56 protein-coding genes, 3 tRNA genes, 1 other RNA gene and 1 riboswitch (1 of these 61 cut by a window edge) are annotated in these 57223 nt (G+C 61.6%); of the genes, 47 read left to right on the top strand and 13 right to left on the bottom strand.

Going from position 1 to position 57223, the window contains the following annotated elements; all coding sequences use genetic code 11:
* Window positions 1–131, bottom strand: partial view of a transcriptional repressor LexA gene (gene lexA / locus Uis1B_RS02950; RefSeq protein WP_101615418.1) — the 5' portion only. The gene continues 619 nt to the left of window position 1, outside the view; only the first 131 of its 750 coding nucleotides appear in the window; its start codon is at window positions 129–131; its stop codon lies off the left edge, out of view.
* Between the two features lie 259 nt (window positions 132–390).
* Between lexA and Uis1B_RS02945 the strand changes: the two genes are divergently transcribed.
* Both Uis1B_RS02945 and nrdR read left to right on the top strand, forming a co-directional pair.
* Window positions 391–654, top strand: coding sequence for a LysM peptidoglycan-binding domain-containing protein (locus Uis1B_RS02945; protein ID WP_243390231.1), 264 nt, complete (start codon window positions 391–393; stop codon window positions 652–654).
* 34 nt (window positions 655–688) lie between these two features.
* The gene (gene nrdR, locus Uis1B_RS02940) at window positions 689–1162 is read left to right on the top strand and encodes a transcriptional regulator NrdR (protein ID WP_101615415.1); all 474 of its coding nucleotides are present in this window, start codon (window positions 689–691) and stop codon (window positions 1160–1162) included.
* Between the two features lie 234 nt (window positions 1163–1396).
* Here nrdR and serA read toward each other — a convergent pair whose 3' ends face one another.
* Both serA and Uis1B_RS02930 read right to left on the bottom strand, forming a co-directional pair.
* The gene (gene serA, locus Uis1B_RS02935) at window positions 1397–2602 is read right to left on the bottom strand and encodes a phosphoglycerate dehydrogenase (protein WP_101615413.1); all 1206 of its coding nucleotides are present in this window, start codon (window positions 2600–2602) and stop codon (window positions 1397–1399) included.
* A 10-nt stretch (window positions 2603–2612) separates the two neighbouring features.
* The gene (locus Uis1B_RS02930) at window positions 2613–4892 is read right to left on the bottom strand and encodes a HelD family protein (RefSeq protein WP_101615411.1); all 2280 of its coding nucleotides are present in this window, start codon (window positions 4890–4892) and stop codon (window positions 2613–2615) included.
* Window positions 4893–5187: 295 nt separating this feature from the next.
* Here Uis1B_RS02930 and mraZ point away from each other — a divergent pair, with 295 nt between their 5' ends.
* The 12 genes from mraZ to Uis1B_RS02870 all read left to right on the top strand — a co-directional run bounded on the left by mraZ (window position 5188) and on the right by Uis1B_RS02870 (window position 19441).
* Window positions 5188–5679, top strand: a complete 492-nt coding sequence (gene mraZ / locus Uis1B_RS02925; protein WP_101615519.1) for a division/cell wall cluster transcriptional repressor MraZ — start codon at window positions 5188–5190, stop codon at window positions 5677–5679.
* A gap of 1 nt (window position 5680) precedes the next feature.
* Window positions 5681–6769, top strand: coding sequence for a 16S rRNA (cytosine(1402)-N(4))-methyltransferase RsmH (gene rsmH, locus Uis1B_RS02920; RefSeq protein WP_101615409.1), 1089 nt, complete (start codon window positions 5681–5683; stop codon window positions 6767–6769).
* Between the two features lie 128 nt (window positions 6770–6897).
* A complete protein-coding gene (ftsL, locus tag Uis1B_RS02915) occupies window positions 6898–7221 on the top strand; it encodes a cell division protein FtsL (RefSeq protein ID WP_101615408.1) in 324 nt (107 codons plus the stop codon).
* A gap of 111 nt (window positions 7222–7332) precedes the next feature.
* On the top strand, window positions 7333–9072 hold the full coding sequence (locus tag Uis1B_RS02910) for a peptidoglycan D,D-transpeptidase FtsI family protein (protein ID WP_101615517.1): 1740 nt from the start codon (window positions 7333–7335) through the stop codon (window positions 9070–9072).
* A gap of 52 nt (window positions 9073–9124) precedes the next feature.
* Window positions 9125–10006 carry a UDP-N-acetylmuramyl peptide synthase gene (locus Uis1B_RS02905; RefSeq protein WP_101615406.1) on the top strand — a complete coding sequence of 294 codons (882 nt, stop codon included), beginning with the start codon at window positions 9125–9127 and terminating at the stop codon, window positions 10004–10006.
* 87 nt (window positions 10007–10093) lie between these two features.
* Entirely contained in the window at window positions 10094–11611 is a 1518-nt protein-coding gene (locus tag Uis1B_RS02900) for a UDP-N-acetylmuramoyl-tripeptide--D-alanyl-D-alanine ligase (RefSeq protein WP_101615515.1), read from the top strand.
* Window positions 11608–12708 (top strand): phospho-N-acetylmuramoyl-pentapeptide-transferase, encoded by a 1101-nt coding sequence (gene mraY / locus Uis1B_RS02895; RefSeq protein WP_101615404.1) that lies wholly within the window; start codon window positions 11608–11610, stop codon window positions 12706–12708. The genes Uis1B_RS02900 and mraY overlap by 4 nt, the downstream gene beginning before the upstream one ends.
* Before the next feature lie 58 nt (window positions 12709–12766).
* Window positions 12767–14200, top strand: a complete 1434-nt coding sequence (gene murD, locus Uis1B_RS02890) for a UDP-N-acetylmuramoyl-L-alanine--D-glutamate ligase (RefSeq protein WP_101615402.1) — start codon at window positions 12767–12769, stop codon at window positions 14198–14200.
* Window positions 14190–15536 (top strand): FtsW/RodA/SpoVE family cell cycle protein, encoded by a 1347-nt coding sequence (locus Uis1B_RS02885; protein ID WP_101615400.1) that lies wholly within the window; start codon window positions 14190–14192, stop codon window positions 15534–15536. The genes murD and Uis1B_RS02885 overlap by 11 nt, the downstream gene beginning before the upstream one ends.
* A gap of 86 nt (window positions 15537–15622) precedes the next feature.
* Window positions 15623–16813, top strand: coding sequence for a UDP-N-acetylglucosamine--N-acetylmuramyl-(pentapeptide) pyrophosphoryl-undecaprenol N-acetylglucosamine transferase (locus tag Uis1B_RS02880; RefSeq protein WP_101615513.1), 1191 nt, complete (start codon window positions 15623–15625; stop codon window positions 16811–16813).
* Window positions 16814–16886: 73 nt separating this feature from the next.
* Window positions 16887–18464, top strand: coding sequence for a UDP-N-acetylmuramate--L-alanine ligase (gene murC, locus Uis1B_RS02875; protein ID WP_101615398.1), 1578 nt, complete (start codon window positions 16887–16889; stop codon window positions 18462–18464).
* A 2-nt stretch (window positions 18465–18466) separates the two neighbouring features.
* Window positions 18467–19441: a cell division protein FtsQ/DivIB gene (locus Uis1B_RS02870; RefSeq protein WP_243390230.1), complete on the top strand. Its 975-nt coding sequence runs from the start codon at window positions 18467–18469 to the stop codon at window positions 19439–19441.
* 71 nt (window positions 19442–19512) lie between these two features.
* On the opposite strand, the gene Uis1B_RS02865 is transcribed toward Uis1B_RS02870, so the two are convergent.
* Both Uis1B_RS02865 and Uis1B_RS02860 read right to left on the bottom strand, forming a co-directional pair.
* Window positions 19513–20223, bottom strand: a complete 711-nt coding sequence (locus Uis1B_RS02865) for a DUF4391 domain-containing protein (RefSeq protein WP_101615396.1) — start codon at window positions 20221–20223, stop codon at window positions 19513–19515.
* Between the two features lie 157 nt (window positions 20224–20380).
* The gene (locus Uis1B_RS02860) at window positions 20381–21319 is read right to left on the bottom strand and encodes an AEC family transporter (RefSeq protein ID WP_101615393.1); all 939 of its coding nucleotides are present in this window, start codon (window positions 21317–21319) and stop codon (window positions 20381–20383) included.
* Between the two features lie 467 nt (window positions 21320–21786).
* Between Uis1B_RS02860 and Uis1B_RS02855 the strand changes: the two genes are divergently transcribed.
* From Uis1B_RS02855 to Uis1B_RS12290, 13 genes are all read left to right on the top strand, one after another.
* On the top strand, window positions 21787–22134 hold the full coding sequence (locus tag Uis1B_RS02855; protein WP_133124812.1) for an HNH endonuclease: 348 nt from the start codon (window positions 21787–21789) through the stop codon (window positions 22132–22134).
* Between the two features lie 123 nt (window positions 22135–22257).
* Complete coding sequence (locus Uis1B_RS02850; RefSeq protein ID WP_101615392.1) at window positions 22258–22659, top strand: hypothetical protein; 402 nt, start codon at window positions 22258–22260, stop codon at window positions 22657–22659.
* A complete protein-coding gene (locus tag Uis1B_RS02845) occupies window positions 22637–23377 on the top strand; it encodes a DUF4417 domain-containing protein (RefSeq protein ID WP_101615390.1) in 741 nt (246 codons plus the stop codon). The genes Uis1B_RS02850 and Uis1B_RS02845 overlap by 23 nt, the downstream gene beginning before the upstream one ends.
* Window positions 23346–23828, top strand: coding sequence for a hypothetical protein (locus Uis1B_RS02840; protein WP_101615388.1), 483 nt, complete (start codon window positions 23346–23348; stop codon window positions 23826–23828). The genes Uis1B_RS02845 and Uis1B_RS02840 overlap by 32 nt, the downstream gene beginning before the upstream one ends.
* 33 nt (window positions 23829–23861) lie before the next feature.
* A complete protein-coding gene (locus tag Uis1B_RS02835; protein ID WP_101615378.1) occupies window positions 23862–24257 on the top strand; it encodes a hypothetical protein in 396 nt (131 codons plus the stop codon).
* A complete protein-coding gene (locus Uis1B_RS02830; protein WP_101615376.1) occupies window positions 24254–24556 on the top strand; it encodes a hypothetical protein in 303 nt (100 codons plus the stop codon). The genes Uis1B_RS02835 and Uis1B_RS02830 overlap by 4 nt, the downstream gene beginning before the upstream one ends.
* 71 nt (window positions 24557–24627) lie before the next feature.
* Window positions 24628–26064 carry a terminase gene (locus Uis1B_RS02825; RefSeq protein ID WP_101615374.1) on the top strand — a complete coding sequence of 479 codons (1437 nt, stop codon included), beginning with the start codon at window positions 24628–24630 and terminating at the stop codon, window positions 26062–26064.
* Window positions 26061–27545, top strand: coding sequence for a phage portal protein (locus Uis1B_RS02820; protein WP_101615372.1), 1485 nt, complete (start codon window positions 26061–26063; stop codon window positions 27543–27545). The genes Uis1B_RS02825 and Uis1B_RS02820 overlap by 4 nt, the downstream gene beginning before the upstream one ends.
* Before the next feature lie 134 nt (window positions 27546–27679).
* Entirely contained in the window at window positions 27680–28933 is a 1254-nt protein-coding gene (locus tag Uis1B_RS02815) for a VG15 protein (RefSeq protein WP_101615370.1), read from the top strand.
* 71 nt (window positions 28934–29004) lie between these two features.
* A tRNA-Cys gene (locus Uis1B_RS02810) sits at window positions 29005–29085 on the top strand.
* Between the two features lie 69 nt (window positions 29086–29154).
* Window positions 29155–29649 carry a helicase gene (locus Uis1B_RS02805; RefSeq protein ID WP_101615368.1) on the top strand — a complete coding sequence of 165 codons (495 nt, stop codon included), beginning with the start codon at window positions 29155–29157 and terminating at the stop codon, window positions 29647–29649.
* A gap of 47 nt (window positions 29650–29696) precedes the next feature.
* Window positions 29697–29987, top strand: coding sequence for a hypothetical protein (locus Uis1B_RS02800; protein ID WP_243390229.1), 291 nt, complete (start codon window positions 29697–29699; stop codon window positions 29985–29987).
* Window positions 29932–30087, top strand: a complete 156-nt coding sequence (locus Uis1B_RS12290) for a hypothetical protein (protein WP_243390228.1) — start codon at window positions 29932–29934, stop codon at window positions 30085–30087. Before Uis1B_RS02800 ends, Uis1B_RS12290 begins: the two co-directional genes overlap by 56 nt.
* A gap of 184 nt (window positions 30088–30271) precedes the next feature.
* Here Uis1B_RS12290 and ssrA read toward each other — a convergent pair.
* The 3 genes from ssrA to Uis1B_RS02785 form a co-directional block, all read right to left on the bottom strand.
* Window positions 30272–30668, bottom strand: a transfer-messenger RNA (tmRNA) gene (gene ssrA, locus Uis1B_RS02795).
* A 128-nt stretch (window positions 30669–30796) separates the two neighbouring features.
* Window positions 30797–31708: a carbohydrate kinase family protein gene (locus Uis1B_RS02790; RefSeq protein WP_101615366.1), complete on the bottom strand. Its 912-nt coding sequence runs from the start codon at window positions 31706–31708 to the stop codon at window positions 30797–30799.
* Window positions 31709–31859: 151 nt separating this feature from the next.
* A complete protein-coding gene (locus Uis1B_RS02785; protein WP_423734853.1) occupies window positions 31860–33068 on the bottom strand; it encodes an ROK family transcriptional regulator in 1209 nt (402 codons plus the stop codon).
* A gap of 253 nt (window positions 33069–33321) precedes the next feature.
* Here Uis1B_RS02785 and Uis1B_RS02780 point away from each other — a divergent pair, with 253 nt between their 5' ends.
* The 6 genes from Uis1B_RS02780 (at window position 33322) to Uis1B_RS02755 (ending at window position 39591) form a co-directional block, all read left to right on the top strand.
* Window positions 33322–34248, top strand: coding sequence for an NAD kinase (locus tag Uis1B_RS02780; protein ID WP_101615363.1), 927 nt, complete (start codon window positions 33322–33324; stop codon window positions 34246–34248).
* On the top strand, window positions 34248–36062 hold the full coding sequence (recN, locus tag Uis1B_RS02775) for a DNA repair protein RecN (RefSeq protein WP_101615361.1): 1815 nt from the start codon (window positions 34248–34250) through the stop codon (window positions 36060–36062). The genes Uis1B_RS02780 and recN overlap by 1 nt, the downstream gene beginning before the upstream one ends.
* A 78-nt stretch (window positions 36063–36140) precedes the next feature.
* Window positions 36141–36255: riboswitch (TPP riboswitch) on the top strand.
* Window positions 36248–37072: a bifunctional hydroxymethylpyrimidine kinase/phosphomethylpyrimidine kinase gene (thiD, locus tag Uis1B_RS02770; RefSeq protein ID WP_101615359.1), complete on the top strand. Its 825-nt coding sequence runs from the start codon at window positions 36248–36250 to the stop codon at window positions 37070–37072. (Overlaps the previous riboswitch by 8 nt.)
* Window positions 37065–37772, top strand: a complete 708-nt coding sequence (locus Uis1B_RS02765) for an HAD family hydrolase (RefSeq protein ID WP_101615356.1) — start codon at window positions 37065–37067, stop codon at window positions 37770–37772. Before thiD ends, Uis1B_RS02765 begins: the two co-directional genes overlap by 8 nt.
* A 47-nt stretch (window positions 37773–37819) precedes the next feature.
* Window positions 37820–38530: a thiaminase II gene (tenA, locus tag Uis1B_RS02760; RefSeq protein WP_101615354.1), complete on the top strand. Its 711-nt coding sequence runs from the start codon at window positions 37820–37822 to the stop codon at window positions 38528–38530.
* Window positions 38531–38607: 77 nt separating this feature from the next.
* The gene (locus tag Uis1B_RS02755; RefSeq protein WP_101615352.1) at window positions 38608–39591 is read left to right on the top strand and encodes a D-isomer specific 2-hydroxyacid dehydrogenase family protein; all 984 of its coding nucleotides are present in this window, start codon (window positions 38608–38610) and stop codon (window positions 39589–39591) included.
* A gap of 149 nt (window positions 39592–39740) precedes the next feature.
* Here Uis1B_RS02755 and thrC read toward each other — a convergent pair whose 3' ends face one another.
* Complete coding sequence (thrC, locus tag Uis1B_RS02750; protein ID WP_101615351.1) at window positions 39741–41225, bottom strand: threonine synthase; 1485 nt, start codon at window positions 41223–41225, stop codon at window positions 39741–39743.
* Between the two features lie 249 nt (window positions 41226–41474).
* On the opposite strand from thrC, the gene glyA reads away from it, so the two are divergent.
* From glyA to Uis1B_RS02695, 11 genes are all read left to right on the top strand, one after another.
* Window positions 41475–42782, top strand: coding sequence for a serine hydroxymethyltransferase (gene glyA, locus Uis1B_RS02745; RefSeq protein ID WP_101615509.1), 1308 nt, complete (start codon window positions 41475–41477; stop codon window positions 42780–42782).
* A 149-nt stretch (window positions 42783–42931) separates the two neighbouring features.
* Window positions 42932–44227 carry a glutamate-5-semialdehyde dehydrogenase gene (locus Uis1B_RS02740; RefSeq protein WP_101615349.1) on the top strand — a complete coding sequence of 432 codons (1296 nt, stop codon included), beginning with the start codon at window positions 42932–42934 and terminating at the stop codon, window positions 44225–44227.
* Window positions 44228–44263: 36 nt separating this feature from the next.
* Window positions 44264–44794: a phosphoribosylglycinamide synthetase gene (locus tag Uis1B_RS02735; RefSeq protein ID WP_243390238.1), complete on the top strand. Its 531-nt coding sequence runs from the start codon at window positions 44264–44266 to the stop codon at window positions 44792–44794.
* A 38-nt stretch (window positions 44795–44832) separates the two neighbouring features.
* Window positions 44833–45483: a nicotinate-nucleotide adenylyltransferase gene (gene nadD, locus Uis1B_RS02730; protein ID WP_423734852.1), complete on the top strand. Its 651-nt coding sequence runs from the start codon at window positions 44833–44835 to the stop codon at window positions 45481–45483.
* A 71-nt stretch (window positions 45484–45554) separates the two neighbouring features.
* Entirely contained in the window at window positions 45555–46568 is a 1014-nt protein-coding gene (locus Uis1B_RS02725; RefSeq protein ID WP_165782700.1) for a ribose-phosphate diphosphokinase, read from the top strand.
* Between the two features lie 107 nt (window positions 46569–46675).
* A tRNA-Gln gene (locus tag Uis1B_RS02720) sits at window positions 46676–46746 on the top strand.
* 113 nt (window positions 46747–46859) lie between these two features.
* Complete coding sequence (gene glmU / locus Uis1B_RS02715) at window positions 46860–48248, top strand: bifunctional UDP-N-acetylglucosamine diphosphorylase/glucosamine-1-phosphate N-acetyltransferase GlmU (protein WP_101615341.1); 1389 nt, start codon at window positions 46860–46862, stop codon at window positions 48246–48248.
* A 41-nt stretch (window positions 48249–48289) separates the two neighbouring features.
* Window positions 48290–48751 (top strand): ribosome silencing factor, encoded by a 462-nt coding sequence (rsfS, locus tag Uis1B_RS02710; RefSeq protein ID WP_101615507.1) that lies wholly within the window; start codon window positions 48290–48292, stop codon window positions 48749–48751.
* Window positions 48748–49458: a histidine phosphatase family protein gene (locus Uis1B_RS02705; protein ID WP_101615339.1), complete on the top strand. Its 711-nt coding sequence runs from the start codon at window positions 48748–48750 to the stop codon at window positions 49456–49458. Before rsfS ends, Uis1B_RS02705 begins: the two co-directional genes overlap by 4 nt.
* Before the next feature lie 174 nt (window positions 49459–49632).
* Window positions 49633–50880 (top strand): hypothetical protein, encoded by a 1248-nt coding sequence (locus tag Uis1B_RS02700; protein ID WP_133124811.1) that lies wholly within the window; start codon window positions 49633–49635, stop codon window positions 50878–50880.
* 169 nt (window positions 50881–51049) lie between these two features.
* Window positions 51050–51122: transfer RNA gene (locus tag Uis1B_RS02695), tRNA-Ala, on the top strand.
* Window positions 51123–51634: 512 nt separating this feature from the next.
* Here the strand turns inward: Uis1B_RS02695 and Uis1B_RS02690 are convergent.
* The 3 genes from Uis1B_RS02690 to Uis1B_RS02685 are packed head-to-tail and all read right to left on the bottom strand — an operon-like array spanning window position 51635 to window position 53633.
* A complete protein-coding gene (locus Uis1B_RS02690) occupies window positions 51635–52411 on the bottom strand; it encodes a DUF4417 domain-containing protein (RefSeq protein WP_165782699.1) in 777 nt (258 codons plus the stop codon).
* Window positions 52408–52956 carry a hypothetical protein gene (locus Uis1B_RS11965; protein WP_165782698.1) on the bottom strand — a complete coding sequence of 183 codons (549 nt, stop codon included), beginning with the start codon at window positions 52954–52956 and terminating at the stop codon, window positions 52408–52410. Before Uis1B_RS11965 ends, Uis1B_RS02690 begins: the two co-directional genes overlap by 4 nt.
* Window positions 52953–53633 carry a hypothetical protein gene (locus tag Uis1B_RS02685; protein ID WP_165782697.1) on the bottom strand — a complete coding sequence of 227 codons (681 nt, stop codon included), beginning with the start codon at window positions 53631–53633 and terminating at the stop codon, window positions 52953–52955. The genes Uis1B_RS11965 and Uis1B_RS02685 overlap by 4 nt, the downstream gene beginning before the upstream one ends.
* Before the next feature lie 144 nt (window positions 53634–53777).
* Here Uis1B_RS02685 and Uis1B_RS02680 point away from each other — a divergent pair, with 144 nt between their 5' ends.
* The 3 genes from Uis1B_RS02680 to Uis1B_RS02675 are packed head-to-tail and all read left to right on the top strand — an operon-like array spanning window position 53778 to window position 56805.
* Window positions 53778–54539: an ABC-three component system protein gene (locus Uis1B_RS02680; protein ID WP_341476246.1), complete on the top strand. Its 762-nt coding sequence runs from the start codon at window positions 53778–53780 to the stop codon at window positions 54537–54539.
* Between the two features lie 2 nt (window positions 54540–54541).
* On the top strand, window positions 54542–54982 hold the full coding sequence (locus Uis1B_RS11820) for an ABC-three component system middle component 2 (RefSeq protein WP_133124810.1): 441 nt from the start codon (window positions 54542–54544) through the stop codon (window positions 54980–54982).
* A complete protein-coding gene (locus tag Uis1B_RS02675; protein WP_207763364.1) occupies window positions 54979–56805 on the top strand; it encodes an ATP-binding protein in 1827 nt (608 codons plus the stop codon). Before Uis1B_RS11820 ends, Uis1B_RS02675 begins: the two co-directional genes overlap by 4 nt.
* On the opposite strand, the gene Uis1B_RS02670 is transcribed toward Uis1B_RS02675, so the two are convergent.
* Window positions 56795–57223 (bottom strand): IS30 family transposase (locus tag Uis1B_RS02670; protein WP_133124809.1); only part of this gene is annotated, 429 nt, incomplete at its 5' end. The two genes, Uis1B_RS02675 and Uis1B_RS02670, sit on opposite strands and share 11 nt — an antisense overlap.

Below are 57223 nucleotides of genomic sequence, written 5' to 3'. Positions count from 1 at the left end.
AACGACGGGGCGAATCCGCGCTGCTCGACGTGATCGCGTATGGCGTCGAGCACGTCTCGCTGACGTGAGGTCAAGGTGACTTCATCATCGTGCTGCTGATTGGCCCTCGGGGTGAACGGGATGGTGCTCACGGTTGCTCCTTTCGTCAGATATCACTGTACCGTGAAACTCCCGAAGAATCAAACATCTGTTCGATACGGGGTTGCGCGCACGTTCGAACATCTGTATGATGAAAGAACATCCGTTCTATAGAACGGTTGTTCGAGAGAGGTGGTCGATATGGTTCGAACCCTGAATGGTGTCCCTGTTGTTCATGAGGCAGTTCGAAGGAACGCTGGTCGGTCCCATCGATCCCACCATGCAACGATGCGGTTGACGTTGCGGGGGAAGATGACGGCGATCATACTGGCGGTGCTGCTGGCTTGGATGGCCTGTTCGATGATTCTTCCGGCGAGGCCTGCGGATTCGGCTCCGGGTCCCATGGAGGTGACCAGCTACGTAGTGGGGCCGGGCGACACGCTGTGGTCCTATGCCTCCGACATCACGCCGGAGGGTGGTGACGTGTCCGCCACGGTTGAGGAGCTCAAGGATCTCAATCATCTTGATTCCTATGCCCTGCAGATCGGTCAGCGTCTCGTCGTGCCGGTTCGGTAGCGTGTTTTCTTCACGGCCCGGTACTCTGGAGCGTATGCATTGCCCTTTCTGTCAGAATCCGGATACCAAGGTGGTCGATACGCGAGTGGGGGAGGACGGCTACGCGATACGTCGCCGTCGCGTATGCCCGAAATGCTCCAGAAGATTCACCACCGTTGAAACCGCCACATTGATGGTGATCAAGCGTTCAGGTAATTCGGAGCCCTTCAATCGCGACAAGGTCATCACCGGTGTACGCAAGGCATGCCAGGGACGCCCGATCCGCGAGGAGGATCTCAAACAGCTCGGCCAGAAGGTGGAGGAGGATCTGCGATCCCGAGGTCTTGCCCAGATCCCTTCGGAGGATGTGGGGCGTGCGATACTCAAACCTCTGAGGGATCTGGACGAGGTGGCCTACATGCGCTTCGCAAGCGTGTATCAGGAGTTCAACAATCTCGAGGATTTCGAGAACGCGATCCGTGAGCTGCGCAGCCTGAAGGAGCGTGAACGCGGAACGAATCAGCAGTAGTCGGCCGTTCAACGCATCAGGCGATCGTGGTCCGGCTGGGATTCGGCCGCGTGATGCGCGGTATTCCATGATTCGGACATTGCCGACGATACAACAAACGGTACAACAATGGGGGACCTTCGAATTCGAAGATCCCCCATTGGCATATTGGGAAAGGCCGGAGAACGGGGATGCGACGCGGTATCGCGCGCACCGCACCGCATCCTGTCCGATATCGTCTCTTGTTCGGCGTCGTCAGCGGTTCTTCAGTACCCGGACGCGGATGGTGCCCTGCAGTCGCTGGAGTTCAGCGATGGCATCGTCGCTCGGCATCGTGTCCACATCGGTGACCACGTAGCCGAGCTCATCCTCCGTGGACAGCGCCTGCGCGGTGATGTTGATGTTCTCCGCGCCGAGCACTCGGTTGACATTCGCCAGCACACCGGGAAGGTTGTCGTGCAGATGGGTGATGCGGGCCTTGCCCTGGCACGCGTTCATGTTCAGCGTCGGCATATTGACCGAGAGCGAGGTGATGCCGTTCTCCCAGTAATCAAGCAGCTTATGGGAGACGAAGTGCCCGATGGACTCCTGCGCTTCCAGCGTCGAACCGCCGATGTGCGGCGTGATGATCACATTGTCCTCTTCGGCCAGAGGGGTGACGAACCGGTCTCCGGACTTCTTCGGCTCCACCGGGTAGACATCCACCGCGGCTCCTGCGATGTGACCGGAATCCAGATGCCGCTTCAGCGCATCGATATCGGCCACGAAACCGCGCGAGAGATTGATGAACACCGAACCGGTCTTCATGCTGGCGAACTGATCCTCACCGAAGAAGTTCGTGTTCGACTTGCGACCATCGACATGCAGGGTGACGGCATCGGACTTCTCCAGCAGGTCCTCAAGGCTGGAGGCGCGCTCGGCGTTGCCCAGAGCCAGCTTCTCCTCGATGTCGTAGAACACCACATGCATGCCGAGGGCCTCGGCGAGCACGGACACCTGGGATCCGATGTTGCCGTAGCCGATGATGCCCAGCGTCTTGCCGCGCACCTCGTGCGAACCGCTGGCGGTTTTGTCCCATACGCCCTGCCGCATATGGAAGGTATGGGCGGGCAGGCGGCGCATCAGCGAGATGATATCGGAGATCACCAGCTCCACCACCGACCTCGTATTCGAATACGGTGCGTTGAACACGGCGATGCCATGGGAGCCGGCGTAGCCGAGATCCACCTGATTGGTGCCGATGGAGAAGCATCCCACCGCAGTGAGATCGGGACGCGCGTCGATCACCTTGGGGGTCACGCTGGTCTTGGAACGGATACCGAGCAGATCTACCCCGTCAAGCGCTCGAATGAGTTCGTCCTCGTCCATGGCGCCTTTGGCGGTGACCACCTCGAAACCATGCTGACGCAGGTTCTCCGAAGCGAACGGATGAATGTTTTCCAGTAATAAGGCTTTAGGCATATGCCCTACTCTATATCGTCAGGTGGTCCGCGTCATCGGAGGTTCTTATGATGACCAGCTTTTGCGTCGGCCGGGTCATGGCCACATACAGGTCGGAGGCGGCCACCATACGAGAGGGGGCGTTGTCTTCGATGAGACCCGGCTCCACCACCACCACGGCGTCGAATTCCAGACCCTTCACATCCTGCGGCCCGCACAGACTGATCTGTCCATCCCATACCGGCTGGGACCGCAGTCCCTCCACTCGCGTCCGACCCAGACGCCTAGACAGATTGCCCCATACCGATTCGGCCACCCGGTCAAGCATCTCCTCGTCCGCGATCACGGCGATGCGACCGGTGCCGTCGTCGGAAACGAACCGCACCGCCAGATCGGCCGCATACTCGCCGGCCGCGGACACCACCTTGCCGACATCCGGCAGCGTTACTCGCTCCACGGAATTCGGTATGGCCCGCACGGCCTTCACCGTGGAGATGTACAGCCCTTCGCTCTCCGCGAACCGTGAAGCCAGGTCGGAAACCTCCTGGGGATTGCGGTAGTCGATGGTCAGCTCGTTGAGATCCCATCCCTCGTGGCCGAACAGCGGATCAAGGGTCCTGCGCCACGAACGCGAACCGCCCAACGCGGACGTCTGAGCGATGTCGCCCACGATGGTGAACGAGCGGGAAGGGCAGCGGCGGATCAGCATACGCCAATCCATCGCGGTGAGCTCCTGCGCCTCGTCGACCACGATATGACCGAAGGTCCATTCCCGCTCGGACGCCGCACGCTGAGCCGTGGTGTCCTCGTCCGGACCGTTGATCTGCTCCAGCAGCATGTCGCTGGTCACGATTCCCGAACCGATGCCGGCCTGCGCCAGCGTATCCTTGGCGAACTGCTCGTCCTGCCGACGCTGCTCGGTTCTGCGGGCCGCCTCTGCGCTTTCCCTCGGATCCGGTCCCAGCAGCTCCATCGCCTCGTCCAGCAGAGGGATGTCCGACGCCGTCAGCGCCGAGCCCTTCCGACGGGTCAGCTCGCGAATGTCCTGCTCGCTCAGCCACGGAGCGTACCGGGCGAGTTTGCCGGGCTTGGCCCACAGGTCGTCGAGCAGCCATTCGGCGGTCATCGGCAGCCATGCGAGGTTCAGGGCCTTGCGCACCCGATCGTTCATCCTCAGCGTGGAACGCACCTGCGCGATTTCGGAGCGGTCCGGGTCGTAGTCCAGCTGCTCGACGTACCGGTTCGTCAGAAGATGCAGCATGGATTCCACGAAGGTCTCACGGGCTTTGTTGTGCGGCTGCCTCGTGCGCTTGGCATCCGTCTGGGCCGTGGACAGATCGGTGGGCAGCATCGGCACGACGAATCCGTTGACCTTCACCTGGGGCAGATCGTTCGGAATGCGCTCGCGGGCCGAAACCGCGTTGGCGATCACGCCCGCCATGCGACGATCCCCCTTGAGCGCCGCGGCACGGGGGGATTCATGCCCTTTCGCGTGAACCTTCGGAATCATGTCGGCAATGGTTCGGGAGACCACCCCGGTCTCGCCCAGGGAGGGCAGCACCTGATCGATGTAGTGCAGGAAGGAGGAGCTCGGTCCCACCACCAGAACCCCGGATCGCTGCAGCAGCTGTCGATGCGTGTACAGCAGGTAGGCCGCACGGTGCAGGGCGACGGCGGTCTTGCCGGTGCCGGGCCCGCCCTGGACCACCACCGCGCGGTTCAGCGGCGCGCGGATGATGCGGTCCTGCTCCGCCTGGATCGTGGCCACGATGTCGGTCATCTTGCCGGTGCGTCGCGTGCTCAACGAGGCGAGCAGCGCGCCCTCTCCCGTCAGCGTGCCCGAGGAGGAGGCCTGATTCACATGGGAGGAGTGCACGTCGAGCACCTCGTCCTCCACGCCCACGACCTCGCGGAACCGAAGGGTGATGTGACGACGCATGGCGATGTTGCCCCGATGCGCAGGCGTCGCCTCGTAGAACGGGCGTGCGGCCTCGGCCCGCCAATCGGTGAGGATCGGCTCATGGGCGGCGCTCGACAGGCCGATGCGTCCTATGTATCGTCTCGTCCCGTCGTTCTCATCGAGTCTGCCGAAGACCAGCCGATCCTCCACCGCCCTCAGTTGGGTGAGCCGATCCTCGTACATCGTGGCGAACGAATCGCGTTCGGTGCGCTGAGTGGGTGAGCCGTGGGAGCCGGCCGCGCGGACCGTGTCGAGACGGCTCCTCGTCTGCGCCCGCATGGCGTCGAGGCGATTGTAGGCACGGTCCACGGCCTGCTGTTCTTCGTGAAGTTGGGCAGAGTAGTTCGACATGATCGAGGTCGCTCCTTGCGGGGGCAGATGAAAAAGTTCGGCATCTCACTATACTCAACCCCCTCTAAAACGGCGTCGCGCCTCATGGTGCATCGTTCCGCCCGATGGCCGAGGCGACTCCTCGGAGCTTTCGGATATGAAGCCTCGGCGGGCCCGGTTGTGTGGCGTGTTGCCGATTATGTGGTGGTCTGGGGATGAAAATGCCCATTCGGTGGGGAAAGGTGGCATGCAGTGGGGTAAAGTGGTGAACTGTTGAGTCGCTGGTCACGATGAACGGGGCATGGAGGTGAGCGCGATGGCCGATGAACAGTCGTCCGCTGCCGCCGAACCCGCTGCGATGGACCTGCCTGCGCTCCTGCTGGGCACGTATACCCCGAAGATCGACGCGAAGGGCCGCCTTGCCCTTCCGGCGAAGCTTCGTGCCCAGCTCGGTGCGGGAGTGGTGATGGCCCGCGGTCAGGAACGCTGTATCTACCTCCTTCCTCACAGCGAATTCCGACGCGTGGCCGCACAGATCCAGCGCACATCGTTGGGAAACAAGGCCGCACGGGATTATCTGCGGGTCTTTCTTTCGGGAGCCGTCGACCAGGCTCCCGACAAGCAGGGCCGTGTGGTGATTCCTCCGATGCTTCGTGACTATGCGGGATTGGGCAGCGACGTCGTGGTGATCGGCGTCGGCACCCGAGCCGAAATATGGGACCGCGAATCGTGGGAGCGCTATCTTGCCGAGCAGGAGCAGGGATACGCCGATATCGCGGATGACGTACTGCCTGCATTGGAGTTCTGACATGGATATCACAGCGATACATCAGCCGGTGCTCCTCAACGATTGCGTGGGGCTGGTCGCCCCGGCCGCCGGGAAGGCCGGTTCGGTTATCGTCGACTGCACACTCGGACTGGCCGGGCATGCCACGGCCTTCCTCAAGGCCGCCCCACAGGCTCGCCTGATCGGCATTGACCGTGACGAGGAGGCGCTCGCCCTGGCTTCCGAACGTATGCGGGGCGAAGGTCTTGCCGACCGATTCACGCCGGTTCATGCGGCCTTCGACGAACTTTCCGCGGTGCTTGACGATCAGGGGGTCGACCGCGTCGATGCGGTGTTCATGGATCTGGGGCTTTCCAGTCTGCAGATCGACGAGACCGAGCGGGGCTTCTCGTATTCCCACGACGCCCCTCTCGACATGCGCATGGACCCGACCCAGAGCCTGACGGCGCGGGGGATTCTCGCGACCTATTCGCATGACGAGCTGCAGAGAATCTTCCGTGAATACGGTGAGGAGCGTTTCGCCGGGCCGATCGCACGGGCCATCGTCGCGCAGCGCGACGACGATCCGCTTACCACATCCCGTCAGCTCAACGATCTGGTTGATCGAGTGGTTCCCAAGGCGCATCGGCCCGCCGGCAATCCGGCCAAGCGGGTTTTTCAGGCGCTGCGCATAGCGGTCAACGGAGAGCTCGACAAACTGGCGGGCACGCTGCCTCAGGCGTTGCTGCATCTCAACGTCGGAGGGCGTCTGGTGGTGGAGTCCTACCATTCGCTGGAAGACAGGACGGTGAAACGGTTCATGGCGCATGGACTGCATGTGGACGTGCCGACCGGCATGCCGGTGGTGCCTCCGGATATGCAGCCGTTCCTCGTCGATCTCACCCATGGTGCGGTAAAGGCCGACGCCGCGGAGATCGAGAGCAATCCGAGATCCGCGTCGGTGCGTCTGCGCGCGGTCGAGCTTTCCCGGCCGGTTCCGGATCGATGGACGTCGAGATTCGAACAGTGGGCCGCCGACCCATCCGAACAGTGGATGGATGATGGTCGTTCGGCTGGGAGAAAGTCAATAAAACCAACGAGATCCGGGAAAGGCGGGAGGAAACGTCGATGAGCAGTGCATCGCCACGGGTCACGCGGTCACGATCGTCGGCTCCCGGCAGGGGGGCGGACGGGCGGACGCCATCGAGGCCGCAGCTGAGCGTCAGCTCCACACGTCGTTCCCAGACCGAATCGAAGGGAATGGGCGATATGTTTGCGGCGATCCGTCCAAGCCGCGTGCGCCTGGTGCATTTCGTCTGCGCTCTGGTGTTTCTGGGAGCGAGCCTGGTGGGATCCCTGCTGCTGCGCACGCAGATGGTCGAGGATTCCTTTGCCATCACCGATGTGCAGCAGTCCATCGGACGTCTCACCCAGGACGTGCAGGAGGATCAGACCAAGCTCGACGGGTTGAAGGCATCCCTGCCCGAAAAGGCGCAGAAGCTGGGGATGGTTCCCGGATCCGATGCCCTCACCGTCGATCTCAAGGGCTACAAGGCGCCGGCAGATGTCGGTGCCCAACATTAAATGCCCGACATGAGAAAACCGCAAACTTGACTGCAGAAAACCTAAGGAGAATCAGTGAAACGAACGGTGCGTCGCACCCGGGGCGACATCTTCAGGCGCCGGGCATTGGTCATGGGAATCATCCTTGCGTTTCTCGCCAGCGTCTGCGTCGTCAAGCTCTCCTACATCCAGCTGTTCTCGGCGAGCCCTGTGGCGCAGGCGGCCACCGCGAGCCGTACCGCCACCAAGGTGCTTCAGGCTCAGCGCGGGTCGATCATCGACACCAACGGCGTGGTGCTGGCGCAAAGCGTGGAGAGCTACACCGTGTACGCCGATCAGGTGGCCGTCGAGAGCTTCAAGCCGGTCAAGTGCACCGGTAAGAATTCAAGCTCGTGCCATCAGATCGACGGCAAGCCGGTCGGAGCCACCGGTGCGTCGGCCGTCGCCAAGCTGCTGGCTCCGGTTCTGGGTATGAACGCCATGGAGCTGGGCGGCAAGCTCGTGGGAACGAGCCGGTACGTGGTGCTCAAGAGGAACGTCGTGCCGGCGGTCAAGCGGCAGATCGACAACCTGCATCTTTCCGGCGTGATCAACTACGAGCTGACATCCAACCGCGAGTATTCCGACAACGGACTGCTGGGCACGGTGCTCGGCGGCGTGGACGCCGATGGCAAGGGCGTGGCGGGCATCGAGAAGATGGCGAACGGGTCCCTCGTCGGCGAGAACGGTTCGGTCAGCTACCAGCGGGGCGTTTACGGGCAGGAGATTCCCGGAACCCGAAGCGAGTCGAAGGACCCGGTCAACGGCGGCACCGTGAAGCTCACCGTCGACTGGGACGTGCAGTGGTATGTGAAGAAGGCCCTGAAGGAGGCCCAGGCCAAAACCGGCTCCCAATGGGGCATAGCCGTGGTGCAGCGCGTGAAGAACGGGCAGATCGTGGCCATCGCCGACACCGACGACTATGCGGCGGGCAGCGACGAGGCGAAGATGAATGCGTCGAAGGCCATCACCTCCGTATTCGAACCGGGCTCCACAGGCAAGCTCATCACCGCGGCCGGATTGCTGCAGGAAGGCATCCACAAGCCCTCCGACAAGTTCCAGGTGCCCTATCAGATCGAGCTGAACAACCAGACCTACCACGATTCCCATGAGCATGGCGTGGAGAGGCTCACGCTGGCCGGCATCCTCAAGGAGTCCTCGAACGTGGGCACGGTCATGGCGTCCTCGAACTATTCGGTCAAGAAGCGATACGAGTACATTTCGAAATTCGGCATCGGACAGAGCACGGGGCTGAACTTCCCCGGCGAATCGTCCGGAACGCTCACACCGTACCAGTCGTGGGATCTGCGAACCCGCAACACCGTGCTGTTCGGACAGGGCGGATATTCGGCCTCCGCGCTGCAGATGACCAATGTGGTGGCGACGATCGCCAACAAGGGCGTACGCTGCGGACAGTCGATCATCGAATCGTCCACCGATGCGCAGGGCAACGACACCACGCCGAAGACGAATCAGCCGGTACGTGTGATCGACGAGAGCGTGGCCTCTGAGATGATGGACATGATGGAGTCCATGGCCTCCCAGTATTCCGGACTCATCAATGTCAAGGGATACCGCATCGCGGGTAAATCCGGTACCGCCCAGGTGGCCGGCGCATCGGGCGCATTGACCAGCCATATCGGCGATTTCATCGCGGCGATTCCCGCCGACGATCCGCAGTTCGTGGTCACCGTCGTGCTCAAGGATCCCGAGGGCGTTTACGGTGGCGTGACGGCGGGTCCCGTGGTCGGAACCATTGGTGAATTCCTTATGCAGAAGTACGAGGTCCCCGCCTCGCCTGCACGCGGGAATGCTATCCCTACTGAGTGGTGACTCGGTCGTGGAACAACGATTTTCGACGACAGTCGATCTAGCGAGGTGAGAGATGAGTGCATTAAGCGAAGCCGGTACGGAACATCTCACCGTATCCGATCTGCGGGAGCGGTACGGGTTGCTGACCAATGCCAGATATGCGGGCAGGGTCACGTTGACGTCGATCGCCAACGATCTGAAGTCGGTGAGCCCCGGTGCGCTGTACATGCCGCCGGAGCATGACGTGACCGCTGACTGCGTCGCGCGCGCGCAGGCGCAGGGGGCCTATGCGGTATTGCTGCCGTCATCCGCGCTCCAGAAGGGCATCGGCGGAGACATCCCGGTGCTGTACGGTGATCTGACCGCGGCCGAACGGGGGCGGATCGCCGCGGACATCGCCGGACATCCGTCGAATTCCATCGCGGTGTTCCTGATCGTCGGCGAGCAGGCGCAGGAACAGACCGCGGCGCTGGCGGGACTGCTGCACGTTCTCGGCAATCCCGTGGGACAGATCAGCTATCAGCATTCGAAGTCCTTGGAACGGCATCTGATCGAGGATTATCCGCTCAACGAGCTCGACGTCCAGCGCATGCTGTCCGTCTTCGTGGAGGACGGCGCTTCGGCTGTCATCATCGGCGCGGACGATCAGGCGCTTATGCCGGGGGCGTTGGAGTCCGTGGTCACCGATGTGTGCGCCATCAGCGAAGGGGATGATCCGAACGTCGGCTCACCGTCGTTGAAGGAAGCGATGGAGCATTTCGGCGTCACGCTGAGGGAGCGCACCCATCTGGCCCATCGTTCGGCCGAAACCGACGAGATGGCCGCCCACAGGGATTCGGATTCGGATGATGCCACGAAACGTCGTCTGTCGCTGGCCATCGCCATGGTGATGAAGGCGGGCGTGAGGAAAGGCAACATCCGCAGCGCGCTGCGTGTGTCGAAGGAGTTCGACTGATCGGCTCGGACTGCAAACGGCGGTCGGAGAAGCGGGAACGACGTTCATCGAGAGAACAACATATACGGGAAGAGGTTGAACTACATCATGATGGCCATGACGATTGAACAGGCGGCTAAGGCCGTCGGAGGGGAACTGTGCGTGGGACTCACGCCTGCCGATTCGCGGATCGAGAAGGTGGTCACGGATTCCCGTCTGGCGGGGGTCGGATCGTTGTTCGTCGCCATTGCGGGCGAGCATGTGGACGGTCATCGGTTCGTCGGTCAGGTCTACCATTCCGGTGCCGTGGCGGCTTTGGTGGACCATGAGATCGCGGGAGCCGAGATCACGCAGATCGTTGTGCCGGACACCATTCGGGCGATGGGCCTACTCGCCAAGGCGAACATCGAGGAGCGGCGCGCATTCGACTCTCCGTTCACCGTGGTCGGCGTGACCGGATCGGTGGGCAAGACCACCACCAAGGACCTGCTCAAGGCACTGCTGTCCACGCGGGGGGAGACCATCGCCCCGGTCGGATCGTTCAACAACGACATCGGCATGCCGATCACCGCTCTTGAGGTCAATGAGCGGACGCGATTCCTCGTCGCCGAAATGGGAGCCAACCATCTCGGCGAGATCGCCAATCTCGGGTCGTTGGTGCCGCCGGACATCGCCATCGTACTCAAGGTGGGAGTGGCCCATCTGGGGGAGTTCGGTTCCGTGGAGAACATCCAGAGGGCCAAAAGCGAAATCATCCGTGCTCTGGTGCCGGACGGCGTGGCGGTGCTCAACGCCGACGACGAGCATGTCGTGCCCATGGCGTCGATCGCCCCCGGCGATGTGGTCTGGTTCGGCTTGGGGAGTGGCGCTGAGGTGAAGGCCTATGACATCACGGCTGACGGCCGCGACCGGGCCGGATTCACACTGTCGCTGCCCGGTCATGATCCGGTGCGAGTGCAGCTGGCGATTCCCGGCAGGCATAACGTGATGAACGCGCTGGCCGCCATCGCCGTGGCGACGAGGGAAGACGTTCCGGTCGATGAAATCGTGAGGGTTCTGGGTGAGCAGACCGCCATCAGTCCGCACCGCATGACGGTGTTCGGCCTGACCAGGGCTGGCGTGAGCTTCACGGTCATCGATGACTCGTTCAATGCGAACCCGGATTCCATGAAGGCCGGTCTTGACGGACTCGCCGGATGGTCCGTGGATGAGGACGGTGTCGCCCCGTTCCGGGTCGCAGTGCTCGGCTCGATGCTGGAACTCGGCGAAAACGCAGTGGAACTGCACCGCGGCATCGGATCCTATGCTGCCAGGCTGGGCATCGATGCGGTGATCGGCGTGGGCAGTCGAAACGATGCGCAGCTCGATTCCCTGGCCTCCGACTTCATCGAGGGCATCGACGGGGATGATGAGACCACCCGGAACAAACCGTTCGTCGCGCTGGTGCATGACGTGGATGAGGCCGATCGTCTGGTTCTCGATCTCGCCCGCGAACACGAGAACACCGTGGTGCTGCTCAAGGGATCCCACGCATCGGGGTTGAGCGCACTGGCCGCCCGATGGGACGCCAACGATGATCTTCCGACAGGTTCCGACGCCACTGATAGAAACGGAGAGGCACAGTGATTTCACTGCTCATCGGTCTGGGGACATCCCTGATCGTCACTCTGATCGGCACTCCGCTGCTGATTCGTCTGGTGCACAAGCTGCACTACGGCCAGTACATTCGCCAGGACGGTCCGCAGTCCCACCAGATCAAGCGCGGCACCCCGACGCTCGGCGGCGTCGTCATCAATCTCGCCATCGTGCTCGGCTGGCTCGCCTCCGCGCTGTACCGATACTTCACCTATCACGACAAGCCTTCATGGACGGCTCTGCTGGTGCTGTTCGCCATGCTGTCCATGGGCCTGCTGGGATTCATCGACGACTTCGCCAAGGTGCGCAAGAAGCAGAACGAGGGATTGACCGTCGGCGGCAAGTTCTTCGGTCAGTTCGTCTTCGCCACCCTCTTCGCGGTGCTGTGCCTGCTGCTGCCCACCAAGAGCGGGTTCCCCAGTGCGCAGGCGGGCATCGCCTACATCGAAAAACCGGTGGTCGTATTCACCTTCGCCGGAACCATCGTGGCGCTCGTACTGTTCGTGATCTGGGTGAACCTGCTGATGACGGCATGGTCGAACGCCTTCAATCTCACCGACGGTCTTGACGGTCTGGCCGCCGGAACCTCGATGGTGGCGTTTATGGGCTATTCGATGATCGCCTACTGGGAAAGCGCCCATCTGTCGGGCTCCGGAGCCGAAGGCTACAGCTACGCCGTTTCCGATCCGCAGGATCTGGCGATCATCGCGGCGTGCGCGGTGGCCGCATGCTTCGGTTTCCTGTGGTACAACACTAATCCCGCGCAGATCTTCATGGGCGACACCGGTTCCCTGGCGCTGGGCGGCCTGTATGCGGCACTGTCCATCGCCACGCACACCGAACTGCATGCCGTGATTCTGGGCGGGCTGTTCGTGATGGAGACCTGCTCCGATGTCATTCAGGTCGGATACTTCAAGATGACCCACAAGCGCGTATTCAAGATGGCGCCGATCCACCACCACTTCGAACTGTGCGGGTGGCGGGAGAACACCGTGGTCGTGCGATTCTGGATGATCGAAATGGTCTTCGTGCTCGTCGGACTGGTACTGTTCTATACGGATTGGCTGGTCCGCTCCGGACTGTTGTGACGATCGACGGCCGTGCGGGCCGTGATCGGGTGATATTCGTTCCCAAAAGGAGGAACCGATGAACAAGGTGGAGGATTTTTCAGGCAAAACGGTGATGGTGGCCGGACTTGGGGTGTCCGGAGTCAGTGCGGCGAAAGTGCTGCGATCCCAAGGCGCCACCGTGCTCACCTTCGATGAGCGTAAGCCCGACGCCGATCTGCATGCGTTCGACGAGATCGATTTCGATGCGCTTGACGCGATCATGACCTCGCCGGTATTCGCGCCTTCGACTCCGTTCCTCGTGGAGGCCGCACGCCGTGGCATCGATGTGATGAGCGAAGTCGAACTGGCATGGAGGCTTCGCGTGCCGAGTCAGGCCACCGGCCGTCCGGCCGCGTGGGTGGGCATCACCGGCACGAACGGCAAGACGTCCACCACCGAAATGACCTCGGAAATGCTTCGCGCGGCCGGATTCACGGCTCCGGCCGTGGGCAACATCGGCACGCCGGTGTCCTCGGCCGCAGTGGATCCGGCCAACACCGCCCTGGCCGTCGAACTCAGCTCGTTCCAGATGCATTACACTGATTCCCTCGAACTCGACTGCGCGGCCATCACCAATCTTGCGGACGATCATCTCGACTGGCACGGAGGATTCGAGAACTACGCTGCCGACAAGGCGAAGGTGTATCATCGCGTGAAGCGGGCGCTGGTCTTCAACGCCGACGACGAGCGGGTGTCGGCTCTTGCCGCCGCAGCTCATCCCGCGGAAGGATGCCGGCGAGTGGGGTTCACGCTGCATGCTCCGGTCAACGGCCAGATCGGCGTCGAGGACGGCTGGATCGTCGACCGCTCCGGGCTTCGCTCCGAATCGTCCGAACCGAAACTGGCCAGAGTGCTCGACTTTTCCCATCTGAGTGAGCCCGATGGCACGGTGTACCCGCATCTGCTCGCCGATGCCCTGTGCGCTCTGGCTTTGGTGCTTGGCTTGGGAGTGGACTCCCACACGGCGGTGGAGGCGCTTAAGGGATTCGCCCCGGGCGGCCATCGCATCGCCACCGTGGCTCAGGCTCGGGTGCCGGGCGGCAGCGTGAAGTTCGTCGACGATTCCAAGGCCACCAACGCTCATGCCGCTCATGCGTCGCTATCCAGCTTCTCGCGCGGGCATGTGGTATGGATCGCCGGAGGGCTCGCCAAAGGATCCCGATTCGAGGACCTCGTGGCCGACCAGGCCGGCACCATCAAGGCCGCCGTCATCATCGGCCGGGACCCCCGACCCATGCAGGAGGCCTTCGCTGCCAGCGCTCCGAACACTCCGATCACCGTCATCGATCCCGAGCCGAACGATACCGTGATGGATCGTGCGGTCGAGGCCGCCGGAGCATATGCGTCCGCCGGCGATGTGGTGCTCATGGCCCCGGCCTGCGCATCCATGGATCAGTTCCGTTCCTATGCCGACCGAGGCGATCGGTTCGCCAAGGCCGCGGTGAACTGGGTAGCCGCCCATGGCGAATAGCGTTCAGGGAGGCGGAAGGCGGGACAGGCTTCCGGAACCGCTCGGGAAGCGACCGAAGTCCGAGAAACGGTTCAGTCTCGGCGCGTTGTCGCCATCCCGTTTGCTGGACAAAGCGGTGGCCGTGGTGACGGCGGGTTCGTCGTTCTCCACGAACGGTGATGATCAGGAATCCAACGGACCGGCCGACTATTCCGGCTGGCGTTGCGTCTTCAATCCGCTGTGGTGCTACTACGGTTTCATCATCTCCGTTGGCGCTCTGACGATATTCGGCCTCATGATGGTCTTCTCCAGCTCGTCGGTCGATCTGGTCGCTGAAGGTAGTTCTCCATGGTCCAGCCTGAGCAATCAGACGGTGTACGCGATTGTGGGCATCGTCGTTGCATTCTTTCTATCCAAGCTCCCCGTCAGGTTCTTCCGCAAATTCGCCGCCGTGCTTCTGGCCGTCGCCATCGTCGTGCAGCTGATGACCATGGTGCCCGGCATCGGCGCGTCAGCCGGCGGCAATGTGGGATGGATCCGTATTGGTCCCATAAGCTTCCAGCCCGCCGAAATCCTCAAATGGACGGTGTGCCTGTGGATGCCGTCCGCCATTCTATCCATTCGCAAGATGAAGCTTCCCACACCCAAGGCATGGGCGGTGCCGGTCGGCATCTTCCTGCTGGCGTTCGCCTCCGTGATCGCAGGCAAGGATCTCGGTACCGCCATGATTGTCGTGATCATCGGTGGCACCGCGCTGCTGGTCGGCGGTTTGCCGCTCCCATGGTTCTTCGGCCTCGGAGGTCTCGGTGTGGTCGGCGTTCTGCTGCTGTTCGTCGGCGGCAATTCCAACCGTATGAATCGTATTCTTGCAGCCTATGGCACCTGCACCGCCGAGCAGACGAAAGGCGTGTGCTACCAGTCGATCCACGGTGCGTATGCCATGGCATCCGGAGGTCTCACCGGCGTGGGATTGGGCAATTCACGAGAGAAATGGAACTATCTGCCGGAGGCGCACAACGATTTCATCTTCGCGATCATCGGTGAGGAACTGGGGTTCCTCGGTGCTCTGGCCGTGATACTGGGTTTCGTGGTGCTCGGATGGTGCCTGATCAACATCGCCATGCATCATCAGGATGCCTATGCCCGCATGGTGCTCATGTGCTTCGTCGTATGGATCGTCGGACAGGCGATCGTCAACATCGCCGTCGTCGTCGGTCTCCTGCCGGTGATGGGCCTGCCGATGCCGTTCGTGTCGGCGGGCGGCACCGCCATGGTCATGTGTCTGGTCGCGGCCGGAACGGCCGTGTCGATGGCGCGATCGCAGACCGAGATCAAGGCGGCGCTGGCTCGTGCATGACGCCGGCCGATCGGTGTTCGTCCGTCTGATGAGGGGCGTTTCGGGAAGGTTGAAATCGGTTCGTGCCCGGCGCTATGCTCATAGGCATGTCTGAAGAGTCAAGCATCGTATTGGCCGGCGGCGGCACGGCCGGTCATGTCAATCCATTGCTCAGCATCGCGTCAAGCATCCGACGAATCGCACCCGGGACCTCCATCAGCGTGATCGGCACCGAAGTCGGTCTGGAGCAGCGGCTGGTGCCCGCAGCGGGATTCGACATGGATACCATCGAGAAGGTGCCGTTCCCCAGATCGCTCAACCGCGCGGCGTTCGCGTTCCCCATGCGATGGATTCGCGAGGTCGACAAGGTCAAGCGGATTCTCACCGAACGACGGGCCGACGTGCTGGTGGGAGTGGGCGGATACGCTTCGGCCCCGGCATATTACGCGGCGCATCGACTCGGTATCCCGATCGTGATCCACGAGCAGAACGCCCGCGCCGGTATGGCCAACAAGCTCGGTGCGCGGTGGGCTCAGTTCATCGGCACGGTGTATGACGACACCGGTCTGAAGCCGGGGGCCGATGCCGTGATCGAACGTGTGGGGCTCCCGCTGCGGCCAGCCATCGCCGAAGTGGCGAACAGCATGGAGAGCAATCGAGTCGAGGCTCGGAGAAAGGGTGCCGGGCAGCTCGGTCTCGATCCCGACCGCCCGATCCTGCTCGTCACCGGAGGCTCCCTTGGCGCGCAGAGTCTCAATGTCGCCGTGGCGAGTGCTGCGCGGGAGGTTCTGTCCTGCGCGCAGGTGATTCATTTGACGGGCAAGGGCAAGATGGAGCAGGTGCGGCAGCTGGTCACCGCATCGGCGGGGGAGTCGGTGCTCAGCACGATTGGCCCGGACCAGCGTGGCAGGGGGGACTACCATGCGGCCGAATATCTGGAACGCATCGATCAGGCCTTCGCCTGTGCGGATCTGGTGATCTGTCGTTCCGGTGCGGGTACCGTGGCCGAAATCGCGGCTCTGGGTCTTCCCGCCGTGTATGTGCCGTTGCCCATCGGCAACGGGGAGCAGCGCTTCAATGCCGAACCGGTGGTTGAGGCAGGCGGCGGATTCCTGGTATCGGATGACGACTTCACCAGTGAATGGGTGACCGGACATGTGCCCCAACTGCTGGCCGATGGGACGCGACTGCATCGCATCGCGCAGGCGGCATGGCGGTACGGCATCCGCGACGCCGCTCAGGTGATGGCCTCGCGTGTGCTATCGCTGGCGGCGCACGGTGGTCGAGGCGCGCACTGATCGAGGTTATCGTGGCATCGACGATAATGGTTAGGAATGTGTTGGCATGGTATGCCAAAAGGAGTAATGAACAGTGAATGACGCTTCCAATTCGTCCATCGTGCTTGAGCCCACGAGCCGTCCGGCCGACGCTGACTCGCTGACCACGGCTTCGCTGGGGGTCACGCATTTCATCGGCATCGGCGGTGCGGGCATGAGCGTGCTGGCGGAGATCCTGCACGAACAGGGGGTGACCGTGCAGGGGTCCGATCGTGAACTTGGCACGAAGGCCCGCAGACTGCAGGAGCTGGGCATCACGGTGTTCGTCGGGCAGAAGACCGAACATATCGAAGGCGTGGACACGGTGGTGTGGTCCAGTGCCATCAAACCCGACAATCCGGAGATCGTGGCCGCGGTGGCTCGCGGCGCCCGTCTGATGCACCGTAGCGACGTACTGGCTCTGCTGATGAAGTCGGCGAGGGCTGTCACCGTGGCCGGCGCCCACGGCAAGACCACCACCAGCGCCATGATCGCGCATGTGCTGGTGCATGCAGGCGAAGGGACTCTCGCCGATCCCAGCTATGCCATCGGCGGATCCATTCAGGGGCCCGACGGGCCGCTGGACGGTGGTCATGCGGGCAAGGGGGACGTGCTGGTGGCCGAGGCCGATGAATCAGACGGCAGCTTCGCCAAATACCATCCCCAAGTGGCGGTGATCACCAATGTCGAGGCCGAGCACCTCGATCACTACGGTACCGCCGAAGCCTATCGCCAGGCGTTCGTCGACCATGCGCACCATGCCGTGGGGCATGTGGTGCTCTGCGGTGACGACGACGGGGCGCTTTCGGTGCTGCGGGCCATGGATCCTGAGTCCGCGGCCCGTGCGGTGGTGTATTCCACGCATACCCGCGAACAGCTCGGCGATCTGAACGGTGCGGCGCTGGCTCATATCGACCATGAGGCCGAATCCATCGCCGGCAGTGATTCGTCCGCCGTCGAATCGTTCGTGCTGCATCTTCCCGCCGGCATCGGCGGCTCCGAGGAGCAGGATCTTCCCGTGAATCTGCGGATCCCCGGCATCCATAACGCGCGCAACGCCTCAGCGGCCATCATCGCCGCGGCGCTTCTGGGCATGGAGCCGCGTCGCGCATCCGAAGCCGCATCGACGTTCCTCGGCGCGGCGCGTCGTTTCGAGATCAAGGGAACGGTGTCCTCGGTCACCGTCGTCGATGATTACGCCCATCATCCCACGGAGATCGCAGCACTGTTGGACGCCGCGCGCCGCCGGTTCCCGGACTCCGTGATCCGCGTGCTGTTCCAGCCTCATCTGTTCTCCAGAACGATGTTCTTCGCACGACATTTCGCCGAAGCCCTCGCCAAGGCGGACGATGTGATCGTGACCGGCATCTTCCCCGCAAGGGAAAAACAGTCGGACTATCCCGCCATCGGTCCGAATACCGTGGTGGACGCCTCCGCAGGCATCGATCATGATCCGCGGGACGGTTGGATCGAGGCCGTGCCGGACATGTGCCAGGCAGCCAAGATGCTGGCCATGCGCAGTGGAGCAGGAGACGTGATCATCACCGTCGGCGCAGGGGACATCACCACCATGGCGCCGGTGCTGCTCAGTGTGCTCAAGGCCCGCGGAACCGTTCGGGGACGGGAGGCCTGACGTTGGCGGGGCGCAGAGTCACCTCGCATTCCTCTTCCGATCCCTCCACGGTCGTCGGCCGTTCCGCGGCATCGGGAAGAACCATCCGGTCGAATCCGGAAGCGGAAAACGTTTCCGCCGTTGATTCCGGCGCGTTCGTGGATGCCCGTCATCTCAGATCGGGGGAGAGCGTCTCCGAACGTCTGGACAGTGAGTCGTTCGGCGGGCCTGGCCTGCTCACCCGCCCCAAGGTAGTGGATTTTCCCGAGCGTCTCAGGGAACGCAGAATGGCGAACCGCCGTCAGCGCATGATGCGTGCGAGCGTCGTCGTGCTGGCTGTCGGCGTCGTGCTTTCCGTGATCTGGGCGTTGCTGTTCTCGCCGCTGCTGCGACTCCAGTCGGATCTGATCACGGTTCGAGGTACCAATACATGGGTGTCCGAAGCCGATGTGACGTCCATAGCGGGTGCGCATGTCGGCTCCTCGCTGCTGATGATCAGCAGCAGCGGGATCGAGGAGAAGATCGGGGAACTGCCGGGGGTCGTTTCCGCGACGGCGACCAAACAGTATCCGCATGGTCTTGACATCACCGTGAAGGCGGAGCCTCCAGCCGCGGTGCTCAAGGATTCCGCCGGCGGCATGACCGCAGTGGACAGCGAAGGGCGCATACTCAATGCGGTGAACGCCTCGGTGAAGGGGATTCCGGTGATCGAGGTGAAGAACGCGAGCAAGAGTCTGGACAGCAAGGCCGTGATTCAGGCGGTGAAGGTGCTGGGATCGCTGGACGAATCGATGAGGCGGAAGGTGAGCAAGGTCACCGCCAAAACACAGGATTCCGTCACCACCACCCTTGCCGACGGCTATACCGTGATATGGGGAAACTCATCCCAGATGCGGTTGAAGAAGGCGGTGGTGAATACGCTGCTGAGCAATCCCAAACAGCTGGGTGGTGCCAAGACGATCAATGTGGCGGCTCCCGACAAGGCCACGATCAAGTAGGGGGGAAGCAGACCGTGGTAGGGAGAGGCCGGGCTGAGGTCGGCTTCTCCCCTGGTCCTCCATGCTTCGTGCTAGCCCCGCAGCTTCTCCAGCTGGGTGCGAACCTTGTGAAGCTGCGCGTATACCTCATTGCGCTGCGACGTGGTCCTGGCACGCTGATGATCTCGCACGAGCTTGACCTCCTCGGCTTCCAGCTTCGCGATCCGATCATGCACCGCCAGCCGCGCGTCGAGATCGGTGCCATCCTCATCACGGAGAATCACCTGTGCTCCCAGCGAATCCCACAGCTCATCCATGTCCGCACCGTGCAGGGTGATATGAACGGATTCAGGGTCCATCCATTCGCTGACATGAACCTTGAACTGTGGAATATGTCCGGGTTTCACCGGTACGCTGCGTCGGATCGCCAACGCGCATTCCTCGTGAGTCTCACCGTTCTCATCCGTGGACTCGCGCACGCATACGAACAGAATGCCTCCCTTGCGCTGGGCGGCGATGCGATCGATCACCGACTTCGGCGCATCCGTGGTGTTCAGTCGCAATCCAAGCACCAGAATCTCTCCGAGACGTCCAGAAGCCATCCCGGTGTTCGACGGGCGCAGCAGTCCCAGCAGCGTGATGCTTTCGATATCGGAGACAAACCGCTGCCTCAGCTTCGAGGAAAGCGGATCCTTGCCTACGAACGCCGCTTTGGGGAACCGGCTCTTTTCGGCGGCGATGGCGGTGTTGGGAGCAAAACCCAAAGTCAGCATGGAAATCGACCCGCATGCGGCTACGGTCATCGGAGGCCTCCTCGGTGTCCTGATTCGAAACGATATGGATGACAACGAATGTCTATGACGGTTCTATGACAGTATAGATGGGCCATGGAGGAAGATCCCGGCGTGTCGACGAGCGGGTGCTATGCCGACACGCCGGATTCAATCGAGGCTCCGGGAATCATCCCAGCAATGCGGCGATGGCGAAGATCACGATGGGGGAGGTGATGGTGGTCAACAGCACGCCGTCACGGGCGAATTCGGTGCCGGCATCGTATCTGGCCGCATAGTTGTATACGTTCTGGGCGCACGGCAGGGCGGCAAGCACCACGCAGGCATACAGGTCCGTTCCGCGGAATCCCATCATGAAATAGGCGAGGATGAAGGCCAGGGCAGGCATCAGAAGATCCTTGCACAGCGTGGATGCGATGGTGGCGGCACGATTGCCTCCCTGCAACGGCCGGGAACCCTTCAGCGACATACCGAAGGCCATGAGAATCAACGGCACGGCGGACTGACCGACGATATTGATCGGATCGTACAGATACTTCGGCACGATGAACCATCCCGCGGCGTCGCTGGTCGCGGACACCGCGATGCCGATCAGCACACCGATGAGAATGGGCTGGTGCAGGGGCTGGGAGAGGATGGCTTTGGCACTGACCCGGCCTTTGGTCGAAAGATCGAGCGCCGTCAGCGCGATCGGCGTGAAGATCACCTGCTGCATGAGGATGATCGGCGTCACCGCGGCCGGATCCCCCAGAATGTAGGTGGCCACCGGCAGTCCGATGTTGTTGGCGTTCATGTACATCGACACCAATGCGCCCACCGTGGCGTCGGCCGTGTCGAGGTGGAACACGGTACGACTGAGCAGCAGGAACACGATGCCGGTGATCGTGGCGCATAACAGGGCGACGAGCATCGAAGGCTTGAACACGTCGGACAACTGTTCCTTGGACAGCAGGGCGAACATCAGACACGGGGTGGAGACGAAGAAGCTGAACCGGTTGAGCACCATCTGCGCGGTCGGGCCTCCGACATGGAACCGTGCCGCGATGTAGCCGATGAGAATGATGATCCCAATGACGCAGAACCCTTGCAGCGCATTGAACAGTCCCATTTTGTCGTGTTCCTCCCGATCCTTTCGTGCATCGTCAAGTGTAGTAGCTACTGAACGTGGTATGCCGGATTTGATTCGGGGTGGTATCGAGTGGTGGTCGACTATCCGATGGGCCGACAGGATCGACTACCTCGATGCAGCCGTCGAAACCGGCGAACCCGCCCGTATGCAGGCTGGGCGCGGTGGATTCCAACCCCACCGCGAATCATGTCCTCCCGCCAAGGCTTGCGTGCCCGAGAGGACGAAAGGGCCCCGCCGAGAGGCGCGGCGACCAGCAAACACCGTTACTGGTCCGCGGCTTCGAATACCGCCCAAGCCACCAAAACGGAAGCGACGCCCCGCGAATGTGATCCGAGGGGCGTCGTCCGCGTCTAGTCGTCGGTCTTGCGCTTGCGTGGCCGGCCGTCGTCGACGCCGCGACATGCCGTGAATCCCAACGATCCCAAGCCATGCGGGGAGGTGTGGCCATGAGCCGAGGCAACCCGCGCAAGGCCAACGGCTGGCGCAGAAACCAGCTCATCGCCCGTGTGTGCGCCGCCTACGACACGTGCGCGATCTGCGGCCGACCGGTCGACAGGACCATCAGATGTCCCGACCCATGGTGCGGTGTCGCCGACGAGATCATCCCCGTCGCCAAAGGTGGCAGCCCATACCAATGGTCGAACCTCGAACTCGCCCACAAATGGTGCAACGAGATCAAAAGCGACAAAACCCTCGAATGGGCACGAACCGAAGTCCAACGCATCCTCAACGGCCAAGGCAAACACACACAAACCCGACCGACCGCGATCCCGTTCCGACGACTCGACATCTGACCCATGGGGGCATCACCCCTCCCCGCCCGGCCCGTGGCCCACCCCGGCGCATAGGGCCGTTCTCTCCCCGGTTTTCGGTAATGGTAACGCGTTACGGCAACGGTAACGCCGAAAGGAGGCGTCATGGCCCGCCTGTGCAGTGTGTGCGGCCATGAGCTGCCCTCCGATGCGCGTGCCGGCGTCGAGTACTGCTCGCCCCGCTGCAAGCAGAAGGCGTACCGGCTGCGCAAGGCCAAGGGCGAGCAGCCCAGGGCGAAAACCAGGGCGAAACCGTCGCCGGCCCTTGACCGGCGTGAGTTCGAGCGCATGATGGACGACGGCATGGAGGACGTGCTTCGTCACACGCGCGACATCCTCAGAAGGGCGTTGGACAACCCTGACACACGCGCCTCCGACCTGCCGGCATTGTCCCGCCAGTACATCGCCGTGTGCCGTGAACTGGAATCCCAGTCTGGCGGAGGCCTGTTCGACGATCCGGAAAACGAGACGACGGAGGTGAGCGATGTCGGAGCGGAAGTCGTGTGAACATGACCGTACCATGAACGCCTACAACCTTCCCCTTCTCTTGGAGGACATCGAGTTATGCGGCCGATGGGACATGCCGGTCCTGAGGTCCTGCGACGCGGTGCCCGACGACCTGATCGATTTCGGTCTGGTCAAGAGCGCGAGGAACATCGACCGGCATCGGCTGGGCGTGCATTTCTTCATCGACGACTACCGGTTCGAACGGGTCTGGCGGCGCCCCGAGGCGTATGTGCGCATGCTGTCCCCGTTCCGATGCGTGCTCACCCCGGATTTCAGTCTTTATTCGGATATGCCGTTGGCGCAGCAGGTGCACAACGTGTACCGATCGAGGCTGATGGGCGCGTGGTGGCAGTCGCAGGGCATGAACGTGGTCCCGACGTTGCAGTGGAGCACGCCCGAGTCGTTTTCGTTCGCGTTCGACGGGCTGCCTCATGGTTCCGTGGTGGCCGCGAGCACGCTCGGCGTATTGAACGATCCCGTCGCGACGGCGTTGTGGCGGATCGGCATGCGCGAGGCGCTGGAACGGCTCGCCCCGGAGCTTGTGCTCCTGTATGGGCTGCCCATTCCTGATTTCGACTGGCGGGGCGTCGAATGGATCAGGTTCAGGAACTCTGTCGTGGAAAGGATGGAATCATGGGAGGCCGTGGATCAGGTTCAGGTGCCACAGGGGGGGCGTAGCGAAAGGCGTGAACGCATTCCGTGTCACACATGGCGATAAGGCGCTCGAGCGGCTGCGGAAGCGAGGCGCGTCCGACAGACAGATCGCCGGCATTCAGGAGCGGTACCGCGTGAACCGCGCGAACGGCATGGGGAAGAGTGACGCTCGAATCGCCGCCGAAAGGGATGCGGGGTTCGGCTCCGGGGCCGGACGGAAGATGGCTAGGAAAGCGGCGAAGACGTCCAAGAGCGACGGTGAACCGTTCGTGCTTTCCTCGAAGAGCGTCGCCGAGTACAGGAAACAGGGGTTCTCCGAGGAGAGAATCCGCAAGATCAACTCCGACACTAGCAAGACGCGTGCGTTGATGCGCAAGCGGAAGGCCGAGGGCGACAAGCCGGTGACCGGAGTGAGCCAGTCGTTCAAGAACGCCATGAGCCGGTACGACCGCGAGTTCGACCGCAGGTTCAATGCCCAATGGAGCTCCTACCGTGCAGCCGGCTGGAAACGGTGACGGCGCCAATCATTACGGAAGGGAGTCCCGTCCATGGGCGGTCGTGGCGCGTCGAGCGGCGTGGGCAACAACGGCAAGCCGTACGGCAGCGAATACCGCACCCTGTTCCAAACGGGCAACATCAAGTTCGTGGAACGACGCGACAACAAGAGCACCACCGCGCCGATCGAGACCAGAAGCGAGAACCGCGTCTATGTGACCGTACGCAAGGACAACGGTCAGATGCATTCCATATCGATCATGCGAGCCGGCAAGGTACGCACGCAGATTGACTATCAGGACCATTACGGTCTCGGACCTCATACGCACGAATGGACATACCCCGGAACGAAAGTGGTTCGCGGCAAGCCCCGATCCATGACCGCAGAAGAGCGTAAACTCTTCGACAGGGTCAACGAGGAATACCGTAAATTCAGGAGTGGATCATGACAGGCAGTACGTATCCGTATCGCACCGACGACTGGGAATTGTTCTCCAGCATATGCCATGGTGAGTGCGAGGCGATATTCGGCTACAAAGGCCACGAGTATTTCGTTACCAATATCACCGGCGACGGGCACGACGGATGGTTCGCATGCAATCTAGAACCGTTCAAGCATGGTTTCACCTATGACCCCATCAGCCACGACCATGATACGTTCGAGGAACTGGCCGACGAGAAGATTTTCGACGACAAGACGAAATCGATTCGCGACTGCTACCGCGAATTCGATCTGTGGCAGCGCTGACACCGTCAGCTTTCCCAGCATCCATGAGACCGCCTCCGGGCGGTCTTTCTCATACTCGGAGGGAGATCATCATGGAGCGGCGATTGTCTGAGCTGGCCCGCGTGCTCTCCCGGCCGTCGGGCGTCGTGTCCAGCGATTTCCCGCTGATCGAGAAGGCCGCCTCCCGCATGGGCATCTCGTATGACCTGTGGCAGCAGGGCCTGCTGTATCTCATGTTCGGCAAGCGTGCGGATGGCCTGTACGCGTGCGGGGAGGGCGGTGCTGTCATCAGCATCTGCCGTCAGGTCGGCAAGACGTTCACGGTCGGCAGCGCGATCTTCATCCTGTGCGCGGGCCGCAGCGGTCTGAAGGTCCTGTGGACAGCGCACCGCACGCGCACGTCGGACGAGACGTTCCAGACGATGTGCGGGTTCGCGCGCAACAGGCTCATGGCCCGCTACGTGGATCACATCCGCCGTGCGAACGGCCAGCAGGAGATCGCGTTCCGCAACGGCAGCCGGATCATGTTCGGCGCGCGCGAGCAGGGTTTCGGCCGTGGCTTCGACGCGGTGGACGTGGAGGTGTTCGACGAGGCGCAGATCCTGACCGTGAAGGCGTTGAACGACATGGTGCCCGCCATGAACGTGAGCCCTAACCCGCTGCTCGTGATGATGGGCACGCCTCCCCAGCCGGGGGATCCGTCCGAACAGTTCGCCGCCAAGCGCGCGGACGGGCTCAAGGGCGTGGATGGCATGCTGTACGTGGAGTTCAGCGCCGACCGCGACGCGGATCCGGACGACCATGAGCAGTGGGCGAAGGCGAACCCGTCGTATCCGAAGCGCACCAGCGGCAAGGCCATCGAGCGCATGCGCCAGTCGCTGGGCGGGGTCGACAACTTCCGCCGCGAGGCGCTGGGCATCTGGGACGAGGACACGGGCGTGTCGGCGATCGACCCGGACGCATGGGCCAAGTGCGAGGTCGCCGAGCCAGACTCGGCCGGGCGTCTTTCGTTCGGCTTGGACATGCCGCCTGACCGCAGCGCGTTGGCGGTCGGCGTCGCCGTCCGTCATGGGGACGATACGGCGTACGTCGGCCTGCAGGAGTACCGGGACGTGAGATCGAAGGGCGTCGCGTGGGCGGTCGACTGGCTCGCGGAACGCTGGCCGAAGACGTGCGCGGTCGTGATCGACGCGCAGTCGCCCGCCATGAGCGTCGTGCCGGATCTGATGAAACGGCACGTGAGGGTCACGATCACCCAGACGCGTGACTTAGGCGCGGCCACGGGAAGGATGCTCGACATGATCCACGCCGGCACCCTCCAGCACCTCGACGCGCGGCAGCAGCCCCAATTGAACGCGGCGGTCGATGGGGCGATCCTGCGCCCGTTGGGCCCGAACGGGGCCAGCGCGTGGAATAAGAAAGGCTCGGACGTGGACATCAGCCCGTTGCAGGCGTGCACGTTGGCGCTGCACGGCGCGTTCACGTCGAAACGGCATCCCGGCAGACGATCGAAGGCGGTGGCGTTATGAGCGAACCGATCCCGCAGCTCGAATCCGTGAGCGTGGACGGCCTTCCCGACCGGTGGCGGGCGGACTGGCAGGTCATGCTCGCCCAGTGGCGGCGCAAGCTGTCGCGCAACCGGCTGCGTTCCGCCTACTACAACGGGAGGAACCGCATCAAGAACCTCGACATCGCCGTGCCGGACAGCATGATCGACTTCGAGGAGGTCGTCGGCTGGCCCGCGAAGGCGGTGGACGTGCTCGCCAACCGCGTGCGGTTCGACGGGTTCGTCACCACCGGGGACGATACGGATCCGCTGGGCTTGGACGCGCTGCTGGATGCGAGCGATTTCACGATGATCCTGCCGCAGGCGGTGCGTTCGAGCCTGATCCACTCGTGCAGTTTCGTCAACGTGTCCGGCGGGGGCGGGGAACCCGTTTCCGTGTTCTTCCGCTCCGCACTGTACGAGACGGGCATCTGGGATGATGCCATGCACTCATTGCGCTGCGCGCTGGCGATCGTGGCCCTGACCGACGACTCCGTGGACACGGGCATGGCCCGGCCTCGCGAACTCGTCCTGTACGAGCCCGATGAGACGCTGCGCATCAGGCTCACGGACGGCCGCTACACGGTGGTCGAACGCACGCCGAACACGTTGGGCCATGTGCCCGTGTACGTGCTCGCCTACCATCAGGACCTGCACCGCTCGTTCGGCCGCAGCCGCGTCAACCGGGAGGTGATGAGCCTGACGGACACGGCGGTGCGCACGATGCTGCGCATGGAGGTGTCCGCGGAGTTCTACTCGTGGCCGCAGCGCGCCCTGCTGGGCGCGGACGAGCCGCCCGCCGACAAGGACGGCAATCCGCTGACCGGCTGGCAGGCGAGCATGTCGAAGATGCTCGCGATCGGCCGCGACGCGGACGGCCAGCTGCCCACCATCCAGCAGTTCGCGCAGATGAGCATGCAGCCGCACACGGACATGCTCAGGGCGTTGGCGGGCCGGTTCAGCGGCGCGACGGGCGTGCCGATGGCCCAGCTGGGCGTGATGACCGACTCCGGCCCGTCCAGCGCGGAGGCGATCGCCGCCGCGGAGACCGAACTGGTCATCGAGGCGCGCAACACGTGCGACGCGTTCGGCAGCCAGCTGCGCCGGGCGGCCCAGGACATGGCCGTGCTCAACGGCGTGAGTCCCGGCGACGAGGCATTGCGCCACCTGAAGGTCAACTGGAGGAACCCGGAACGGCCGTCGCAGGCCGCGATGGCGGACGCGGTGTTGAAGCAGGTGCAGGCGATCCCGTGGCTCGCCAACAGCCGCGTGATCCTCGAGCAGCTGGGGTACACGGACACGGACATCACCCGCCTGCTGTCGGACAAGAACCGGCAGAACGCGGCCGCGGTGCTCGACCGGCTCGTCAACATGAACGCGGTCGACCAGCCCGCGAACCGGGCCGTCACCGGCTCGGCCGCCGACGCCGCCTCGCAGCCCGTGGAGGAGCAGACCCCCCGATGAGCTGAAGGCGCGGTTCGACGCGCTGGGCGTGGCCGTGCGGGCCGGCGTGGAACCGGAGGACGCGGCGAGAAGGCTCGGCTTGGCGGGCATCCGGTTCACGGGCATGGTCCCGGTCAACCTGAAGGAGGCCGACGATGGCGGACGACAACAGTCGGACTCCGGGCCGCGGTGACGTCGACGACCTCGCCAAGGCGCAGGCGTCGGCGGTCAGGGCGGCGCGGCGCGAACTGAAAAGGACGTTCGAGACGGTGTACAACATGTACGACGATCCCGCCGACATCAGGAACGCGCTGCTCGACCTCGTGCCCGCCATCGCCGCCAAGTACGGCAACGCGGGCAGCGTGGCCGCCGCCGAATGGTACGAACAGGTGCGTGCCAAATGGTTCAAGGAGCAAACGGACATCGACACCACCTACCAGCCCGACGACAAGGCCATCAAGGAGACCGTGCGGCGGTTGGCCGGCCACCTGTGGGACAAGGACGACGGTACGCCCGCCGACCCGGACGCCATGCTCAAAGGGATGCTGGCGAACATGGACAGATGGGTCAAAGCAGGCGGACGCGAGACCATCGCGAAGGCCACGCGTCGGGATCCGGGCAAACCACGGTTCGCGCGCGTGCCGCAGGGCAAAACCTGCGGATTCTGCATCATGCTCGCATCCCGCGGCTTCGTGTATTCGAGCGCCGAGGCCGCCGGCGGCGACATGAACGACTACCACAACGACTGCGACTGCGAACCCATTCCCAGCTGGGACAAGAAGAACCCCAAGATCGAAGGCTACGATCCGGACAAGCTCTATGAACGGTACACCGCCTGCCGTTCCACCATCGAAAGTCTTCTAACCGAGGAACGATACCGGAAAACCTACGTTGACCCGTTCGTGCCGCAATACGAGGATGATAAGCCGAAAGACTTCGACTGGTGGGTCGCCAGACAGATCGCCGCCGAAATGGATTGTCGAGATAGGCAATGGCTTCTTGACGGCAAGCGCGTCCCAGTGTCGTATGCAAGTCTCCGCGCAAAAAAGGAGCTGAAACTTCATGAGAAGAAAACAGTAGAGTATTTGGCCGAACATGGTTTCCGGCAATGGATTGCAGAGCGGAGTAACAAGCCGGGGCAGAAAACCGCAGATGCTGTTATCAACAGGCAGACAGTGGATTACAAATCCCCCGAGGGTAATTCTTACAACGGGATAGACGGGCTCATCAGACACGCTGGCGAGCAGCATGCTGTGGGTGCGGTTATTCATTTGCAAAAGGGCCGCAGCATCATCTCGACCGAGGATTGCGACTCTCATATCATTCAGTCTTTATCTCATCGAAAGAAGCTCTCATGGGTGCTACGAATTGATTACGACGGCAATATGCGCCGCTTCGTGAACGAATAACGTCTCTCACACCAAGCTCCTATAGGGGCGAGTAGAGAGACGAAGACAGATTCATTATATCTCAATTCCCCGGTGGGTTGCCAGAGTGGTCGAATGGGGCCGACTGCAACTCGGTCGCTTATGCCTCGCAGGTCCGAATCCTGTACCCACCTCGATTAGCCACCCGCACGGGTGGTTTTTTATGCCCGAAACGGGCCCGATCACATCATTTAGGAGGAATCATGGCCGAGGAAGCCAGCAATGCCGATCAGTCGCAGGACACGTCCAAGCCGCACGGCGAGGAGCAGCAGACCGACTGGGAGGCGAAATACCGCGAAGCCGTCACCCATTCTCGCGAGTGGGAGAAGCGCGCGAAGGACAACAAGGCGGCCGCCGACGAGCTGCAACAGCTCAAGGAGGCCAACATGTCCGAACAGCAGAAGGCCGAGGCGCGCACCGCGAAGCTTCAGAAGGAGCTCGACGCCCTGAAGGCCGAGAAGCAGGCCGGCGAATGGCGTTCCCAGGTGGCCGCCGAATCCGGTCTGCCCGCCTCGCTCATCGTCGGCGATTCGCTGGAGGCCATGCAGGCGCACGCGAAGGCCATCGGCGAATACGTGGAATCCCGGCTGCCGAAGACCGGGATCCCCAAGCCGACGGACGGCAGCGTGCCGCCGGAGGACCCGCGCTCGAAGGGCGCCGACGACCTGCGGCACGCGTTCGAACGCATCAACTTCTGATTCCCCCGTAATACAACCATTCATCAAGCTCGAAAGGAGCAATCATCATGGCAGATCCGACCATGAACCGCCAGTCCGGCGGTCTCGACCTGACCCCGGAGACCCAGAACCTCATCTGGCAGACCGCCGCCTACCAGAGCGCGTTCATGCAGCTCGTCCCGCAGATCAACCTGCCGGGCAAGGGCGTGCGCGTGCCGATCATCACCGGAGACCCGGTCGCCGACTGGGTGCAGGAGGGGGGGCGAGAAGCCCAAGAGCGGCGTCGGCTTCTCCACCAAGGACATGGTCCCGTACACCATCGCGGTGATCCTGCCGTTCTCCAACCAGTTCCGCCGTGACTTCGACGCGCTCACCCAGCAGATCATCGCCAAGGGGCCCGGCGCGATCGCCCGCCCGGAGATCGTGGGCGTGTGCGGCGAGTTCGCGTCCGCCGCATGAGGAACTCCGCAGGGCCTGCAGCCCCCTGCCGAAATATGACGTCATACCAAACGACATACTTCGGACGCATTTCAACGCATGAAAACGCGCTTAGACGCATTATTGCACGACACGCTGAAACCGCTCGAAACCGTTGGAATTGCAATGAAAAAGGCCGCTTGGTGCTGCCCAAGCGGCCTTTGCCTTGTGGAGACGGCGGGAATTGAACCCGCGTCCGATGACCGTACCCTCAGTCTTCTACGTGCGTAGTCTGCTGGCCGAATGGCTATCTGTCTGCCTCCGCCGATGTCGCAGACTACTGGCGGCAGGCATATTCACAGTAAAAGTCCCCAACGAATCCTGTGACGCAATGCGTTGGGCGAGTCTCCTAATGACGCTCAGCATCTCCCCGGAAACAAAGGAGAGTGAACGGAGCGGCTGCTCACTGGTTAATCCTGGCGCTAGGCTCAGGCAGCGAGAGCGAACTCAGTGCGGTTAGATTTAGCACTTATTCTTTGCGGGAGGACATTAACGAGTGGACCCCCGCGTTCTCGGCACGCTTCCCTGCGGCGAACAGATCACCGTCGAAACCGATCGTCCCCAATCTTGAATTATCAAGCATCCCGACGTAAAAAGCCGGACATCTCAGCATAGCGCATGATGTCCGGCTCTGTCAATGATCGCCGTGAGAGTAATCGTTTGGCGGTCGCGCCGATTCCCGGAGCGCGTCCTACTCCTTGTGGGAGGACTCCCATTCGGCCACATAGTCAGGCATGGTCTGCGGGTAATCCGGCCATGCTCCGGCTTGGGTGCACACGTATGCGGCGGTGTTCACGGCCGCACGGTGCGCTTCCGCGAGCGACCGGCCGAGCAGGATGTTGATGGTGAACGCTCCGGAGAAGGAGTCGCCGGCGCCGATGGTGTCGACGACCTCTACGCGTGGCGTCGGCAGGGTGGAGATCTCGCCGTTCCGGGCGAGAATGGTGCTGAAGTCCGCGCCGGCGGTGAGGATCACGTAGTCGAGGTCAAAGTTGTCCATGAACCACCGGCAGGCTTCCTCGTCGGTGCCGGTGATGCCGAACATCGGGCGCAGCAGCACGAGTTCGTCATCGTTGAGCTTGAACACGGTGGCGTCGGCGAGCTGCTCCTCGATGAGTTCCTTGGAATAGTGGTCGCCACGGATGTTGATGTCGTAGTAGCGCAGGGTTTCGGGGCGGGACTGCCTGAGCAGCTTCATGATGGTGTCGTGGGATTCGGGCATGCGGCAGGCGAGGGATCCGTAGCAGATGGCGTCGGCCTTGCGCACCAGATCGATGAGGTCCTGGGTGAGGGCGATGTGGTCCCATGCCACGTCCTTGACGATGGTCCATTCGGGGATGCCGTTCTCGAGCTTCACGTCGGCGCGACCGGTGGGGTAGGCGTTGCGCTGCAGGATGGACTTGATGCCGGTCTTCTCCACGGCGGCCTTGAGCTCGTCGCCGAGCTCGTCCTCGCCGATGGCGCTGATCGAATATCCGTCGGCACCGTTCTTGGTGGCATGGTAGATGAAATTGACGGGAGCGCCGCCGGCTCGTTTGCCTTCGGGGATCATATCCCACAGGATTTCGCCGAGGCTCAGGACGATGGGCTTGGAATCGGACATGGTTGGTTTCCTTTCTCATGTGTTCCCGTCTTGGCGAGAACGTTGCTGGGTGATTGTCGATAATGGGTGAGATTCGTTGGTGTCGATGAGATGCCGTGCGGCAGGGCTTCGGCTATGTCTTACGGTGATCCGGCTGTTTGGAGTCGGGATCTTAGGAGACCGGGGGCTCCTGTTGTTCGACGAATTCCGTGGGGTGTTCGAGGAACTGTGCCGCGGCGACGGCCGCCGCTCCGGAGAGCGTGGCGTCGGCGGGCAGGTCGGAAAGCAGGATCTCGGTGGATTCGCTCAGCGTGGGGATGACGCGCTGGGCCACCACCTGCTTGACCGTGTCCAGCAACGGCTGGCCGGCTTGGGAAAGAATATCGCCGATCACGATCTGCCTGGGGTTGAAGGCGTTGATGATCATCACGCAGCCGTATCCCACATAGGTGGCGAGGTCGTGCAGCAACTTGTCGTAGGCGTCACCGTTGCCGAGGTGGGAGAACAGTGCGAGACAGGCATCGGCGTGCGTCATGGAGGCCGAGCCGTCGATGAGGCCGGATTCGTCGATGATGCGATGCATCCGGACCGCGGAGCAGTATCGTTCGAGGCATCCTCGGTTGCCGCATTCGCAGGGTTCGCCGTTGACGTCGATGCTGATGTGTCCTATTTCGGTTGCCGCGCCGACCTCGCCGTTGATCAGATTGCCGTGATCCATCAGTCCGAGGCCTACGCCTTCGCCTACCAGATAGTAGGCGAGATTGTTCGAGGATGCGTTCGGGTTGAACAGGCTCTGTGCCAGAGCGCCGGCCCGGGCGTCCTGTTCGATGAAGACCGGCACCCGGAAGGCATGCTCGTACTCGTCGAGGAAATTGACGTTCTGCCATCCGATCATCGAGGTGACCACGGCGATGCGGCCTTCATCCCGCAGATAGGGGCCGGGGACCGCCATGCCGATGGCGACGATGGAGGGGTCGAGTTCCAGGAGATGGTTGACGCGGACGGTGATGTCCTCGAGGGTTCCGGGGATGTCGTCATTGTTTACGGGGGGTAGGGTCTGGACGCTTTCGAGATTGCCGCCGAGGTCGAACACGCCGATCTGGATGATGCTTCGCGCGAATTTCACCCCGATCACCCGGTATTTGGACTCGTTGAGTTTCAGACCGATGGAGCGGCGCTTCTTGATGCCGTCGAGCGTGCCGGTTTCGCTGATGATGCCCATGTCGATGAGCTGTGCGGTGATTTTGGTGATCGCTGCGGGGGTGAGGCTCAGTTCCCGGGCGATGTGGGCGCGGGAGCTGACTCCGTTGAGATGAAGGAGTCGGATGATGCGGGACCGGTTGAGTTCCGCCATGGAGGCGTGGGTGCTGCCGGGTGCGATCATGTGCTGGCCTCCTCAACGACATTGTCAAACTCGTTACCTAACCGTGAATATATTAACAACGTTAATTTATTAATCGCAAATGCGACACTCCGAATATGTCGCCGAATATGTCGCCGTGCGCGCCCCGGCCGGTTCCCATCCGTTGCGGAGGACCGAAGATGATGAGAATGACGGCGATCGATAAGGACTTTATCGATTCGATGTGGAAGAATGAGAGCCGATCGTACAACGTCAACGTCAGGAGGGTGCATTGCCAGGTCAACGAAGCGCGGTGGTGGTTACCCATAGGAAGCTGGCGACGACGGGAACCGAGGTCAAGGAGGTCGTCGAACAGCTGAAGGGCAACGGTTTCGACGTCTCCATCGTGGACAATCTCGAAGCCCCGCCGTTCGCCGTCAGCGAGGTGCAGGAATTCGATCCCGAAACCGAGATCGTGGTCGTGCTGGGAGGGGACGGCACCATTCTGCGCGCGGCGGAGCTGGTGAAGGGCACGGATGTGCCGATCGTGGGCATCAACATGGGGCATGTGGGGTTCCTGGCGGAATTCGAAAGCTTCCAGACCCGTGACGCCATCGCGAAGATCGCGGCGCGCGACTACACCATCGACGAACGAGTGATCGCATGGGTCGATGTGTGGCTTCCCGGGGCCGACGAGCCTCTGCACGAGTGGGCGCTCAACGATGTGACGCTGGAGCGGGCGGACCGCGGCAAGATGGTGGAGCTGTCGATCAGCGTGGACGATGTGGAGATGAGCTCCTTCGGATGCGACGGCGTGATCGTCTCCACCCCGACGGGTTCCACGGCATACGCCTTCTCCGCCGGAGGGCCGATCATCTGGCCTAATGTCGATGCCCTGCAGCTGGTTCCTCTGGCCGCCCACGCGCTGTTCTCCAGACCATTGGTGATCGGCGCGAAGTCGACCTTCACGCTGGGTATCTCCGAGGATTCGGCAAGCGAGGGCTGGATCTGCTGCGACGGGCGCCGTCAGCGTGCCGTGCCGCGAGGAAGCCGCGTGATCGTCCGTCAGTCGCCCAACTCCCTGCGTCTGGCCCGATTGATGGGTGTGCCGTTCACCAGTCGGTTGGTCAGCAAGTTCGACCTTCCGGTGCAGGGATGGCGGGAATCGAATAAGAACCGCGGTTTCGGTGCGACCGGATCCGCCAATGGGAACGTGTGATGCTACAGGAACTGGAGATTCGTGATCTTGGCCCGATCCGTCATGCGTTGATCGCCCCCGCCGCGGGCATGACGGCGATCACCGGTGAAACCGGTGCGGGCAAGTCCATGCTGCTCAACGCGCTGCGTCTGATTTCGGGCGGTGCCGCTCCGTCTCGTCTGGTTGCGGTCGGTGCTCGGGATGCGTGGGCGCAGGGTGTGTTCGAAGTGGGGGAGCACGGTGAGCCTTCCCACATGGCGGCCGAGGCTGGAGTGGACGTGCAGGACGGGGAACTGTACCTGACGCGATCGGTACCGGCGAAGGGACGCTCCAGATCCGTGCTGAACGGACGCAGCGTTCCCCGTGCCGTACTGCAGCGTCTTAGCGATGAGCTCGTGACGATTCACGGGCAGTCCGATCAGCTGCGTATGGCATCGGCTTCTCGCCAGAGGGATTTCCTCGACGCCTACGCGCGCGACGACGAACGATTGGACTCATATCGGCAGGCTTGGCGCAGGCTGAACGAATGCGATGCCAAGCTTCGTGATCTCACCGATCAGGCGGCCGAGGCCCGGCAGCGGTCCGACTATCTGCGCGAGTCCATCGAACGTATCGACAGGATCGCACCGAAGCCGGGGGAGGACGGTGAACTCCACCGGCTACGGGATCGCATCGAGAACGCCGCGCAGATCGCACATGGGGTGTCCGGAGCGTTGGCCGCCATCGATCCGTCGCAGATCGGTTCCGATGACGGTGCCGGTGCCACCGGTCTGATCGAACAGGCCGTGCAGTCGTTGCGAGGCATTCGCGTCGAAGGCGAATACGGCGATCTCGCGGACCGTCTGGAAACGGTGAACGTGGAGCTTTCCGACGTGGTGTATGCGCTGACCGGACTGATCGACGATTCCGCCCAGGGACAGGATCTCGATCAGATCAACGAACGCATCCACGAGCTTGACGAGCTGACCCGCAGATGGGGGCCGACGCTCGATGATGTGCTGGCGTGGCGTGAAAAGGCCGGATACGAGCTTGAGGATCTCGATGCCTCACCTGAGCGGATCGACCGGTTGCGCGAAGATCGTCGTCAGGCGTATCGACAGGCTCTGGAGGCTGCATGGCGGTTGCATGAGGAACGTGCCCGGGCGGCGGGTGACTTGTCGGCCCGGGTGACCGGTGAACTCAAGTCGTTGGCGATGAACGGGGCTGCATTGCAGATTGAGGTGCCGGCCCGGAAGGGGACTCTTGACTCCGGTTGGGAGAACGCCGAGATGCCTGAGGGATTCGGGCCGCTGGACGCCTCCGGCTGCGATGACGTACGGTTCCTGTTCACTCCGTTCCCGGGATCCGAGCGCCTCCCGATGGGCAGGAGCGCATCGGGAGGCGAACTGAGCCGTCTGATGCTCGCTCTGGAGCTTGCCGCTGCGGACAAAGGATTCGCAACGGCGACCGTGGGACGTAACGATGGTCTGCCGTCGACGTTCGTGTTCGACGAAGTGGACGCCGGCGTGGGTGGCAAGGCGGCGGCCGAGCTCGGCAGGCGTCTGGCCATGCTGGCTCGCGATGCGCAGGTGATCGTGGTCACGCATCTGCCGCAGGTGGCGTCGTGGGCGGACTGCCAGTTCGTCGTGGCGAAGGGTGCTGCACGGACGGGTGACGTCGAGGATGATGCGGAGCGTTCAATGAACGACGGACTGCCGGATGTGTGGACCACGGTGAGCGAAGTCCGCGGCGAGGCCCGTGAACGGGAGATCGCACGCATGCTCGCCGGCAGCGAATCAGAAACGTCGCTCAGTCATGCACGGGAGCTTCTGGAGTCCAGCAGACTTCAGGACTGATCGCGAATGCGGACGAAGGATCGGCACCTGGTAGCGGATTCTTTCCCGGTTGTCGTAGTGACGGCATACATTCGGCACTGTAAGTTGCGGGGGAACCTCCGACGGAAAGTCCCGGAGGTTGAGAAAGGCAATACCGCCTGACCCTTAGAACCTGTTGGCTAACACCAGCGTAGGGAGGAACGAAGATGAGTGTTCTCACACCTGTATTGTCCATTGCCGGATCCGACTGCTCGGGCGGCGCGGGAATCCAGGCCGATCTCAAGACCATGAGCGCCAATGGCTGTTTCGCCATGTCGGTGATCACCTCCGTGGTGGCCGAGAACACGGCTCGCGTGATCTCCGTGATGGATGTGGAGCCGAGGATCATCGCCGATCAGATCGACGCGGTCTTCGAGGACATCCGTCCCAAGGCGGTGAAGATCGGCATGCTCGACAATCCCGACATCATGCGCACCGTCGCCGATAAGCTGGTGGAATACCAGGCGGAGAACATCGTGATCGATCCGGTGATGTACGCCAAGAACGGCGCCCCGCTGATGGATCCGAACTGCATCGATTCACTGATCCGAATCGTGATCCCGCATGCCGATGTGCTCACCCCGAACATCCCCGAAGCCGAATGCATCAGCGGGATGAAGATCCATGATCTCGAAGATCAGAAGGCAGCGGCCAAGGCCATTCAGGAGATGGGATGCACCTCGGCTCTGGTGAAAGGCGGTCACGCCACCGGGGATGCCATCGACGTGCTGTACGATGGCGAACGGTTCTACGAGTTCTCGGCCAAGCGCATCGACACGAAGAACACACATGGCACCGGATGCACCTATTCCTCGGCCATCGCCGCGAATCTGGCGCTCGGCCATCCCTTCCACGAGGCCATCGATCGGGCCAAGGCATACGTGACCATGGCCATCGCGCATTCGCTGGAGCTCGGCCACGGCAACGGTCCCACCAACCACTTCTGGGGCCTGTATGCGCATGGTCTGGAAGGCTTCGACGCCAATGCCTGACTCCTGCACGGAACGGGAGCCGATCGCCGGTTCGCGTTCCGCCGCATCGAACGTCGGCAAGGCCGCGATCTTCGATCTTGACGGAACGCTGCTCGATTCGATGCGGGTATGGACCGACGTGGACAACGAGTTCCTGCACAGCCGAGGATTCGACGTGCCTCCGGACTACGCCGAGTCCATCGAGCATCTGTCGTTCGATGACTGCGCCCGGTATACGATTCGCCGATTCCACCTGCCGGACTCCCCCCAGGAACTGATGGACGAGTGGAATCGCATGGCCTTCGATGCCTATGCCACCACCGTGCCGCTCAAGCCCCATGCCGGACAGTATCTGCGGTATCTCAAGGCCAGCGGAGCCCGACTGGCCGTGGCCACCAGCCTGCCGCCGAACTTCCGGGAGCCGGTGCTGCGACGGCTGGGCGTATTCGATCTGTTCGATGCGCTGTGCAGTGTCGACGACGTCGGTCACGTCTCCAAGGACAGGCCCGACGTGTATCTCCACGCCGCCGAATGCGTCGGCATACCCGCCCATGACTGCACGGTGTTCGAGGACATCCTCGTCGGAATCCAGGCCGTGAAATCAGTCGGTATGACAGCATGGGCGATGTACGATGCCTCGTCCCGCGATCACTGGCCGCGGATCCGCGAGATCGCCGACGGCACGTTGCACGATTTCTCGGATGCACCCCGAACGTTATGACCGCTACAGACCCGCTGGGCATTGCCCCGGCTGAAAGGAACGCCATCATGCCCCTCACCCGTTTCCTGCCCGACCATCCCTTCGCCGAACGGCTGTATCGCGCCGCCGAACCCGTATGGGAGGAAGGCCTCGGTCAGCCGTTCCTCAGGGAGCTTGCCGACGGCACGCTCAGCCGCGAACGCTTCGTGTTCTACATGCTGCAGGACTACCTGTACCTCAACGATTACGTGAACGTGCACGCCATCGCCTTCGCCAAATGCGATGACCCGAAGATCCGTCAGGATCTGGCGCAGGCCATCGCCGGTGCGTCCAACGAAACCGATCAGGTGCATGATTTCTTCCGCGACAGGTTCGGCATCACCGACGAGCAGATGGCATCGGCACGCCAGTCGGCGTTCGCCCGCTCATACACGTCGAACATGATCGCCATCGCCTACACCAAACCGCTGATCGACATTCTGGTGGCTCTGCTGCCGTGCGCATGGGTGTACGCCGACTACGGAACCCGCATCGCCGCATCGATCGGCGAGTCGATCGAAACGAACCCGTACAGGGCGTGGATCGACATGTACGGAACCGACGATTTCTGGGAGTCCGCGGTCTGGCTGATCGACGACATCGAGCGTCTCGCAGCCGGCGAGCCCGAGGAGCACCTTCAGCAGCTTACGGAGCAGTTCGTGGTCGGCGTCGAACATGAATACATGTTCTGGGCCAGTGCCTATGAGATGCAGCGCCGCTGGCGGCCGGAGTGGCACTGATCAGCAGCCGAGTCCATGCCGCTATGATGGCGGATGACGACGTGAGATTCCCGTAAACGGGAGGAAAGGCGGGATCCTTGAGAATCGCTGCATTCGAGGTGCGGGACGACGAACGGCAATCATTCGACGATGAGGCGAGAAGGCTCGGAGTCGAGGTCGCGCTGCATGAGGAGAAGCTGGAGCCCGGCAATGCGACGATGGCCGAAGGCTTCGACGGTGTGAGTACGCTCGGCTTGAGCCGGCTGGATTCAAGCCTGCTGGAGACGTTGGCAAGACAGGGCGTGAAGGTGGTGGCCACCCGAACCGTGGGATACAACCACATCGATCTCGACGCGGCGAAAAGACTCGGCATCGCCGTGCTCAACGCCGACTATGCGCCGAACGGCGTGGCCGAATATGCGGTGATGTTCATGCTCATGGTGCTGCGCAACTACAAGCCGTCGCTGTGGCGTGGGCAGGTCTACGACTTCTCCCTGAAGGGGCTGAGGGGGCGGGAGCTCCGTAACCTCACCGTCGGCGTGATGGGCACAGGCCGTATCGGCGCCACGGTGATTCGATGCCTCACCGGCTTCGGCTGCCGAATCCTCGCCTATGATCCTCATCCGAACGATGCGGTGGCGAACCACGCCGAATACGTCGATCTGGAGACGCTGTACCGTTCCAGCGACATCATCACCCTGCATATGCCGTTGCTGCCATCCACGGAACACATCATCAACCGCGATACCATCGCCCGCATGAAGGACGGCGTGGTGCTCATCAACTGCGCTCGCGGAGGTCTGATGGATCTGGAGGCGCTGATCGACAACATCGAATCAGAGAAGATCGGCGGTCTCGGCCTCGACACGGTGGAGACCGAGGAGGATCTGATCCATCGCGATCGTAGAACCGACATCCTCACCAACCGCGGTGTGGCATATCTTCGGCAGTTCCCCAACGTGGTGATGACCCAGCATATGGCGTTCTACACCGATGCCGCCGTGCACAGCATGGTCAACTGCTCGGTCGAAGGCATTCGTTCCGTCCTTGATACGGGAACGTTCCGCACGCGCATCGCCTGAGCCGAAACAGGGCGAAACGGGAAACGGGCCGAAACGGTAATCCGAGCCGCGCAAAAGCGGCAAAAGCGAAGAGCCCACCTTCCATGAGGGGAGGTGGGCTCTTCGCCTATCGGATGCGATGGGGATGGCCGAACGCTGCCGGCGGTACGCTACTTCTCCGCCGCGGCGCGGACGTAATCCTCCATGCCGTCGATCTCCACCACGTCGCTGAAGCGCACCTCGGCGGTCTCCAGCCCCCGCAGAGCGGACGGGGCCTTCGTGCCGGTGGCTTCGGCAAGCACGTCCATGCACTCGAAATCGGTGCCGGTGGCGTCGAGCCCGAGCGATTCGTTCACCACGCGGGGGAACTTGTAGGGGCTGGCGGTGCTCAGCAGCACGCGCGGAGTCAGCGGGTCGCGCGGCATCTGCTGCATCACGAAGTAGCCGCAGGCGGTATGCGGGTCGATCACATACCGGTTCCTCTCCCAGCAGTCGCGGATCGATTCGCGGACCTGATCCTCGTCGGCCCAGCCGCAGCCGAACAGCGAACGGATGCGCTTGAGCATCGGTTCGGGAACCTCGAACGCACCCCATTCGTTCAGATCGTTCATCAGCATGGAGATCAGGCGGGTGTCCTTCTCCGAGAAGTAGTAGAGCATGCGCTCCAGATTCGAGGAGACGAGAATGTCCATCGAGGGGGAGATGGTCTGGAAAAACGGACGCTGACGGTTGTAGGTGCCGGAGGTGAGGAAGTCGAACAGCACGTTGTTCCTGTCGCTCGCCACCACCAGATGCTTCACCGGCAGTCCAAGCAGCTTGGCGTAGTAGCCGGCGAGAATATCGCCGAAGTTACCGGTCGGCACGGTGAACTCCACCTCGTCGCCCACATTGATCACCTGATCGGCGAGCAGCTGCGCGTAGGCGGCGAAATAGTAGACCACCTGCGGCACCAGACGGCCCACGTTGATCGAATTGGCGGACGACAGCACGGTATGGGAATCAGCGGAGAGCTCCTCGGCCAGCTCCCGATCACCGAAGATGCGCTTGACGGCCGACTGGGCGTCATCGAAATTGCCCTTTACCGCACACACATTCACATTGGAGCCGGCCTGCGTGGTCATCTGCAATTGCTGCACCTGACTGACCTTGCCTTCCGGATAGAACACGGTGATCGCGGTGCCCGGGGCGTCCGCAAAGCCGGCGAGCGCGGCCTTGCCGGTGTCTCCCGAAGTGGCGGTGAGGATCATGATCCTTTCAGCCGCGTCGCCGTCGGCAGACGTGGTGCGGGCCATGAAACGGGGGAGGATCTGCAGCGCCACGTCCTTGAATGCGCTGGTCGGTCCGTTGAACAGCTCCAGCACGTAATCGTCGCCTAGCGGCTTGAGCGGCGTGATCGACTGGTTCGACCACTGATCGCCGTAGGCCTCGCGAATGCAGTCGGCAAGTTCCTCGTCGGTGAAGTCGGGCAGCAGCTTCGACAGCACCATCTGTGCGATCTGCTGGTACGATTTGCCGGCGAGCGAGGCGATGTCCACATGCTCCTCGCCAAGGGAGTCGGAGACGAACAGGCCTCCGTCTTCGGCGATGCCCTTGCGGATCGCCTGCTTGGCGGTCAGGGAGTCGGTGGTGCTGCGAGTGCTATGGAAGGTGCTCACGAATTCATCCTTCGGATCGGCGGAACAATATCAGGCAAAACCACAGTCTAGCCGTAAGCGTGGGCATCGGCGTGGGGCGTCCACGCCTGCGGATGGGCTTCCTGCGCGGGTTTCGATCATGCGACTGGGCAAGGAGACGAACAGCGTCTACACTGGGCGGGTATGCCCCGGACGTCGGATGCCCGGCAACGCCCCGCACATCCGGCTGCGTCCGAAGACGGGCGGCAGTACCTAACATCAAAGGAGACGATCATGGCTTCGCAGCTTGCACAGACACCCGACGACGCGTTCAACGCGCCGATCTCACAGACCGATCCGGAAATCGCCGAACTGCTCGACGCCGAACTGCATCGTCAGCAGGACGGTCTGGAGATGATCGCCTCCGAGAATTTCGTGCCCCGCTCCGTTCTGCAGTGCCAGGGATCGGTGCTCACCAACAAGTACGCCGAGGGATATCCGGGTCGTCGCTACTACGGCGGATGCGAGCAGGTGGACAGGATCGAAACCATCGCCCGCGAACGAGCCAAGGCCCTGTTCGGTGCGGAGTACGCCAACGTGCAGCCCCATTCCGGCGCGCAGGCCAATGCGGCCGTGTATCAGGCGCTGGTCAAGCCCGGGGACACCGTGCTTGGTCTGGCGCTTGACCACGGCGGGCATCTGACCCACGGTATGAAGATCAATTTCTCGGGTCGCTTCTACCACGCCGAAGCCTACGGTGTGAATCCCGAGACCTTCCGCATCGATCCGGAGATCATTCGCCAGCGTGCGTTGGAGACCCATCCGGCCATGATCATCGGAGGCTGGAGCGCCTACCCGCGCATCGAGGACTTCAAGGCCATGAAGGAGATCGCCGACGAGGTCGGTGCGAAGTTCTGGGTGGATATGGCCCATTTCGCCGGTCTGGTGGCCGCCGGTCTGCATCCCAGCCCGGTTCCGTACGCCGACGTGGTGAGCTCCACCGCCCATAAGACCTTCGGCGGGCCGCGTTCCGGCTTTATTCTGGCCCGTCAGGAATACGCCAAGAAGCTCAATTCCGCCGTGTTCCCCGGGCAGCAGGGTGGCCCGCTCATGCATGTGGTGGCTGGAAAGGCCGTGAGCTTCAAGGTGGCGGGGACGCCGGAGTTCAAGGACCGTATGCAGCGTACCCTCGACGGCGCGAAGATCCTCGCCGAGCGTCTGCTGGCCGATGACGTGAAGGCCAACGGCATCTCCGTGCTCACCGGCGGCACCGACGTGCATCTGGTGATGGTGGATCTGCGCAACTCCGAGATGGATGGCAAGCAGGGCGAGGATCTGCTCGCCCGCTGCGGCATTACCATCAACCGCAACACCGTGCCGTTCGACCCGCGTCCCGCGTCCGTGGCCTCCGGTCTGAGGATCGGCACCAGCGCGCTGGCCACCCGCGGCTTTGGGCCCAAGGAGTACGAGGAGGTCGCCGACATCATCGGCACCGCGCTCGCGGCCGGCACGGGGGCCGATGTGGATGGTCTGCGCGCCCGGGTCGACAAGCTCGTCGAGGACTTCCCGCTGTACCCCGGCCTCGATCAGATCCACTGATTTGTTCGCCGGCCGTTCGGGTCGTCGTCCGGCCGCCGCAGGAAGCGCAGGCTCCGTCGGCGGCCGATATGAGCAGGATCACGTTTCCATTCGTGTCGAAGTCCGACGAATGGCGGTCAATCCCGGTTCCCTGAGCTAATCTGAACATTATGACTGATGAATTGAGCGAAAAGACGTTCGCCGCGGTATGCGCCATGGCCGATGATGCGGCATGCGCGCAGCGGACGCTGGCGCGTTCCAGTACGGATCTCAAGAACGGTCTGCTGCTCGACGTGGCCGATGCGCTTGAAGACCATGCCGCGGACATCGAGGCCGCGAATGCGCTGGATATGAGCGATGCGGCCGATTCGGCAATGAGCGTGGGGCTGCTTGACCGTCTTCGGTTCGATGCGGATCGCATCGCGTCCACCGCCGAAGGGGTCCGTCATGTGGCTTCGCTGCCCGATCCGGTGGGCACGATGGTCCGTGGTTGCAACCTACCCAACGGCATGCGTCTCAATCAGGTGCGAGTGCCGATCGGCGTGGTGGGCATGATCTACGAGGCCCGCCCCAACGTGACCGTGGACGTGGCGGCATTGTGCCTCAAGTCCGGCAACGCCGTGCTGCTGCGCGGAGGCCATGCGGCACGACGCACCAACGAGGCCACGCTTGGCGTGATCGCCCGGACGCTGGCCGATCACGGATTCGACTCCTCGCTGGTCGCCAGCGTCGATGCCTTCGGTCGGGAAGGCGCCACCGCACTGATGCAGGCGCGGGGACACGTCGATCTGCTGGTTCCCCGAGGAGGTGCGGGGCTCATCCGCGCCGTGGTGGAGAACGCCAAGGTGCCGGTCATCGAAACCGGTGCCGGCAACTGCCATATCTACGTGGACGCCCGTGGCGATCTGACCAAGGCCCTGCCCATCGTGATCAATGCGAAGACGCAGCGTGTGGGCGTGTGCAACGCGGCGGAGAAACTGCTCGTGCACCGGGACGTCGCCGAGGAGTTCCTGCCGGTGGTCGCCAATGAGCTGAGTCGTCATGGGGTGACCATCCACGCCGACGAAGCATCCCTCGCCATCATCACCGCGGTCGGCATCGACGATCTGCGGATCGTGCCCGCCGAAGCGGCCGACTGGGACACCGAATATCTCGACTACGAGATCGGCATTCGCGTGGTGGACGACCTCGATTCGGCCATCGACCACATCAACGCCCATTCCACGGGACACACCGAGGCCATCGTCTCGGAGGACTATTCGGCGATCGAGGAGTTCACCCAGCGAATCGATTCGGCCGTGGTGATGGTCAACGCCTCCACACGATTCACGGACGGGGGCATGTTCGGCCTTGGGGCTGAACTGGGCATCTCCACGCAGAAGATGCACGCCCGCGGCCCGATGGGACTGGAGGAGCTCACCACCACCAAATGGATCGGGTACGGCACCGGTCAGATACGTCCGTAGAAGGAACACAGGAGAACGATCGTGAACGAGGAGAACATGGCCGATACGACGAACGGCGACGAGCCGAATCCGTGGCTGCGCATCACGGCTGAACGTCTGAGTCTGGTCCGCTACGTCTTTCTGGTGCAGATCGAGGACGGCATCCCCACGGCGGCGCAGCGTTCCGCATTGGAATACGCCGACGCCGTGCTGATCGGATGGCCCGACGCCGCGGCCCCGGACGTGGCGATCCTCGATGAGCGCCAGCAGCGCGACGCCGAGACCCACGTCAGGGTGATGGAGGAGTACATCGACAAGTTCCGCGAATGCGAGAAGCAGGCGGACATCGACGGGATGACCGATATCCTGATCCGCATCTCCGAACGGGTCGCCGAGATCCGAAAGCTGTTCCAGCCGGACTTCCCCCTGCCCACCTTCGCCGAGATCCGACGCGTCGTGCAGGAGGAATGGGACGAGGACATGGGCAAGATCGACCCGCACGCCTCCGGGACCGCCAGCGAGATGGAGCACGAGACCCTGACCGAGGATCTGGAGCATGGGCAGCGGACGGCGGAGGCCGGGGCATGAGCGATTCCACCCCATTGGCGCAGCCGCAGGCCCGCACGATGTCGGAGCTCGATGCCGCCGGAACGCCGTTCCGTCGTCCGTCCGCACGGGGCAACCATCATTCGGTGCCGCGCATCGGCATCATGGGCGGCACCTTCGACCCGATCCACAATGGGCATCTCGTGGCCGCATCCGAGGTCTCCTGGGTCTACGACCTCGACGAGGTGATCTTCGTGCCCACGGGAAGGCCGGTGTTCAAGCTCGACAAATCCGTGACCAATGCCGAGGACCGATACCTGATGACCGTGATCGCCACGGCATCCAACCCGAAGTTCACGGTGTCGCGCGTCGATATCGACCGTCCCGGAGTCACCTATACCATCGATACGCTGCGCGACATTCGTGCCGCAAGACCGGACGCCGAACTGTTCTTCATCACCGGGGCCGACGCGGTGGCCGAGATCATGCGGTGGAAGGATGCCGAGGAGATGCTGCGACTGACTCGATTCGTGGCGGTTTCGCGTCCCGGATACTCCTCTGATCTCAGGAAATTGGACGTGCCGACCCGCTGCGTGGACATGCTGGAGATCCCCGCCCTGGCCATCTCCTCCACCGATGTGCGTCGTCGAAGCGAACAGGGCGAGCCCGTGTGGTATCTCGTGCCGGACGGCGTGGTGCAGTACATCTCGAAACACGGGCTGTACCGATGAGGTCCTTCTGTCGTAATCGGTGGGTAGACTGACGGATTGTCAACAAACCAACATACACGTTTGGAGATACGGTGAGCGCAATCCTCGAAGGAAAGCCCGATAAGAACCTCATACTGGTGACCGGAAGAGCCCATCCGAAGCTGGCGGCGGACGTGGCCGATCAGCTGGGGATCGACGTTCTGGAGACCACCGCCTACGATTTCGCGAACGGAGAGATGTACGTCCGCTACACCGAATCGGTTCGAGGAGCCGACGTGTTCGTGCTGCAAAGCCACACGACGCCGATCAACAAGTGGATCATGGAACAGCTCATCATGATCGATGCGGCCAAGCGTGCATCGGCCCGTTCCATCACCGCGGTATGCCCGATGCTCGGCTATTCGAGGCAGGACAAGAAGCACCGCGGGCGCGAGCCCATCTCCTGCCGTCTGATCTTCGACCTGCTGGCCACCGCCGGCGCCGATCGCGTGATGAGCGTCGATCTGCATGCCGCCCAGTCCCAGGGATTCTTCGACGGTCCGGTCGATCATCTCATCGCCATGCCGGTGCTGGTCGACTACGTGCGTGACCGTCTCGACCTCGACAATGTGATCGTGGTCTCCCCGGATGCCGGCCGCATTCGCGTGGCCGAACAGTGGGCCCAGCGTCTTGGCGGCGGCCCTCTGGCCTTCGTCCACAAGACCCGTGACATCACCCGTCCCAATCAGGCCGTGGCGAACCGTGTCGTCGGCGACGTCCGGGGCAAGGATTGCGTGCTGGTCGACGATCTCATCGACACCGCCGGCACCATCGCCGGTGCATGTCAGGTGCTTAAGGATGCCGGTGCGAAGTCGATCACCGTCGCCGCCACGCACGGCGTGCTGTCCGATCCGGCCGTCGAACGCCTGAAGAACTGCGGTGCCCGTGAGATCGTGCTCACCGATACCGTGCCGATTCCCCAGGAGAAGCGTTGGGACGGTCTGACCGTGCTCTCCATCGCGCCGCTGCTGGCCAGCGCCATCCGCGAGGTGTTCAACGACGGTTCCGTGGCCGAACTGTTCGACACGTATCCGACTCACCACGGACAGGGATTCCTCTTCGCGTGACTGGATTTCGGGCGGACGCGAAGCGCCGGTGATCAGGAATCTGCCGGGTCGCGCGTGACATATTCGCGGGTTCATGGCATAATAATCACTCGGCGGTTTCCGCCCGTTCCCCCATGGTGTAATGGCAGCACACGGGTCTTTGGAACCCTTTGTCTTGGTTCGAGTCCAGGTGGGGGAGCTTGAAGGGTGCCGGTCGCGCTCGGATGACGTGTCATCCGGTTGCGTGGCCGGCTTTTTTCGTTACGTCCGACTTTTCGTCGGGAAAGATGTTTAGGAAAGGATTTGATCACCATGGCATTTAGCGCGGCAATCGTTCTCGCGGCCGGCGAGGGCACCCGTATGAAGTCCGCAGACCCGAAGGTGCTGCACACGCTGGCGGGCAGGACGTTTCTCAACAGGGTGATCGACGCCATTCGTGCGCTCGATCCCGAAGTGCTCGCCGTGGTGGTTCGCTATCAGGCCGAGCGGGTGGCGGCCGCCGCGAAGTCCTACGACGATGACGTGACCATCGTCAGGCAGGACGATATCCCCGGTACCGGCAGGGCCGTGCAGTGCGCGATGGATCAGCTTGCCGCGGATGGGGAGCTCGGCGGTTCCGTGCTCATCGCGGCGTCGGACATGCCGCTGCTCGACACCGAGACGCTGCGCGGGCTGATGCGGTTCCATGCGGAATCCGGCAATTCCGCCACCGTGCTCACCACGCTGCTTGACGACCCCACCGGCTACGGCCGCATCATCCGTGACTCCGGTGGCCAGGTGCTGCGGATCGTGGAGCAGAAGGATGCCAACCCGCTGGAGCTCGCCGTCCGCGAGGTGAACACCTCGGTGTACATGTTCGACGCCAAGGTGCTTGCGCGGGCCATCGCCGATCTTGACGACGACAATGCCCAGGGGGAGTTCTACCTCACCGACGCGCTGGAGAAGGCCAAGGAATTCGGCGGGGTGGGGGCGTACGCCGCTCCCGATGCACTCGCCGTGGAGGGGGTGAACGACCGTGTGCAGCTCGCTCGACTCGCCAAGGCTCACAACGTGCGTGTGTGCGAGCGTTGGATGCGCGACGGGGTGACGATTCTCGATCCCGAAACCACATGGATCGAGGATGATGTGAAGCTCGACCGTGATGTGACGGTCCTGCCGGGCAGCTTCCTGCAGGGCAGGACGGTGGTGGCTTCCGGCGCGGTGGTGGGCCCGTACACCACGCTGATCGACGCCGTGATCGACGCCGACGCGCATGTCGAGCGCTCCCGCGTGCAGGGCACCCATATCGGCCGCGCCGCCAACATCGGTCCGTGGACGTACCTGCGTCCCGGCAACGAACTGGGGGAGGAGACCAAGGCGGGCGCCTTCGTGGAGATGAAGAAGGCCCACATCGACAACGGCACCAAGGTGCCGCATCTGAGCTACGTGGGCGACGCGCACATCGGCTCGCACACCAACATCGGCGGTGGCACCATCACCGCCAACTATGACGGTGTGAACAAGCATCATACCGAGATCGGATCGAACGTGCATGTGGGTGCGGGCAACATGTTCGTGGCTCCGGTGACGGTGGGGGATGGCGCGACCACGGGTGCGGGTTCGGTGATTCGCCATGAGGTCGCCCCCGACACGGCGGTGTACTCCGAGAACACTCAGCATGTGATCGAGGGTTGGCAGCCGCCGACCAAGGACCAGGACTGAGCGTCCGGATAATTGGAAAGTCATCAGGGAAAGGTGTGTTCGTGACAGCAGCGCAGGATTCGATCGATGCCGTACGCATAGCAGCGCAGGCGGCCGATTCCATCAAGGCCAGGGACATCGTGGCCTTCGATGTTTCGGAGCCGCTCGGCATCACCGATGCGTTCGTGATCGCATCGGGATCGTCGGACCGTCATGTGGTGTCCATCGCCGATGAGATCGAACGACGGCTATCCGAACAGCGGGGGATCAAACCGCTGGAGAACGAGGGTCGCGATCAGGGTCAATGGGTTCTGCTCGACTACGGCGATTTCGTGGTGCATGTGATGTATCAGGAGACGCGTGAGTACTACGATCTGGAACGCCTGTGGAAGGACTGCCCGATGATATCCCTCGGTTTGGCCCACCCCGAATCCTCCGAGCAGGTTTCCGTGCATGATCCGGCCGGAGCGGGATCGGAAGAGCCGGAAGACTCGGAAGACTCGGAAGACGAGGAACGGTCATGACCGGCGAGGGGAGGCATGTCGGCTCGATCACGTTGGTCCGGCATGGACGCACGGCATTCAACGCGGAGGGCAGGCTTCAGGGGCAGTCGGACATCGCCTTGGACGAAACCGGACTGTGGCAGGTGGAGCAGGCAGCCGAGGCCTTGCGTCGGCTGTATGTCGAAGGTGTCGGGGAGAAGCGTCGACAGGTGGTGGTGAGCTCCGATCTGAAACGCGCGCTCCAGACCGCGCATGCGTTCGCGGATCCGCTGCATGTGCCGGTGCAGACCGATGATCGGGTGCGCGAGCGCAATTTCGGCGAATGGGAAGGCATGACCCTGCAGGACATCCGGGAGCGGTGGCCTGAGGACTATGCGGACTGGGCCGAATTCCGCGGCGGTGAGATGCACCACGGCGCGGAGGCGAAGAGCGACGTCGGTGCGCGTGGCGTGGCCGCTCTGGAGGAGTGGAGCGGCCGGTACGACGGTGATACCGATCTGTTCGTGTTCTCCCACGGCGCCTGGATTTCCCAGACCCTCCAGACCCTGATCGGCCTGAGCGAGGTACATCCGGATTTCGCCGGTCTGCTTTCGATGCGCAATGCGCACTGGGCCCGTCTGCGTCCTTTGGACCGTGCGGGCGGTAATGTTCGTTGGCGTCTGGAGACCTTCAACACGGGTCCCGCCATCGCCCAGACCTCGGGATGGGAGGATCCGCGTCTTCCCTGAGGGTTGTGTCGCCTCGGGCGTATGGGGGGGTGCGTCCACCGTTCCCGTGAATCGAACGTTTTGTATGAAGCGTGTGATGGTTTGACCGAACTTGACGGGAATTCACGTAACGGTCAGAAAACACTCATATCCTGATCGGCGGAACGGTACGCAAACCATTCGTTTAAGGGAACAATGTTCAGGAAGTACTTTAAGAACATATCCGTGGTGCCTGTTACCGCAGGTGCCCTTGCGGCGGTTACGTCACTGCTGATGTCGGCGAAGATCGGCATCGCCGGTTCGCTCATCGGCACGGCCGTGGGCTCGGTGGTCGCCTCCGTCTCGTCGCAGATCTATCAGAACGTGATGAAGGAGACCGGAAAGAAGATCCAGGAGAAGGTGGAGATGGTGACCGGTTCGGATTCGAAGTCCGACGAGGAGGGGCAGCCCAGAACGCCGCGCGTGGCCGGATCGTCCGGAGCGGCGGCGTTGGAGGCGGAGCCCACCATCGCCATGTCAGCCGTGGAGGACCCCTCCGCCGTCACGGATGGGCGAACCACGACGATGCCGGCACTGAACGGCGCTGCGGGCATGTCCGGGTCCGTGGATTCGACCGCACGATCCGGAGAGACGACGGTCATGCCGGCCGTTGCCGGTGCGACCGGCAAAACCGGCGACGAGACCCGTGTCCTGGGTGTCCCGGGGGAGACTGCGGTGGATGGCACCCGCGTGATGCCCGCTCTCGCGGGAGCTCGGACGACCGGAGCCGCGGCATCCCCGTCGAGACGCCTCGGCCATGTCGCCGGGCACGTCAGCACGCTGCACGTCGGCGGATCGAAGGCGCCGATCAATCGCAAGGCGCTGATCGTGGCCATCGTCAGCGCGCTGATCGCTGTCGGAGCCACGGCCGGGGTGGTGCTGGCACTGACCAACGGCGAAGGCACCGACGACGTGGTGAAGAACATCGTCACGCCGACGCACAGCAGAACCGTGAGCACACCCACGCCATCGCAGACATCCGCCACACCGACCCAGCAGCCGTCGCAGACGGCCACACCGACGCAGGATCCGACCCAGACCGCAGGCTCCTCGACGAACGACGGCACCGGTAGCGACACTTCGAACGGCGGAACCACCGGAACCGATACGTCGAACGGCGGCACGTCGGAGAACGGCAGCGGTTCGACGTCGAATAGCGGAACCAGCGGTTCCGATTCGGCCGGCAATTCGGGTTCTGGCGACTCCGATTCTGGCAATGCCAATTCCGGCACGACCGGCAACTCCGGTTCGGATGGATCGAATTCCAGCTCGAATTCCTCCACCGGCAACTCCGGTTCAAGCGGTACGTCCTCCGGTACATCCGGTACCAGTGGCAGCACCAACTCCGGTACGTCGGGAACCGACAGCAACTCAAGCGACGTGGAATCAAGCGTCATCGAATGATCGTCGGCGCTGAGGCTATGTATTGTGGCGATGCGGTTTGCCTGACGATCGGTTCGTCGGATAAACCGCATCATCACGGGCGACTCGCCGGAATTGCGCAGATCGTCTTCACGTTGTAATCTATCTCAGGTCCGAACGGGCCGGTCAGTGAGACTGATCCGTGGTTTTCGGGGCTATGGCGCAGCTGGTAGCGCATCTCCATGGCATGGAGGGGGTCGGGGGTTCGAATCCCCCTAGCTCCACGAGCAGGGTTCCGGGTATATACCCGGAACCCTTTTTCATTTTCATCGTTCCGTCTATTAATCGTTGGCCGAACCAATCATGAAGTCCTATCCTTGGTCGATCCGTTCATCTATGCCATGAAAACGGTCTCCTGATGATCGGATTCGCCAATCAAGGGTAATCAGGGCCAAATTCCGATGGAGCAGGACGCAAAAATCATGATCTGCACGCTACTCCATCGAAAACCAGCGACGATGTCTTCGCGATCCTTGTAATCATGCGGTTTTGGGGTTTCGCCGATCCTGGTCTTGATGGACTGGCGCGCATTTCGCGTGGAATGCACGCTAATCCACGGAGCGCTCTGTCCTATGAAGCGGTCCTGAATACGACGCCGTACGCGTTTTTCAGCGTGGTACCGGTATCGCGGCTGCCCAGATGAAAACGACTGCCAATGACAATGGCGGCCTTTCGGTCTTCGGCGCAGGAAAGAGGAGAGTCCGTAGTCCATATGATGCCGAACGAGGCAAGGTGGTCAATCCCGGCTTTTCGTTCTGCTGGTCCAGTCATCGTAGGGCTCGAACCTGGCCCTGTGCTTGTAGGGGTTGAAGATCTGCTCGGGCATGGGCCCGTAGACGAGCACGATTTCGGGTTCGAGGGTCTTCATCATGGCGTCGAGACCGGCCGCGAACTCGTGCTTGTCGTCCGCGGTCCTGATGCACCCGTAGGTGCCGATGGCGACGATGCCGTGTTTCTCCACGCCGAGGAACGCGAGTCGTTCCGGCAGCGCCTCGGTGGTGTAGGTCAGGCTGTTGCCCCAGCGAATCTGCGGAATCACGTATGCGCCGCGGGATTGGTAATAGTACCCGATGGCACGGCTTCTGTAGACGTTCGCAATCTGCACGGCGAGCGGCGCGTCCCGGTAGAGCGAACAATCCGGGCTGATGAGCGGACGCCGTCGGAATTCGTCGGCGAACCGTTCGGGATCGATGAGCACGTCCGCGAATTCGGTGTCCATCTCGTAGAATCCCACGGCGAGGGTCGGATCATCGTCGCGGGCTCTCTTGCTGAACGGAATGATGTTCGAGGGGATGACGAATTCGGCTGGCCGTTTAATGACGGGGATGCCGAGGACTCCGTCGAAATCGGCGCCCGCGACGAGTTCCGGGTTCATGCCGTCGTCGATGGTCGCCTTGCGTCGGGCCGGACGTTGCGGTTGCTGCTGCGCTGCGGCGTCGTGGTCGCCGACATCTGTCGGCGCGTCGTTCAGGCCGGGGATGTCGAACGGCTGCTGTTGGAGCTCATGGGTCATTGGCGTTCCTTGTGGTCGGGGTTCGTGTGTGGCTGCGGTTCCCGGGATGGGCTCGCCGTATCGGTGCGGGTGTCGCAGTCGTCTTCGTTGGCTTCTCGTTGGCGCCAGCGTTCGACGGCGGCGATCATCTTCGGGTCGGCTTCGGCCGCGTAGTAGGGGTGGTAGTAGATGTTCGCCTCGGGGTATCCGGATGCGGGCAGGATGCTGATGCACAGGTCGTCCAAGGCGCATGCGGCCTTGTATGGTGCGTTTTCGAAACCTACCCGGTAGTAGAGGTAGCCGAGGAATTCGTACGGGTCGGGGATTGTTTTGCTCTGCCAATCGAATCCTTCGAACAAGTCTATTGCCTTGGTGACATCCTCTATGGTTTTGCATTCGGTTTGCACGTAGTGGAAGAATGCTTGTCTGACGGCATCCCACCCGTACTCGTCCACCAGACTATTGGATTGGTCTTCCAGAGTGTCCCATTCTTTGTGTGACATGGAATTTGAATCATGCTCAAACATTTTTTTGATACGGATGTTGAGTTGCATGTCGTTATTCATTTCTTCCTCCAAGTAAAGTTCTTGCTGAAGAGATCGTGGTTCTTATTGTAGATTTTGCGTAAGGAGGCCTTCACCTTGTCCATGGATTTGGAGCTTGGCCGGTAGTGACCGCTCTGGTCGTCGAAGGACACAATCTGTCCATTTTTGAATTTCATGATGCCGGCTGCCTGCACCACGGGGTCCTTGCCGCCGATCAATGTGGGATGCGGTGATCGGCCGTTCGAGTTGTATGGGTTCCGTCGTTTGCCGAAGATGATGCGTCCGTCTATAGTTAGCGCATACATAAAATCACCTCCGGCTTTCTCGCCTTCGAACATGATGGAGTCGCCTTTGATGGCGTGTTCGAGGTCGGTGCGGGTGGGGTTTTTGAAGTAGCCCCTGCCCGGCTTGTAGATGCCGGCTTTCCTGTCGAGTTCCAGCATCGATTTCACGACGTGGTAGGTCGGCTGGTACGGCTGTGACCCGCCGCTGCTGTAGGCGCCCTTGTATCCGCTGCCCATTGGCTTCCTCTCCTTTCTGTCGTTGCATGAGGTCGTACTTTCAGGTTGCCGAAATAGGGAAGCTTGACCGTTAGGAATGCGATAGAATGCGATAGAACGCGATAGGAGGGCGTCGATGGCCTCGGAAACGGATTTCAGTCGATTGATTTCTCGTCTTCGTCCTTTGATGAAGGGCACGCGAGATCTTGGCGAATTCACTATGAACCTCATTGACATGGGGTTGAAGACGGCCGATTCCGATCAGGAGGAACGCTCTGCTGCATCCATACGTAAAAAAGCACATGGAAGAGCTACGCAAACGGAACCAGCCCGTTGTCTAGGATGGTTGCCAGTGAGCTTGCTGGTAGATGGGATTCATATCGTTTTGAAAGTAATTGCCTAAAAACCTATGAAGAGGGGGCATTCAATGATCTGGCTCTTTCCCTCCACCAGGGGAATCCGAAGATCAACAAGGGGAATGTTGTTCGAGAAGTGGGCAATTCGTTGTATGAGATATTCAGAGAGGCCGCCGGCCAAGAGAAAGATGCTTTTTCTGATCCGATAAATCCTGTCGAAAAGGCCGTATCTACGGGAACCCCATATTATGATGCAAAGAAAAATCGGATTTGGCTCGGTGATGATTCCGTTCGAGCTTCCGGTAAGACGCGTGTTCCAAAGGACATTCAGACGGAAGAGCTTATATATGTCAAGGCTCTTACCCGTGCGTATTGCGAAAACAGCAGCATTGATGGCAGGGAGGTTCAGGTTGCTGATATTCCCGACCGCTACCAATCCCATTTCCAAGATCAGCGCAAGGCATTTTTCGCTGCAGAATGGCTGAAGGAGACTTCGTGGAATTGCTTTACTGACGATAGACCATTGTTCGATGAGTTCCTTGATGAAATATACGAAGGAGTCTCCGATACGAATCTGGATGAGTACTCATCGCAGGTTAAGCGGTTACTTGCCACATTGAGCCAGTCGGCCAGAGTGCAGCTTAATTCCATTACGCTCAACCATATCGAAGGGTTGATTGATATACGGTGTCGGAAAGGCGCGTGTCATGAATTGGTGAACGATAGCAGACTCAGTTGGGAGGAGTGACCGTGGTTGATTCCATCCTCGATACACCGGAAGAGACTGGATTACGCGTACTGTTGCTTCTGCGAGTACTTGATTCGCCAGCAAGTTGTGATTATTTGGCCGCATTGGATACGCTTGTCGTCAATGCCAGGACATTGAAAGTGGCGTCCGTTGATCTTAACGGGACTCACCGTTTGGCTGCTGGGGAAATCAGTCGTCGAATTGTTCTTGTGAGACAGTCGCTTAAGCCACTGACCCTCAAGGGACTTGTATCCTGTGATGGCTTCGAGTTCAGCCTCTATACGCTTACTCTAGAGGGGATTCGCGTTGCTGATGCAATGACTTCCGTCTTCGCAAAGAAGCTTGTTTCCCTGACTCGTGGGATTCTCAAGCGATTAGGAAAATCCGAGGAAAAGGAATTGATCGCTTATATTGCATCCTGCTCTACTGAAGGAGTCCGATGATGTGCCCTTCATTTTGGATTTCATCGTTAACTGTTTCCGGGCATCCTACCAGAAGGGATTCGACATTAACGTTCAGTCCGGGATTGAATGTAATCTACGGGCCTTCCGATACTGGCAAATCGTGGATTTTGCAATGCATTGATTATATGTTTGGGAAGGCGGCACAGTCTTTCGTACTTACAGCGAACAGCGGATACGATCAAATCAGCATGAATGTTGAAACACCTCGAGGACGCATCACGCTTCGGCGTCCAATCGGTGAGAGACAAAATGACATCGAAGTGACAAGCAATGATCAGCGGATTGTATCTGGTACCTATAAGCGCGATACGAAATCGAATCGGTATCTGCCGATTTCCCATGTGTGGTTGAAACTCATAGGATTTGAAGATCCGGATGCTATGCAGGTGATTCGCAATCAGGATATGCAAGGCGCATCCCTGACTTGGAGAACATTCCTTCCGGCTATTTTTGCTGACGAAACATCTATCGACCGATCCCGATCCATTTTACTTCCTGAGCAGGCGACGGCGGTGACACAGTTTAAATCCGCTCTGGCAATGCTCATAACGGGTAAAGACTTTACGGCTGAAATTCGTGATGAACCCATGAAAACAAAGGAGCGGAAGAACAATGCCATCATTGAATACCTGGAGCGTCAGCCTCAGACAATACGGGACCGCATCAGGCTTATCGATCAGACATTAGGCGATGATGACGAGAATTTAGAAAACCATGTTGATGAATTAGTGGTCGAGAGTGACAGAGTGAAGCAGGCTCTGCGGGAAGCTGCTTCACAGGGTCGGCAGGTTGTTTTGAAACTACAGTCTGTGCAGGAATCAATTGCCGAATCCGAAATGCTCAGACAACGGTATCTGGAGCTTGTTTCCTCCTATCAGGCGCGTCTGGAGCGATTGGACTTTGTGAATGAGGGGAGAAAGCTGACCGCTCAGTATCCCATTCCCATGATTTGCCCTACTTGTGATCAGGCAATTCCTGCGGCTGTGCAATCCGCGGTTGCTCCTACCGGAAGACGAGAACACGCCTTGCTGGAGGCCAAGTTGCGTGATCTTAAGACGACTCTGCACGAGCTGGATGCGGAACGGCAAAAGAAGATTGATGAGGAACAAAGACTCCGAAGATGTTCTGATGACATTACCTCTCGTATAGACACGGAGCTTTCGCCGCGATTTAACAAATTGAAAGATGCGATAGAGAATCATGACGCCGCTGTCTCTATGCGAGTTGAGCGCAAACAGCTCATTGATCGTCTTCGGGATGTGGAAGAGGAGCTGGAAAGGCGTCGAGCATCTGTCTTCGTCCGAGACAAATTCAACATACTTGATTACTATCCAAAGGATTTCTGTAAGGATATGGGAGACTTGCTGTTGAACACCTTGGGAGCCTGTGCATTTCCTAATCTACGAAAGGCGGAGTTCGGAGGTCTATCGTTCGACGCGGTGATCAATGGCAAGATGAAGTCTGAGGAGGGGAAGGGATATCGTTCGTTCATCAACACTGCGGTCATGCTCGCCATGCATGATTATCTTGCGTCGTCGCATTCCCGGCATGCACTTCCGATTCTTATGATTGATACCCCGTTGCTTGGCCTCGATGATCCACAGCCGGATCCGGAACTTAATGTAATGCGTGAGACCGTGCCAAAGGCGCTGTATGAATATCTTGCGGCCAGGAATGATATTGGTCAGACGTTTATTGTGGACAATGATAAGTTCATGCCGGATGTAAGCGAAGTGGCGGAACAATGCCATATCATCCGTTTTACCAAGCGAAAGGATGAAGGACCCGGATTCAATTTGTAAGTGCAACACTCGTCTCTGGGTGGCTTGTCTTTGACATTACCTTGCCGAGCTCGCGGTACCAAACCTCGTTGGGCGTTTCCCAGCCCAGGACCTTCAACGGGGTGTCGTTGATCTCGTCGACGATGGCCTGCAGGTCCGCATCCGACAGGTCGTCGAAGCTGGTCCCCTTGGGCAGGTAGCGCCGGATCCGGCCGTTGCGGTTCTCGTTCGTGCCCCGCTGCCACGAGGAGTACGGGTCCGCATAGTAGGTGAGCATGCCCAGCGCCTCGTCCACGAGCAGGTGGCAGGAGGACTCCGTGCCGTTGTCCCACGTGCGGTCGATGCGCGCGGGCGCGGGGATCCGGCTGTAGATGTCGTATTCGGCGCGCGCGGTCGCCAGCGCGCTCTTGTCGGGGATGAACCGGGCGAACAGCTTGCG

The sequence above is a fragment of the Bifidobacterium margollesii genome (genome assembly GCF_002860355.1).
GTDB lineage: Bacteria > Actinomycetota > Actinomycetes > Actinomycetales > Bifidobacteriaceae > Galliscardovia > Galliscardovia margollesii.
This window is presented reverse-complemented; position numbering and strand designations above follow the sequence as displayed.

Bases quoted from the DNA above. Each gene is read 5' to 3' on its own strand.
- Uis1B_RS02790 (WP_101615366.1), bottom strand. From the start codon at position 31,708: ATGTCCGATTCCAAGCCCATCGTCCTGAGCCTCGGCGAAATCCTGTGG.
- Uis1B_RS12290 (WP_243390228.1), top strand. From the start codon at position 29,932: ATGGTCCCGTACACCATCGCGGTGATCCTGCCGTTCTCCAACCAGTTC.
- Uis1B_RS02735 (WP_243390238.1), top strand. From the start codon at position 44,264: ATGGCCGATACGACGAACGGCGACGAGCCGAATCCGTGGCTGCGCATC.
- Uis1B_RS02845 (WP_101615390.1), top strand. From the start codon at position 22,637: ATGTCGGAGCGGAAGTCGTGTGAACATGACCGTACCATGAACGCCTAC.
- Uis1B_RS02800 (WP_243390229.1), top strand. From the start codon at position 29,697: ATGGCAGATCCGACCATGAACCGCCAGTCCGGCGGTCTCGACCTGACC.
- Uis1B_RS02690 (WP_165782699.1), bottom strand. From the start codon at position 52,411: ATGACCCATGAGCTCCAACAGCAGCCGTTCGACATCCCCGGCCTGAAC.
- murD (WP_101615402.1), top strand. From the start codon at position 12,767: ATGAACAAGGTGGAGGATTTTTCAGGCAAAACGGTGATGGTGGCCGGA.
- glmU (WP_101615341.1), top strand. From the start codon at position 46,860: ATGGCATTTAGCGCGGCAATCGTTCTCGCGGCCGGCGAGGGCACCCGT.
- thiD (WP_101615359.1), top strand. From the start codon at position 36,248: ATGAGTGTTCTCACACCTGTATTGTCCATTGCCGGATCCGACTGCTCG.
- Uis1B_RS02885 (WP_101615400.1), top strand. From the start codon at position 14,190: ATGGCGAATAGCGTTCAGGGAGGCGGAAGGCGGGACAGGCTTCCGGAA.
- Uis1B_RS02805 (WP_101615368.1), top strand. From the start codon at position 29,155: ATGGCCGAGGAAGCCAGCAATGCCGATCAGTCGCAGGACACGTCCAAG.
- Uis1B_RS02945 (WP_243390231.1), top strand. From the start codon at position 391: ATGACGGCGATCATACTGGCGGTGCTGCTGGCTTGGATGGCCTGTTCG.
- Uis1B_RS02765 (WP_101615356.1), top strand. From the start codon at position 37,065: ATGCCTGACTCCTGCACGGAACGGGAGCCGATCGCCGGTTCGCGTTCC.
- Uis1B_RS02700 (WP_133124811.1), top strand. From the start codon at position 49,633: ATGTTCAGGAAGTACTTTAAGAACATATCCGTGGTGCCTGTTACCGCA.
- tenA (WP_101615354.1), top strand. From the start codon at position 37,820: ATGCCCCTCACCCGTTTCCTGCCCGACCATCCCTTCGCCGAACGGCTG.
- Uis1B_RS02910 (WP_101615517.1), top strand. From the start codon at position 7,333: ATGGGAATCATCCTTGCGTTTCTCGCCAGCGTCTGCGTCGTCAAGCTC.
- Uis1B_RS02835 (WP_101615378.1), top strand. From the start codon at position 23,862: ATGGGCGGTCGTGGCGCGTCGAGCGGCGTGGGCAACAACGGCAAGCCG.
- Uis1B_RS02865 (WP_101615396.1), bottom strand. From the start codon at position 20,223: ATGACCGTAGCCGCATGCGGGTCGATTTCCATGCTGACTTTGGGTTTT.
- Uis1B_RS11965 (WP_165782698.1), bottom strand. From the start codon at position 52,956: ATGAATAACGACATGCAACTCAACATCCGTATCAAAAAAATGTTTGAG.
- Uis1B_RS02705 (WP_101615339.1), top strand. From the start codon at position 48,748: ATGACCGGCGAGGGGAGGCATGTCGGCTCGATCACGTTGGTCCGGCAT.
- Uis1B_RS02860 (WP_101615393.1), bottom strand. From the start codon at position 21,319: ATGGGACTGTTCAATGCGCTGCAAGGGTTCTGCGTCATTGGGATCATC.
- Uis1B_RS02675 (WP_207763364.1), top strand. From the start codon at position 54,979: ATGATGTGCCCTTCATTTTGGATTTCATCGTTAACTGTTTCCGGGCAT.
- Uis1B_RS02880 (WP_101615513.1), top strand. From the start codon at position 15,623: ATGTCTGAAGAGTCAAGCATCGTATTGGCCGGCGGCGGCACGGCCGGT.
- rsmH (WP_101615409.1), top strand. From the start codon at position 5,681: ATGGATATCACAGCGATACATCAGCCGGTGCTCCTCAACGATTGCGTG.
- Uis1B_RS02680 (WP_341476246.1), top strand. From the start codon at position 53,778: ATGGTTGCCAGTGAGCTTGCTGGTAGATGGGATTCATATCGTTTTGAA.
- ftsL (WP_101615408.1), top strand. From the start codon at position 6,898: ATGGGCGATATGTTTGCGGCGATCCGTCCAAGCCGCGTGCGCCTGGTG.
- Uis1B_RS02825 (WP_101615374.1), top strand. From the start codon at position 24,628: ATGGAGCGGCGATTGTCTGAGCTGGCCCGCGTGCTCTCCCGGCCGTCG.
- Uis1B_RS02930 (WP_101615411.1), bottom strand. From the start codon at position 4,892: ATGTCGAACTACTCTGCCCAACTTCACGAAGAACAGCAGGCCGTGGAC.
- Uis1B_RS02905 (WP_101615406.1), top strand. From the start codon at position 9,125: ATGAGTGCATTAAGCGAAGCCGGTACGGAACATCTCACCGTATCCGAT.
- Uis1B_RS02740 (WP_101615349.1), top strand. From the start codon at position 42,932: ATGACTGATGAATTGAGCGAAAAGACGTTCGCCGCGGTATGCGCCATG.
- nrdR (WP_101615415.1), top strand. From the start codon at position 689: ATGCATTGCCCTTTCTGTCAGAATCCGGATACCAAGGTGGTCGATACG.
- Uis1B_RS02850 (WP_101615392.1), top strand. From the start codon at position 22,258: ATGGCCCGCCTGTGCAGTGTGTGCGGCCATGAGCTGCCCTCCGATGCG.
- nadD (WP_423734852.1), top strand. From the start codon at position 44,833: ATGTCGGAGCTCGATGCCGCCGGAACGCCGTTCCGTCGTCCGTCCGCA.
- mraZ (WP_101615519.1), top strand. From the start codon at position 5,188: ATGGCCGATGAACAGTCGTCCGCTGCCGCCGAACCCGCTGCGATGGAC.
- Uis1B_RS02900 (WP_101615515.1), top strand. From the start codon at position 10,094: ATGATGGCCATGACGATTGAACAGGCGGCTAAGGCCGTCGGAGGGGAA.
- Uis1B_RS02820 (WP_101615372.1), top strand. From the start codon at position 26,061: ATGAGCGAACCGATCCCGCAGCTCGAATCCGTGAGCGTGGACGGCCTT.
- Uis1B_RS02855 (WP_133124812.1), top strand. From the start codon at position 21,787: ATGAGCCGAGGCAACCCGCGCAAGGCCAACGGCTGGCGCAGAAACCAG.
- Uis1B_RS02830 (WP_101615376.1), top strand. From the start codon at position 24,254: ATGACAGGCAGTACGTATCCGTATCGCACCGACGACTGGGAATTGTTC.
- serA (WP_101615413.1), bottom strand. From the start codon at position 2,602: ATGCCTAAAGCCTTATTACTGGAAAACATTCATCCGTTCGCTTCGGAG.
- Uis1B_RS02815 (WP_101615370.1), top strand. From the start codon at position 27,680: ATGGCGGACGACAACAGTCGGACTCCGGGCCGCGGTGACGTCGACGAC.
- recN (WP_101615361.1), top strand. From the start codon at position 34,248: ATGCTACAGGAACTGGAGATTCGTGATCTTGGCCCGATCCGTCATGCG.